General features: G+C 68.8%; 40 protein-coding genes, 1 tRNA gene and 2 pseudogenes (2 of these 43 cut by a window edge). 30 read left to right on the top strand and 13 right to left on the bottom strand.

The genetic code is table 11. The features are described 5' to 3' along the window. On the top strand, window positions 1-743 hold the 3' portion of the coding sequence (locus ACI2L3_RS04635; RefSeq protein WP_404750839.1) for an oxidoreductase. Its footprint begins 73 nt before the window's first position; the window shows 743 of its 816 coding nt (coding positions 74-816); its start codon lies off the left edge, out of view; it ends in the stop codon at window positions 741-743. Between the two features lie 359 nt (window positions 744-1,102). Here ACI2L3_RS04635 and ACI2L3_RS04630 read toward each other — a convergent pair whose 3' ends face one another. Next, entirely contained in the window at window positions 1,103-1,927 is an 825-nt protein-coding gene (locus ACI2L3_RS04630; protein ID WP_404750838.1) for an HAD family hydrolase, read from the bottom strand. A 521-nt stretch (window positions 1,928-2,448) separates the two neighbouring features. On the opposite strand from ACI2L3_RS04630, the gene ssd reads away from it, so the two are divergent. The 7 genes from ssd (at window position 2,449) to ACI2L3_RS04595 (ending at window position 7,528) form a co-directional block, all read left to right on the top strand. Further along, a complete protein-coding gene (gene ssd / locus ACI2L3_RS04625; RefSeq protein ID WP_404750837.1) occupies window positions 2,449-3,579 on the top strand; it encodes a septum site-determining protein Ssd in 1,131 nt (376 codons plus the stop codon). Continuing rightward, the gene (locus ACI2L3_RS04620) at window positions 3,576-4,757 is read left to right on the top strand and encodes a TadA family conjugal transfer-associated ATPase (protein ID WP_404750836.1); all 1,182 of its coding nucleotides are present in this window, start codon (window positions 3,576-3,578) and stop codon (window positions 4,755-4,757) included. Before ssd ends, ACI2L3_RS04620 begins: the two co-directional genes overlap by 4 nt. Window positions 4,758-4,765: 8 nt before the next feature. Further along, window positions 4,766-5,614, top strand: coding sequence for a type II secretion system F family protein (locus tag ACI2L3_RS04615; RefSeq protein WP_404751322.1), 849 nt, complete (start codon window positions 4,766-4,768; stop codon window positions 5,612-5,614). A gap of 413 nt (window positions 5,615-6,027) precedes the next feature. Further along, complete coding sequence (locus tag ACI2L3_RS04610) at window positions 6,028-6,450, top strand: type II secretion system F family protein (protein ID WP_404750835.1); 423 nt, start codon at window positions 6,028-6,030, stop codon at window positions 6,448-6,450. A gap of 133 nt (window positions 6,451-6,583) precedes the next feature. Continuing rightward, window positions 6,584-6,721, top strand: a complete 138-nt coding sequence (locus tag ACI2L3_RS04605) for a DUF4244 domain-containing protein (protein WP_355810965.1) — start codon at window positions 6,584-6,586, stop codon at window positions 6,719-6,721. Next, window positions 6,708-7,157, top strand: coding sequence for a TadE family type IV pilus minor pilin (locus ACI2L3_RS04600; RefSeq protein WP_404750834.1), 450 nt, complete (start codon window positions 6,708-6,710; stop codon window positions 7,155-7,157). Before ACI2L3_RS04605 ends, ACI2L3_RS04600 begins: the two co-directional genes overlap by 14 nt. Before the next feature lie 59 nt (window positions 7,158-7,216). Beyond that, window positions 7,217-7,528: an Rv3654c family TadE-like protein gene (locus ACI2L3_RS04595; RefSeq protein ID WP_404750833.1), complete on the top strand. Its 312-nt coding sequence runs from the start codon at window positions 7,217-7,219 to the stop codon at window positions 7,526-7,528. Here ACI2L3_RS04595 and ACI2L3_RS04590 read toward each other — a convergent pair. Beyond that, complete coding sequence (locus ACI2L3_RS04590) at window positions 7,525-10,041, bottom strand: DEAD/DEAH box helicase (protein ID WP_404750832.1); 2,517 nt, start codon at window positions 10,039-10,041, stop codon at window positions 7,525-7,527. The two genes, ACI2L3_RS04595 and ACI2L3_RS04590, sit on opposite strands and share 4 nt — an antisense overlap. 80 nt (window positions 10,042-10,121) lie before the next feature. Between ACI2L3_RS04590 and bldG the strand changes: the two genes are divergently transcribed. The 11 genes from bldG (at window position 10,122) to ACI2L3_RS04535 (ending at window position 26,322) form a co-directional block, all read left to right on the top strand. Next, window positions 10,122-10,463 carry an anti-sigma factor antagonist BldG gene (bldG, locus tag ACI2L3_RS04585; RefSeq protein ID WP_003975386.1) on the top strand — a complete coding sequence of 114 codons (342 nt, stop codon included), beginning with the start codon at window positions 10,122-10,124 and terminating at the stop codon, window positions 10,461-10,463. Window positions 10,464-10,652: 189 nt separating this feature from the next. Next, complete coding sequence (locus ACI2L3_RS04580; protein ID WP_404750831.1) at window positions 10,653-11,093, top strand: ATP-binding protein; 441 nt, start codon at window positions 10,653-10,655, stop codon at window positions 11,091-11,093. 270 nt (window positions 11,094-11,363) lie between these two features. Further along, window positions 11,364-13,766: a sodium-translocating pyrophosphatase gene (locus tag ACI2L3_RS04575; protein ID WP_404750830.1), complete on the top strand. Its 2,403-nt coding sequence runs from the start codon at window positions 11,364-11,366 to the stop codon at window positions 13,764-13,766. Window positions 13,767-13,963: 197 nt separating this feature from the next. After that, entirely contained in the window at window positions 13,964-14,551 is a 588-nt protein-coding gene (locus tag ACI2L3_RS04570; protein WP_404750829.1) for a small secreted protein, read from the top strand. Window positions 14,552-14,636: 85 nt separating this feature from the next. After that, entirely contained in the window at window positions 14,637-16,163 is a 1,527-nt protein-coding gene (locus ACI2L3_RS04565) for a methyltransferase (RefSeq protein ID WP_404750828.1), read from the top strand. 220 nt (window positions 16,164-16,383) lie between these two features. After that, window positions 16,384-16,581 (top strand): hypothetical protein, encoded by a 198-nt coding sequence (locus ACI2L3_RS04560; RefSeq protein ID WP_404750827.1) that lies wholly within the window; start codon window positions 16,384-16,386, stop codon window positions 16,579-16,581. Window positions 16,582-16,908: 327 nt separating this feature from the next. After that, on the top strand, window positions 16,909-19,749 hold the full coding sequence (gene topA, locus ACI2L3_RS04555; protein ID WP_404750826.1) for a type I DNA topoisomerase: 2,841 nt from the start codon (window positions 16,909-16,911) through the stop codon (window positions 19,747-19,749). 96 nt (window positions 19,750-19,845) lie between these two features. Then, on the top strand, window positions 19,846-23,040 hold the full coding sequence (gene tmk / locus ACI2L3_RS04550; protein ID WP_404750825.1) for a dTMP kinase: 3,195 nt from the start codon (window positions 19,846-19,848) through the stop codon (window positions 23,038-23,040). Between the two features lie 117 nt (window positions 23,041-23,157). Continuing rightward, window positions 23,158-24,363 (top strand): DNA polymerase III subunit delta', encoded by a 1,206-nt coding sequence (locus ACI2L3_RS04545; RefSeq protein WP_404750824.1) that lies wholly within the window; start codon window positions 23,158-23,160, stop codon window positions 24,361-24,363. 160 nt (window positions 24,364-24,523) lie between these two features. Continuing rightward, window positions 24,524-26,164: an alpha/beta hydrolase gene (locus tag ACI2L3_RS04540; protein WP_404750823.1), complete on the top strand. Its 1,641-nt coding sequence runs from the start codon at window positions 24,524-24,526 to the stop codon at window positions 26,162-26,164. 84 nt (window positions 26,165-26,248) lie between these two features. Further along, window positions 26,249-26,322: transfer RNA gene (locus ACI2L3_RS04535), tRNA-Thr, on the top strand. 90 nt (window positions 26,323-26,412) lie between these two features. Here the strand turns inward: ACI2L3_RS04535 and ACI2L3_RS04530 are convergent. Next, entirely contained in the window at window positions 26,413-26,883 is a 471-nt protein-coding gene (locus ACI2L3_RS04530) for a hypothetical protein (RefSeq protein ID WP_404750822.1), read from the bottom strand. A 628-nt stretch (window positions 26,884-27,511) separates the two neighbouring features. On the opposite strand from ACI2L3_RS04530, the gene ACI2L3_RS04525 reads away from it, so the two are divergent. The 3 genes from ACI2L3_RS04525 to ACI2L3_RS04515 all read left to right on the top strand — a co-directional run bounded on the left by ACI2L3_RS04525 (window position 27,512) and on the right by ACI2L3_RS04515 (window position 31,414). Further along, window positions 27,512-27,895 carry a hypothetical protein gene (locus tag ACI2L3_RS04525; protein WP_404750821.1) on the top strand — a complete coding sequence of 128 codons (384 nt, stop codon included), beginning with the start codon at window positions 27,512-27,514 and terminating at the stop codon, window positions 27,893-27,895. Window positions 27,896-27,983: 88 nt separating this feature from the next. Continuing rightward, window positions 27,984-29,441, top strand: a complete 1,458-nt coding sequence (locus ACI2L3_RS04520) for an ATP-binding protein (protein WP_404750820.1) — start codon at window positions 27,984-27,986, stop codon at window positions 29,439-29,441. Next, on the top strand, window positions 29,438-31,414 hold the full coding sequence (locus ACI2L3_RS04515) for a Druantia anti-phage system protein DruA (protein WP_404750819.1): 1,977 nt from the start codon (window positions 29,438-29,440) through the stop codon (window positions 31,412-31,414). Before ACI2L3_RS04520 ends, ACI2L3_RS04515 begins: the two co-directional genes overlap by 4 nt. 150 nt (window positions 31,415-31,564) lie before the next feature. Here ACI2L3_RS04515 and ACI2L3_RS04510 read toward each other — a convergent pair whose 3' ends face one another. From ACI2L3_RS04510 to ACI2L3_RS04490, 5 genes are all read right to left on the bottom strand, one after another. Beyond that, window positions 31,565-32,758, bottom strand: a complete 1,194-nt coding sequence (locus ACI2L3_RS04510) for a hypothetical protein (RefSeq protein WP_404750818.1) — start codon at window positions 32,756-32,758, stop codon at window positions 31,565-31,567. After that, entirely contained in the window at window positions 32,755-33,321 is a 567-nt protein-coding gene (locus ACI2L3_RS04505) for a DUF4365 domain-containing protein (RefSeq protein ID WP_404750817.1), read from the bottom strand. The genes ACI2L3_RS04510 and ACI2L3_RS04505 overlap by 4 nt, the downstream gene beginning before the upstream one ends. A 156-nt stretch (window positions 33,322-33,477) precedes the next feature. Then, window positions 33,478-39,045, bottom strand: a complete 5,568-nt coding sequence (locus ACI2L3_RS04500; RefSeq protein WP_404750816.1) for a DEAD/DEAH box helicase — start codon at window positions 39,043-39,045, stop codon at window positions 33,478-33,480. Window positions 39,046-40,129: 1,084 nt separating this feature from the next. After that, the gene (locus tag ACI2L3_RS04495) at window positions 40,130-42,970 is read right to left on the bottom strand and encodes a hypothetical protein (RefSeq protein WP_404750815.1); all 2,841 of its coding nucleotides are present in this window, start codon (window positions 42,968-42,970) and stop codon (window positions 40,130-40,132) included. Between the two features lie 613 nt (window positions 42,971-43,583). Next, entirely contained in the window at window positions 43,584-44,501 is a 918-nt protein-coding gene (locus ACI2L3_RS04490) for a LysR family transcriptional regulator (RefSeq protein WP_404750814.1), read from the bottom strand. A 186-nt stretch (window positions 44,502-44,687) separates the two neighbouring features. On the opposite strand from ACI2L3_RS04490, the gene ACI2L3_RS04485 reads away from it, so the two are divergent. Continuing rightward, window positions 44,688-45,050 carry a YybH family protein gene (locus tag ACI2L3_RS04485; protein ID WP_404750813.1) on the top strand — a complete coding sequence of 121 codons (363 nt, stop codon included), beginning with the start codon at window positions 44,688-44,690 and terminating at the stop codon, window positions 45,048-45,050. Between the two features lie 33 nt (window positions 45,051-45,083). Here the strand turns inward: ACI2L3_RS04485 and ACI2L3_RS04480 are convergent, their stop codons facing one another. Beyond that, window positions 45,084-47,057, bottom strand: coding sequence for a protein kinase (locus tag ACI2L3_RS04480; RefSeq protein ID WP_404750812.1), 1,974 nt, complete (start codon window positions 47,055-47,057; stop codon window positions 45,084-45,086). Window positions 47,058-47,227: 170 nt separating this feature from the next. Between ACI2L3_RS04480 and ACI2L3_RS04475 the strand changes: the two genes are divergently transcribed. From ACI2L3_RS04475 to ACI2L3_RS04465, 3 genes are all read left to right on the top strand, one after another. Next, window positions 47,228-47,821: a TetR/AcrR family transcriptional regulator gene (locus ACI2L3_RS04475; RefSeq protein WP_404750811.1), complete on the top strand. Its 594-nt coding sequence runs from the start codon at window positions 47,228-47,230 to the stop codon at window positions 47,819-47,821. A 38-nt stretch (window positions 47,822-47,859) separates the two neighbouring features. Further along, window positions 47,860-48,399 (top strand): cupin domain-containing protein, encoded by a 540-nt coding sequence (locus ACI2L3_RS04470; RefSeq protein WP_404750810.1) that lies wholly within the window; start codon window positions 47,860-47,862, stop codon window positions 48,397-48,399. Window positions 48,400-48,496: 97 nt separating this feature from the next. After that, window positions 48,497-49,249, top strand: a complete 753-nt coding sequence (locus ACI2L3_RS04465; RefSeq protein ID WP_404751321.1) for an SDR family NAD(P)-dependent oxidoreductase — start codon at window positions 48,497-48,499, stop codon at window positions 49,247-49,249. Here ACI2L3_RS04465 and ACI2L3_RS04460 read toward each other — a convergent pair. From ACI2L3_RS04460 to ACI2L3_RS04450, 3 genes are all read right to left on the bottom strand, one after another. Then, a complete protein-coding gene (locus tag ACI2L3_RS04460; protein ID WP_404750809.1) occupies window positions 49,194-49,967 on the bottom strand; it encodes a LuxR C-terminal-related transcriptional regulator in 774 nt (257 codons plus the stop codon). The two genes, ACI2L3_RS04465 and ACI2L3_RS04460, sit on opposite strands and share 56 nt — an antisense overlap. Then, window positions 49,931-51,367 (bottom strand): sensor histidine kinase, encoded by a 1,437-nt coding sequence (locus tag ACI2L3_RS04455; RefSeq protein ID WP_404750808.1) that lies wholly within the window; start codon window positions 51,365-51,367, stop codon window positions 49,931-49,933. Before ACI2L3_RS04455 ends, ACI2L3_RS04460 begins: the two co-directional genes overlap by 37 nt. A gap of 127 nt (window positions 51,368-51,494) precedes the next feature. Further along, window positions 51,495-52,316, bottom strand: a complete 822-nt coding sequence (locus tag ACI2L3_RS04450; protein ID WP_404750807.1) for an alpha/beta fold hydrolase — start codon at window positions 52,314-52,316, stop codon at window positions 51,495-51,497. Window positions 52,317-52,539: 223 nt separating this feature from the next. Here ACI2L3_RS04450 and ACI2L3_RS04445 point away from each other — a divergent pair, with 223 nt between their 5' ends. The 3 genes and pseudogenes from ACI2L3_RS04445 to ACI2L3_RS04435 form a co-directional block, all read left to right on the top strand. Continuing rightward, complete coding sequence (locus ACI2L3_RS04445) at window positions 52,540-53,322, top strand: response regulator transcription factor (protein WP_404750806.1); 783 nt, start codon at window positions 52,540-52,542, stop codon at window positions 53,320-53,322. Next, window positions 53,312-55,303, top strand: coding sequence for an ATP-binding protein (locus tag ACI2L3_RS04440; protein ID WP_404750805.1), 1,992 nt, complete (start codon window positions 53,312-53,314; stop codon window positions 55,301-55,303). The genes ACI2L3_RS04445 and ACI2L3_RS04440 overlap by 11 nt, the downstream gene beginning before the upstream one ends. Before the next feature lie 214 nt (window positions 55,304-55,517). Next, window positions 55,518-56,411, top strand: a pseudogene (locus tag ACI2L3_RS04435) (BTAD domain-containing putative transcriptional regulator); the annotation flags it as partial. 162 nt (window positions 56,412-56,573) lie between these two features. Here ACI2L3_RS04435 and ACI2L3_RS04430 read toward each other — a convergent pair. Further along, window positions 56,574-56,645 (bottom strand): annotated as a pseudogene (locus ACI2L3_RS04430) (hypothetical protein); the annotation flags it as partial. Here ACI2L3_RS04430 and ACI2L3_RS04425 point away from each other — a divergent pair. Beyond that, on the top strand, window positions 56,625-57,671 hold the 5' end (the start) of the coding sequence (locus ACI2L3_RS04425) for a tetratricopeptide repeat protein (protein WP_404751320.1). 1,194 nt of this gene lie beyond the right edge of the window; the window shows 1,047 of its 2,241 coding nt (coding positions 1-1,047); it begins with the start codon at window positions 56,625-56,627; its stop codon lies off the right edge, out of view. The pseudogene ACI2L3_RS04430 and the gene ACI2L3_RS04425 sit on opposite strands and share 21 nt — an antisense overlap.

The following is a 57,671-nucleotide window of genomic DNA, read 5'->3' as shown; positions in this document are numbered from 1 at the left end:
GCAAGGCCGTGGACCGGGTCTACGGGCACCGGATCATGCGGCGCCGCAGCAACGAGATCACCTCCGAGGCGGCACTGCGCGGCGCCCGTGGCTCCGCCGCGCTCGCCGACGCCGAGTGGGCGCTCGAGGAGGTGCGTCGGCGCACCGACTTCAGCGGCGACGGTGAGGCGCGCACGGTGGGCGCGGCCCTGCGGCTGACCGCAGAGTCCGGGCAGCTCCTCTCCATCTGGCGTCAGTCGCCGCTCCGGGTCCTGGCGCGCCTGCACCTGGTCGCGGCGGCGGACTCCGTGGAGGGCGCGGGGCGGCCGAGGCTGGCGGGCGAGCCCGTCGAGGAACCGCTGATCGAGCTGCCCCTGCCGGACGCGGACGAGGTGGCGGGCCGCCTTGAGGGGCTCTCGCAGCTGATCATCGCGGGGAGCGCGGCACCGGCTCTGGTGATGGCGGCCGTGGTCCACGGCGAACTGCTCAGCCTGCGCCCCTTCGGCTCGCACAACGGCCTGGTCGCGCGGGCCGCCGAACGCATCGTCCTGGTGGGCAGCGGCCTCGACCCGAAGTCGATCTGCCCGGCCGAGGCGGGCCACGCGGAGTTGGGCAGGGCCGCCTACGTAGCGGCTCTCGACGGCTACGCGTCCGGCACGCCGGAGGGCATGGCCGCCTGGATCGCCCACTGCGGCAAGGCGGTCGAACTCGGCGTCAGGGAATCGGCGGCGGTGTGCGAGGCGCTGCAGCGCGGCGCGGCATAGGAGCGGCGCGGCACAAAGGGATGCGGCGGTACGGAATCCGTACCGCCGCTGGCATGTTCACCGGGTTACCAAGCGTCCTCGAAGTGTTGCCCATCAGGTCGGGAACATTGCCCGTCACCTGGTGCGGCTGGCCCGTAATCGACGGGTCGACGTCGCGTGGGTGCTCGGTGTTCATGCTTCGGTCCGTGGGGCCTTTGCTGCGTTTAAAGGTGATCCTCTCGGATGTCCTTGGTCTCGCGGGCCGTTGACTCCTTTGTACTCCTGTCCTGAGGTAAGCGGAAGTGCTGGCCACACTTCTTTACTTTTAGGTTCAAACAGGAGCGAATCAGGCATATGCGTCCGGCCTGTTTCTTCCGTGCTCAGCTCGCGGCCGGGCGGCGTCGGCTGGCGAACCAGACGAGACCCGCCGTGGCCGCGGCGGCGCCGACCGCGGCCGCCGCGACGAGGGCCGGCCGCGGTGGGGCGGGCAGCCGCTGCTTCAGGCGGACCGGTCGGTGGAAGTCGAGGATCGGCCACGCGCGCGTGAGGGCCTCGCGGCGCAGCGCGCGGTCCGGATTGACCGCGAAGGGGTGCCCGACGGCCTGCAGCATCGGCAGATCCGTCGCCGAGTCGCTGTAGGCGTAACAGCGGTCGAGGTCGTACCCCTCCGACTGGGCGAGCTCCTTGATCGCGTCCGCCTTGGTGGGCCCGTACGCGTAGTACTCCACCTCACCCGTGAAGCACCCGTCGTCCCCGACCACCATGCGGGTCGCCACCACCCGGTCCGCGCCGAGGAGCTCGCCGATCGGCTCGACGACCTCCGCGCCCGAGGTGGAGACGATGACGACGTCGCGGCCCGCGGCGTGATGCTCCTCGATGAGGGACGCCGCCTCGTCGTAGATGATCGGGTCGATCAGGTCGTGCAGGGTCTCGGCGACGATCTCCTTGACCTGCTGCACGTTCCAGCCGCGGCACAGCGCGGACAGGTACTCGCGCATCCGCTCCATCTGGTCGTGGTCGGCGCCGCCGGCGAGGAAGACGAACTGCGCGTATGCGGTGCGCAGCACGGCTCTGCGGTTGATCAGGCCGCCTTGGTAGAACGACTTGCTGAAGGTGAGCGTGCTCGACTTCGCAATGACCGTCTTGTCCAGGTCAAAGAACGCGGCGGTGCGGGGCAGGGAGTGGTTTTCCACGAGGCCGAGCATAGGCGCCCACCATTCGGCGTAAGCTGAGGCGCGTGGGTTTGCCTGAGAAGGCTCTCGGGTACACCATGGAAGTCACGGATCGTTCGCGACCGTGCTAACCCGGTCTGGCTCCTCCCCCCCCGAGTCGGACCGTGGGGACGACCCCCGCTCTCCCCCCCGGCGGGGGTCGTCGCATGTCCGGATGGGTTTTTGAACCCTCCGTTGATCCTCTTCCGGCCCTTGAGCCGCTCTTTTCTCCGCCTCGACCGTTTTCCGTGGCGACCATGATCCGTCACTGTACGTAGCCGTGACGCTGCTCTGCGGAAGTCCCATGAACGCCGTGGGATGTCACCGGTATGGGTGATGGGGATATTCACAGCCATCGCCTTGTCCACAGTTATTGACCAAGATCCACACGATTTCCCGCGGCACCGCACGCTGATTCCGCCCGTTCCGCTCGCGAAGTCCATGGCCGGATTGCCTGCCCGGTTCTTCGCCGATGCGGGACGCGGCATTCACAGCGTGCTCGGGGTGAGAGGGGGATGGAGATCGTGGGTGGAGTCAGTACACGTGGCAGGTCCGCGCCGGCCGGTGGGCGGCAGAGCGGACCACTGATCGTCACGGAGGACGTGGAGCTGCTGGACGACCTGCTGCGGCTGTGCGCCGCGGCGGGAGCGCTGCCCGAGGTGCATCACGGCGGTCCCGGCCGCGGGACCGGCTGGGACTCGGCCCCGCTCGTCCTGGTCGGGGACGACGCGGCGGACCGGGTACGGGGCGCCGTGCGACGGCGTGGCGTGGTGCTGGTCGGCCGGGACCAGGACGACCCCGATGTGTGGCGGCGGGCGGTGGAGATCGGCGCCGACCATGTGCTGCGGCTGCCCGACGGAGAGCAGTGGCTCGTGGACCGCATCGCCGACGTGGCCGAGGGCGCCGGACGCCCCGCGCTGACCGTCGGGGTCATCGGCGGCCGCGGCGGCGCCGGGGCCTCCACCCTGGCCTGCGCCCTCGCGGTCACGGCGGCGCGTGTGGGGCGGCGCACGATGCTCGTCGACGCCGACCCGCTGGGCGGCGGCCTCGACGTGCTCCTCGGCGGTGAGAGCGCCGACGGGCTCCGGTGGCCGGCCTTCGCCGCCTCACGGGGCAGGGTCGGCGGTGGAGCGCTGGAGGAGTCGCTGCCGGAACTGCATGCGCTGCGGGTCCTGAGCTGGGACCGCGGAGAGGCGGTCACGATCGCCCCGGAAGCCGTGCGCGCGGTCGTCGCGGCGTCCCGCAGGCGCGGCGGCACGGTGATCGTGGACCTGCCCCGCAGGGTGGACGAGACGGCCGCGGAGGCGCTGGCACAGGTGGATCTCGGCCTCCTGGTGGTGCCTCCCGAACTGCGCGCGGTGGCGGGCGCGCACCGGGTGGCATCGGCCGCGGGAGCGGTGCTGCGGGATCTGCGGGTGGTGGTCGCCCGGGGTGCGGCGCCCGGAGGGTCCGGCGGGCTCGACTCCGAGGAGGTCGCGCGCCTGCTCGGGCTGCCACTCGCCGGAGAAGTGCCCTGGGAGGCCGGGCTCGCGGCGGCGGTGGCCACGGGATCGCCGCCCGGGGGAGCCGCGCGCGGGCCGCTGGCGCGGTTCTGCACCGCCTTCTGGGACCGGCTGCCGGCCGACGCCGCGGGAGGGGGCGTATGAGCGCGGTGGTCGGCGCCCGGATGCTGGACGGAGTGCGGCAGTGGCTCGCGGAGAGCGGCACGGAGCCGACCCCGGCCCGGGTGGCCGAAGCGCTGCGCGCCCAGGGCCGGGTGCTCGGAGACACCGAAGTCCTCGGCGCCGCGGAGCAACTGCGTCATGAACTGGTCGGCGCGGGCCCCCTGGAGCCGCTGCTCGCGGACGCCTCGGTGACCGATGTGCTGGTCTGCGCACCCGACCGGGTCTGGGTGGACCGGGGCGGCGGCCTGGAGCTCACGGACGTCACGTTCCGGGACGCGGCCGCAGTGCGGCGGCTCGCCCAGCGCCTCGCGGCCGCTGCGGGGCGACGCCTCGACGACGCGCGGCCCTGGGTGGACGCGCGCCTCCCGGACGGCACCCGGTTGCACGCCGTACTGCCACCGGTGGCCGTTGGCTCGACCTGTCTCTCCCTGCGGGTCGTGCGGCCCCGCGCCTTCACCCTCACGGAACTGGTCGCCGCAGGGACGGTCCCGCCCGGCGGCGACCGGATCCTGCGGGCCCTCCTCGACGCCCGGCTGTCCTTCCTGATCAGCGGGGGCACCGGCACCGGCAAGACGACCCTGTTGAGCGCGTTGCTCGGTCTGGTCGGCGCCAAGGAGCGGATCGTACTCGCGGAGGACTCCGCGGAGTTGAAGCCCGAGCACCCCCACCTGGTGCGCCTCGAGTCCAGGCCCGCGAACCAAGAGGGGGCGGGCCTCGTCGGCCTCGACGACCTGGTGCGGCAGGCGCTGCGCATGCGTCCCGACCGGCTGGTCGTCGGTGAGGTGCGGGGGGCGGAGGTGGTGCATCTGCTGGCCGCGCTGAACACGGGACATGAGGGCGGCTGCGGAACGGTCCATGCCAACGCTGCGTCGGACGTGCCCGCCCGCCTGGAGGCCCTGGGAACGGCTGCCGGTCTCGACAGGGCCGCTCTGCACAGCCAGTTGGCGGCCGCGCTGTCGGTGGTGATCCATCTCGTACGGGACCGGGCCGGCCGCCGCCGGATCGCCGAGGTGCACGTGCTGGAGCGGGCCGACTCTGGCCTGGTCGTCACCGTGCCGGCGCTGTGCTGGGGCGAGAAGGCCTTCACCCGCGAGCGGGGCTGGGAGCGGCTGAACTCGCTGTTGGCGACCGAGGCCGGGGCGTGGGGTGAAAACCGGTGAACACCTCGATGTGGGCTTCGGCCCTCTGCGCGGGAAGCGCGGTCTGGCTGCTGGGCCGGTGGAACCACGAGGCTCGACGCTCACGATCGCTGTTCGCGAGTGCGGTACCGGGCCCGGCCCGAGCTCGACCCTGGCGCCGCATGGTCGCGGCAGGAGGCGGCCGGGTGCGCCATGAATGGTGGTGTGTGGCTGCCGGAGCGGTCGTCGCGCTGCTGGGGGAGTCCGTGGTGCCGCTGGTCATGGGCGCGGCCGGGGTGCCGGTCGCGGCGCGCGTGCGGCGGGTCCGGGACGCCGCTCGGGAGCGGGAGCGCCGGGGCGATGCGGTGATCGCGCTGTGCGGAGGGATCGCGGGCGAGGTGCGGGCGGGGCGACAGCCCGGGGAGTCACTGCGACTGGCCTTGGCCGAAGTCGCCGACGCGGGGGCGGGGGCCGGTGCGGCTCGCAGTGCGGTGCTTGCGGCGGCACGGTTCGGCGGGGACGTGCCGGGAGCGCTGCGACAGGCGGCTCGGGAGCCGGGCGCCGAAGGGCTGCTGGGGCTCGCGGCGTGCTGGCGGGTGGCGGTGGACCGCGGCGCGGGGCTCGCCGCCGGACTGGAGCGGCTGGAGGGCGCACTGCGCGCCGAGCGGGACCAGCGCTCCGACCTGCGGGCCCAGTTGGCGGGCGCCCGCTCGACCGCCGTGATGCTCACCGGTCTGCCGGTGCTGGGGCTGCTGATGGGCAGCGCACTGGGAGCGGAGCCGCTACGGGTGCTGCTCCACACCGGACCGGGGCTGGCGTGCCTGGCGGCGGGCGGAGTGCTGGAGGGCCTCGGGGTGTGGTGGGCGCTGCGGATCGTACGAGGGGCGGAGGAGCGGTGAACGTTGTCCACAGGCTGGGGGTGACCGTGTGGGAAGTCGCGGCCGTGCTCTGGCTCGCACTGACGGCGCTGGCTGCGCGACGCGAGAGGGTGGTGCGGCGCCGAGCGGCAAGGGCCCTGACCGTGGGCGTACAGCAGCGATCCGCGCCTGTTTCAGTACCTGCCCTCGCTCTCCGTAGGCCGCAACGGACACGACGGTCGCTCGGGTCGCGGGAGACACGGGAATGGCTCCTTCTGGGTGGTACGGCGAGTGCGGTGTACGTCCTGGTGGGTGGAGTGCCGGGGCTGCTGGCCGGAGCGGTTGTCGGGTATGTCGTCAGGCGACACAGACAGCGAAAACGGGCGTGCATTCAGGACTTGGCCGGGACACCCGGCGGAACGCTTGGGGCGGCAGAAGCCTCACGACAACTCCCCTTGGCCGCAGACCTCTTGGCGGCGTGTGTCGCAGCCGGAGCGAGCCCGGTCGCGGCCGCTCAAGCGGTCGGGGAGTCCTTGCAGGGCCCGGTCGGCGAGCGGCTGGCACGTGGCGCGGCGGAGGTGAGGCTGGGCGCCGAACCGGCGGACGCCTGGCGGCACTTGGGCGCCATACCCGGCGCCGCCCCACTGGCCCGTCTTCTGGAACGGGCGGGCGAGTCCGGAGCACCGGCCGCGGACCCGGTGGCCCGCCTGGCCGCGGACGTCAGGGCGGCACGGGCCCGGACGGCGACGGCCGCGGCGAGACGAGCAGCGGTCCTGATGACGGCCCCGGTGGGCCTGTGCTTCTTGCCGGCGTTTGTGGCGGTCGGAGTGCTACCGGTGGTGATCGGGCTGGCGGAGGGGCTGCTGAGCGCGGGCTGAGCGACTGAGGCAATGAACAAGTGACCTGAATCCGAAGGAGATTGGAATGCGGGGGCGACTGATGCGCGAGCCGAAACGGACATGTCGGCGGGACTGGCGGGGTCGAAGGCGACTGCTGAACACGGACGCCGGGATGGTGACGTCCGAGTACGCGATGGGGCTGATCGCGGCGGTGGGCTTCGCCGGGCTGCTCTACAAGGTGGTGACGAGCGGGCAGGTCAAAGCGGCGCTGCAGGCGGTCGTGGAGAAGGCGCTCGATGTTCCGTTCTGAGACCGGACGGTGCAGGCAGACCAGGCAGGCCAGGCAGGCCAGGCAGGGCGAACGGTGGCAGCGGTTCAGAGGATGGGGGCGCGGCACGGACCGCGGGTTCGTGACGGCGGAGGCGGCAGTCGTGCTGCCGACCCTGGTGCTGTTCACCATGGCGCTGATCTGGACCCTGCTGGCGGCTTCCGCGCAGATCCAGTGCGTGGACGCCGCCCGGGCCGGAGCCCGCGCGGCGGCCCGGCAGGACCCCGACGGCGCGGTCACCGCGGCGGCACGGCAGGCGGCGCCGCGCGGGGCGAGCGTGTCCGTACGGCGTGCGGGCGACCTGGTGCGGGTCGAGGTGGTGGCGGACGCGCCGGGTCCGCGGGTGCTGGGGCTGGGCCTGCGTCTGCGGTCAGAGGCGGTGGCGTTGGCGGAGGAGACGGTGGGGGTGGGCGTATGAGGTGGCGCAGGAGAGCCGGACGGTGGTGTGGCGCGGGCCGGGACCGAGGGGCCGCCACCGTGTGGGTGGTCGTTGTGATGGCCGTCCTGGGCGTGGTCTGCGGCGCGGTGTTCGCCATGGCGCAGGTCGTCGTGGTCCGGCATCGGGTGGGCGGCGCGGCGGACCTGGCGGCGCTCGCCGCGGCGGACCGGTGGACGGTGGGCTCCGCCGGGGCGTGCGCGGGAGCTCTCCGGGTGGCCGAGGCTCAGGGGGCACGGGTGGTGCGGTGCGTGCTGCGGGGAGAGATCTCCGAGGTCACGGCTTCCTCTTCGGCCGGGCCTTTCTCCGCCACGGTCAGGTCTCGGGCGGGCCCGGCCGGCCACACCCCCTAACTCTGCCCCTCCGCTCCCTGTCCCTCCGCGTCCCGTCCCTCCGCGCCCCGGCTCTCCACTCCCTGCCCCTCCGCGTCCCGCAGCAACACGGAAAGCAGCCGCACCGCCCCCCGCTTGTGCAGAGGGTCGTTGCCGTTGCCGCACTTGGGGGACTGGATGCACGAAGGGCAGCCCGCCTCGCACTCGCAGGAGGCGATCGCCTGCCGCGTGGCCGTCAGCCACTCCCGAGCCGTGTGGAAGGCCCGCTCGGCGAAGCCCGCCCCGCCGGGGTGGCCGTCGTACACGAAGACCGTGGGAAGGAGCGTGTCCGGGTGCAGCGGGACGGAGACGCCACCGATGTCCCATCGGTCACACGTGGCGAACAGCGGCAGCATGCCGATGGACGCGTGTTCGGCGGCGTGCAGGGCGCCGCCGAGGATCTCCGGATTGATGCGGGCGGCGTCCAGTTGGTCCTCGGTCACGGTCCACCAGACGGCCCGCGTACGGAGCGTACGAGGAGGGAGCTCCAGTTTGGTCTCGCCGAGCACCTCGCCGGTGATGAGTCTGCGACGCAGGAAGGAGACGACTTGGTTGGTGACTTCGACGGAGCCGTAGCAGAGCCGCCCGGCGCCCCAGGGGACCTCGGTGTCCGTCTCCAGGATGGAGATCGCCGTCGTGTCGCGAGCGGTCGTGGAGTAGGGCGGCGCGGCCTCCTCGACCAGGGCCACCGAGTCCTCCAGGTCGAGGTGGCGGACGAGATACGTGCGCCCTTGGTGGAGGTGGACGGCGCCTTCGTGGACGGTGGTGTGCGAGGCGGACGCGTCGACGGTGCCGAGGAGCCGGCCCGTGCCCTCCTCGACGATCTGGACGGGCTTCCCGCCCTCGCCGCGGATGTCGGTGAGGTCGGCGGCCCGCTCGCGGCGGGTCCAGTGCCACGCCTTGGTCCGGCGCCGGAGCAGCTTCGCGGCTTCGAGTTGCGGGAGCAGTTCTTCGGCGGCGGGGCCGAAGAGGGCCAAGTCGTCGTCGATCAGCGGGAGTTCGGAGGCGGCGGCGCAGAGGTGGGGCGCGAGGACGTACGGGTTGTCGGGGTCGAGAACCGTGGACTCCACGGGCTGCTGGAACAACGCCTCGGGGTGGTGGACGAGATACGTGTCCAGCGGATCGTCGCGGGCGACGAGCACGGCCAGCGCCCCCTGTCCGGACCGGCCCGCGCGGCCGGCCTGCTGCCAGAGGGAGGCGCGGGTGCCCGGGTAGCCGGCGATGATGACGGCGTCCAACCCGGAGACGTCCACGCCGAGTTCGAGGGCGGTGGTGGCGGCGAGGCCGAGGAGTTCGCCGGAGTGCAGGGCGCGCTCCAGGGCGCGGCGTTCCTCGGGGAGATATCCGCCCCGGTAGGCGGCCACGCGGCGGGCGAGGGAGCGGTCGACCTCCGCGAGACGTTCCTGGGCGATCACTGAGATCAGCTCGGCGCCGCGCCGGGACCGTACGAAGGCGACGGAGCGGATGCCCTGGACGGCCAGGTCGGTCAGGAGGTCCGCCGTCTCGGCGGTGGCGGTGCGGCGGACGGGGGCGCCCTTCTCGCCGTGGAGATCGGTGAGAGGCGGCTCCCAGAGGGCGAAGACGAGGTCGCCGCGGGGTGAGGCGTCGTCGGCGACCTCCTTCACGGGCAGCCCGGTGAGGCGCTCCGCGGAGACCGCGGGGTCGGCGGAGGTGGCGGAGGCGAGGAGGAAGACGGGCTCGGAGCCGTAGCGGGCGCAGAGGCGGCGCAGGCGGCGCAGGACCTGGGCGACGTGGGAGCCGAAGACGCCCCGGTAGGTGTGGCACTCGTCGATGACGACATAGCGCAGGGCACGCAGGAAGGAGGACCAGCGGGGGTGGGAGGGGAGGATCCCGCGGTGCAGCATGTCCGGGTTGGTCAGGACGTAGTTGGCGTACTGCCGCACCCATTCGCGCTCTTCGAAGGGCGTGTCGCCGTCGTACACGGCGGGGCGCACCGCGTTGCCGAGCGGGGCCGCCAGCTCACGGACGGCGCGGCGCTGGTCGGCGGCGAGGGCCTTGGTGGGGGCCAGGTACAGGGCGGTGGTGCCGCGGCCGTTGGGGGCTTCGGAGCCGTCGAGGAGGGCGGAGAGGACGGGGGTGAGGTAGGCCAGGGACTTGCCGGACGCGGTGCCGGTGGCGACGACGACGGACTCGCCGTCCAGGGCGTGCTCGGCGGCCTGTGCCTGGTGGGCCCAGGGGTGCTCGATCCCGGCCGCCTGGACGGCGGATATGACCTCGGGACGGATGCGGTCGGGCCAGACTGCATACCGTGCCGCGCGCGGGGGCAGGTGCTCCGTATGAGTGACGCGCGATGCACGGCTCGGCCCCGCGGTGAGCCTGTCGAGAACGGTCCGCGGGGACGTGCGTGCCGGGGCGCCCGCGGAGGGTCCTCCGGGAGGAGAAATTTTGGCCATCGGCATCGAGTGTGTCACTGGCGGGATGGACAATGGTCCGAAGGCGTCGTGCACGCCTGCCTGTAAGTGATTGAATGCCATCGCGGCTGGCGATCCGTCCTGGGGGCTCTGCCGAGGTGTCCCGAGGGATGACCGCTCGATAGCAAGGTGCTGGAGGATCCGTGGACCTGTCCCTGTCGACCCGTACCGTCGGCGATCGTACGGTCGTCGAGGTCGGTGGCGAAATCGATGTATATACCGCGCCCAAGCTGCGCGAGCAGTTGGTCGAGCTGGTGAACGACGGCAGTTTTCATCTGGTCGTCGACATGGAGGGAGTCGACTTCCTCGACTCCACCGGGCTCGGCGTGCTGGTCGGCGGCCTGAAGCGGGTGCGTGCCCATGAGGGCTCGCTGCGCCTGGTCTGCAACCAGGAGCGCATTCTCAAGATCTTCCGCATCACCGGCCTGACCAAGGTGTTCCCGATTCACACCTCGGTCGAGGAAGCGGTCGCGGCCACTGACTGAGTAGCCACCCACTGAGTAGCCACCCACTGGGTGTCCGCCGATTGGGTGGCCACCGATCGGGTGGTGGCCGATGCTTCGGCCGACCGGAAGCAGGACGTCCCGGGCCCGGGGCCCGGGACGGCAGTACAGCAGGGGACCGGGCCTGCGGCCCGGCCCTCTGACAGCACGCGCGTCTGTCGAGGGGGATGCATGGCCACCGTTGAACTCCGTTTCAGCGCGCTGCCCGAACACGTCAGGACCGCCCGGCTCGTGGCGGCCGCGGTGGCGCGCAGGGCCGGAGTGGACGAGGCCGTTCTCGACGAGGTCAGGCTCGCGGTGGGCGAGGCCTGCACGCGCGCCGTCGGGCTGCACCAGAGCAGCGGCGTCACGGCGCCGGTGCGGGTGGCGCTGATCGAGGACGAGAAGCAGTTCTCCATCGAGGTCGGTGACGAGGCGCCCCGAGCGACGCCCGGCGGCCGGGCGCCCGGCGCACTGCCGGAGGACGGCGACGACGCGGAGCCCGAGGGCGAGGACGAGATGGGCCTCGCGGTCATCAGCGGCCTCGTGGACGACGTGGAGGTCACGGCCGGCGAGTCCGGCGGCCTCATCCGCATGAGCTGGCCCACGGCGCCGGCGACGCTGTTGCCCTGACACTCCTCCCTCCGTTCCGCAGGCCCTGTCACCACCACGGTGAACAGGGCCTTTTGTTTTTTGATCATTTAATTGTGCCGTATCGGCGATCCACATCTTCGGCGTCAACGGGTTTGAGGCATTACCGCTTTCGGGGCCAATCTTTGCGCCCGATCATTTGCTGAGAAGCAATCTCAGGTCAATTCCGTTTGTGGCGCTCTGTTTTGATCAGGTTCCGCTCCCTACAATCCGTCCACATCTTGAGCTCAGCCCAAGCGTCAAGGAGGACGAATGGCGGGGCTTTCTACCCCTCATCAGTTTGACCACCCCTCAACCTTCGCAGCCGCAGTCCTGACCGACGACAACCGCCTCATCGTGATGGTCATCGCGGCCGTCGCGCTCGCGGCTCTCGTCGTCGCGGGTGTGCTCGTACGACAAGTACTCGCGGCAGGCGAGGGCACCGACAGCATGAAGAAGATCGCGAAGGCGATCCAGGTGGGCGCGAATGCCTATCTGGGACGCCAGCTGCGCACTCTCGGCGTATTCGCCGTCGTGGTGTTCTTCCTGCTCATGCTGCTGCCGGCGGACGACTGGAATCAGCGCGCCGGCAGATCGATCTTCTTCTTGGTCGGAGCGGCGTTCTCGGCGACCACCGGCTATATCGGTATGTGGCTCGCCGTGCGCAGCAATGTGCGTGTGGCAGCCGCCGCCCGAGAGGCCACTCCGGCAGAAGGCGAGCCCGAAAAGGATCTCACCGCCGTATCGCACAAGGCCATGAAGATCGCTTTCCGCACGGGCGGCGTCGTCGGCATGTTCACGGTGGGGCTCGGTCTGCTGGGCGCCTCCTGTGTGGTGCTCGTCTACGCGGCCGACGCGCCGAAGGTGCTCGAAGGCTTCGGCCTCGGCGCGGCGCTGATCGCGATGTTCATGCGAGTCGGCGGCGGCATCTTCACCAAGGCAGCCGACGTCGGCGCCGACCTGGTCGGCAAGGTCGAGCAGGGCATTCCGGAGGACGATCCGCGCAATGCCGCGACCATCGCCGACAACGTGGGCGACAACGTCGGCGACTGCGCCGGCATGGCCGCCGACCTCTTCGAGTCCTACGCGGTGACGCTCGTCGCCGCGCTGATCCTCGGAAAGGTGGCGTTCGGCGACTCCGGGCTCGCCTTCCCGCTGATCGTCCCGGCCATCGGCGTCGTCACGGCGATGATCGGCATCTTCGCGGTGGCGCCCCGGCGCTCCGACCGCAGCGGAATGAGCGCCATCAACCGCGGCTTCTTCATCTCCGCCGTCATCTCGCTCGTCCTCGTGGCCGCGGCGGTCTTCGTCTACCTGCCGTCCACGTACGCGGACCTGGACGGCGTCACGGACGCGGCGATCAAGGCCCACGACGGCGATCCACGGGTCCTCGCGCTCGTCGCCGTCGCCATCGGCATCGTGATGGCCGCACTGATCCAGCAGCTCACCGGCTACTTCACCGAGACGACCCGGCGTCCCGTCCAGGACATCGGCAAGACCTCGCTCACCGGTCCTGCCACCGTCGTCCTCGCCGGGATCTCGATCGGTCTGGAATCGGCCGTCTACACCGCGCTGCTGATCGGGCTCGGCGTGTACGGGGCGTTCCTGCTCGGCGGCACGTCGATCATGCTCGCCCTCTTCGCGGTCGCCCTGGCCGGTACGGGCCTGCTGACCACCGTCGGCGTCATCGTCGCCATGGACACCTTCGGCCCCGTCTCCGACAACGCGCAGGGCATCGCCGAGATGTCCGGCGACGTCCAGGGCGCGGGCGCGCAGGTGCTCACCGACCTGGATGCCGTCGGCAACACCACCAAGGCCATCACCAAGGGCATCGCCATCGCGACCGCGGTCCTCGCGGCCTCGGCGCTCTTCGGCTCGTACCGCGACGCCATCGCGGAAGCGGCCAAGGACGTCGGCGAGAAACTCGGCGACGGCGCCCCGATGAACCTGGTGATGGACATCTCACAGCCCAACAACCTGGTGGGCCTGATCCTCGGCGCCGCGGTCGTCTTCCTCTTCTCGGGGCTCGCGATCAACGCGGTGTCGCGGTCGGCGGGAGCCGTGGTCTACGAGGTGCGGCGGCAGTTCCGCGAGCACCCCGGGATCATGGACTACACCGAGGAACCGGAGTACGGGCGCGTCGTCGACATCTGCACCAAGGACGCGCTGCGCGAGCTGGCCACGCCGGGTCTGCTCGCCGTGCTCACGCCCATCGCGGTCGGGTTCTCGCTCGGTGTCGGCGCGCTCGGCTCGTTCCTCGCCGGCGCGATCGGCACGGGCACCCTGATGGCGGTCTTCCTCGCCAACTCCGGCGGTGCCTGGGACAACGCGAAGAAGCTCGTCGAGGACGGCCATCACGGCGGCAAGGGCAGTGAGGCCCACGCCGCGGTCGTCATCGGCGACACCGTGGGCGACCCGTTCAAGGACACCGCGGGGCCGGCGATCAACCCCCTGCTGAAGGTGATGAACCTGGTGGCGCTGCTCATCGCGCCCGCGGTCGTCAAGTTCAGCTACGGGGACGACGCCAGCGTCGGGATGCGGGTGCTGATCGCGGGGCTCTCCATCGCGGTCATCATCGGCGCGGTCTACGTCTCCAAGCGGCGCGGTATCGCCGTCGGGGACGAGGACAACCCGGGGCGGGTGGCCAAGTCGGCCGACCCTGCCGTGGTCTCGTAACGCCCCCGGCAACACGCGGGCGGGTGGCGCTTTTTGATGCGCCGTCCGCCCGTCGGCGTGTGCGGGGCGACCCGTGAGCCTTGTCTCGCACCCCGTACCGTCCCCCGCTTGGTGCAAATGGCTGCAATAGCTGTTGTACCGGGCCCCCGGCATGCGGATGTCGCCCAGTTGGCGTGTAAGTTCCGGGGCCGAGAGCCATGGAAGGGACCAATCCGGTGAACAAGAAGCTTGCAGCCGCACTGTCCGGCGGTGCGGTACTGGTACTCGCTTTGTCAGGGTGCAGCAGCGACGACGGCAACAAGGAGCTGGACGACTGGGCCAAGAAGGTCTGCGACTCCGTCCAGCCGGAGTCGAAGAAGATCGCGGCCGCCAACGCCGCGATCCAGAAGGAGACCTCCGACAACAGCTCGCCGGCCGACGTCCAGAAGACCGACTCCAAGGCGTTCAAGGACATGTCCGACGCCTACAAGTCGATGGGTGACGCCGTGAAGAAGGCGGGCGCGCCGCCGGTCGACGACGGCAAGAAGAAGACGGACGACGCCGTCAAGGAGCTCAACGCCATCTCCAAGTCGTACGGCGACCTGAAGAAGCAGGTCGACGGCTTGGACACCAAGAACCAGGCGGACTTCGCGGACGGCCTCAAGGACGTCGCCGGAGAGCTGGACAAGCTGAGCAAGAGCGGCAACGAGGCGTTGGAGAAGCTCCAGGAGGGCGACGTCGGCAAGGCGATGGGCAAGCAGGACAGCTGCAAGAGCGCGTCCGCCACGCCCTCCACCAAGAGCTGATCCCTTCCGGCCGTACTCTCCCGATGCCTTCGGCGCCCATGCGGCGCCGGGGGCATCGGCGCACCGGGCGGGCCACAATGGAGGGGTGAGTAACGCCAGCAGTAACGCCAGCCTCCCCCTGCCCGCGTCCGACCGCGCCGACGCAGCCGCCGCCCTGCGGGACGCGCTGCTCGCCGCCGACTTCACCGCCGACGGGCTGCTCGAACTGCTCGGCGCCCCCGCCTACACGGCGCTCGCCCGCAGCGAGACCGTGCCGGCGCTGCGGGCCACGCGAGGGGACGGTGCTCTCGCGGCGCTCGTACGCCTCTTCCTGCTGCAGGAATCCGTGCCTCACGCGCGCGTGGCCGACGTTCTGCCCGTCGGCGTACTCCTTGAGAGCGACTGGCTGGCCGAGCGGGACGGTGAGCTGTGGGCGACGGTGGACGTGCGCCCGTACGGTGGGCCGGGCGGTGAGGACTGGTTCATCGTCTCCGACCTGGGGTGCGCGGTCGGCGGCGCGGGCGGCATCGGCAGCCACGACGAGGGCGTCGTCCTCGGGGTCGGCGGCGCGTCCACCACACTGGCCGGCATCACGGTGCGTACGCCCGTCGCGAGCGCCCTCGACCTCGGCACCGGCTCCGGCATCCAGGCGCTGCACGCCGCCCAGCACGCCACGCGCGTGACGGCCACCGACCTCAACCCCAGGGCGCTGCGATTCACCCGGCTCACGCTGGCACTCTCCGGGGCCCCGGCGGCGGACCTGCGCGAGGGCTCGCTCTTCGAGCCGGTGGGGGACGAGACGTACGACCTGATCGTGTCGAATCCGCCCTTCGTGATCTCGCCCGGGGCGCGGCTCACCTACCGGGACGGCGGGATGGGCGGGGACGATCTGTGCCGGTCGCTCGTTCAGGAGGCGGGGGAGCGGTTGAACGAAGGGGGGTACGCGCACTTCCTGGCCAACTGGCAGCACGTGGACGGCGAGGAGTGGCAGGACCGGCTGCGCTCCTGGGTGCCGCGCGGCTGCGACGCCTGGATCGTGCAGCGCGAGGTGCAGGACATCACGCAGTACGCCGAGCTGTGGCTGCGGGACGCGGGGGACCACCGCACGGACCCCGGGCAGTACGCGGCGCGGTACGACGCGTGGCTGGACGAGTTCGCGGCGCGGGAGACGCATGCCGTCGGGTTCGGCTGGATCACGCTCCGGAAGTCCGGGTCCGATGAGCCGTCCATCACTATCGAGGAGTGGCCGCACCCCGTCGAGCAGCCCCTCGGCGACACGGTCCGGGAGTTCTTCGAGCGGCAGGAGTACCTGCGCACGCACGACGACGCCGCGCTGCTCACCGGGCACTTCAAGCTCGCCGACGAGGTCGTGCAGGAGCAGGTCGGGCTGCCGGGCGCCGAGGACCCCGAGCACGTCGTGCTGCGCCAGAACCGCGGGATGCGGCGGGCCACCAAGGTCGACACGGTGGGCGCCGGGTTCGCGGGCGTCTGCGACGGCTCGCTGAGCGCCGGGCGGATCCTGGACGCCATCGCCCAACTGGTCGGGGAGGACCCGGTGTTGCTGCGGGACCGGACGCCCGCGCAGATCAGGCTCCTCGTCGAGCAGGGCTTCCTGCTGCCGGTCGGGGCGTAGCGAGTCTGCGTACCGCACCCGGGTGGTGGGAGGAAACCGGCCAACATCCGGCTCGTATTGGGCATTTCGGAGCTCGTACGGGGCATTTCGGGTGCGGTGCAAGGGGGCTTTCGGGTGCGGTGTACGGGCGGGCCGCTCGCCGTTCACCCCGATGTCGTCCTCCCGATTCCCGTGCGTGTCAGCCTCCCGGCAGGGGAACTCGGCACGGGGAGGCACGACCATGGAGAGCGGACCAGCGATCTTCGCAGGAACGGTGTTCGCACTGTTCGGCGCCGGGCTGATGCTGTGGACCGGTGCGCGTGTCGCGCACCGCGCTCCCGTCGCCCAGGGTGTGAACCCCGTCGCATCGGCGACGTTCGCCGTGCTCGCGGGATCGGGTGCGCTGCTGCTCGGGGTGTGGTGCTTCACGCGGCTGTGACGTGGTGTCGACGACCCGGCGGACCCTGTCCTTCCAGTTGTCGTCCGGCCGCCGCCCGCACCGGGCACCGGAACAGCGGCGGCTACTCCGGGCGGCAGGAATGGCGGTAGTCGGGTTACCGTTCGAGTGGCCGTTGCGGGCTTTTCCCGTTTGACACGGGGGCGGGATGTACCGTCACACTCCGCAGCGACAGCGCAACGCAAGCCATGCGGGCACTGCCACCGCACTGCCACGAGACCCCCGCCACAGCGCGGGGTCGACCGGCATTGCGACCAAGTGGTGCCACCGCGCACTGCCACCGAGTGTCGACCGGAGAGAAGAGCGAAGTTGTCCCCGACCAGCGAGACCGCACAGGGCGGCCGCCGACTCGTCATCGTCGAGTCGCCTGCCAAGGCGAAGACGATCAAGAGCTACCTCGGCCCCGGCTACGTAGTCGAGGCCAGCGTCGGGCACATCCGCGACCTCCCCAACGGCGCCGCGGAGGTGCCCGAGAAGTACACCGGCGAGGTGCGCCGCCTCGGCGTGGACGTGGAGCACGACTTCGCGCCCATCTATGTCGTCAATGCCGACAAGAAGGCGCAGGTCAAGAAGCTCAAGGACCTCCTGAAGGAGTCCGACGAACTCTTCCTCGCCACCGATGAGGACCGCGAGGGCGAAGCCATCGCGTGGCACCTCCTCGAGGTCCTGAAGCCCAAGGTCCCCGTCCACCGCATGGTGTTCCACGAGATCACCAAGGACGCGATCCGCAGCGCCGTCGCCAACCCGCGCGAGCTCAACAAGCGCATGGTCGACGCCCAGGAGACCCGCCGCATCCTCGACCGCCTCTACGGCTACGAGGTCTCGCCGGTCCTCTGGAAGAAGGTCATGCCGCGGCTGTCGGCAGGCCGTGTGCAGTCCGTGGCCACCCGCCTCGTCGTCGAGCGGGAGCGCGAGCGCATCGCCTTCCGCTCCGCCGAGTACTGGGACCTGACCGGCACCTTCGGCACCGGCCGCATCGGCGACGCGTCCGACCCCTCGCAGCTGGTCGCCCGCCTCACCACGGTCGACGGCAAGCGCGTCGCGCAGGGCCGCGACTTCAACTCCGTGGGGCAGCTCAAGGCCAACAGCACGGGCACCCTGCACCTGGACGAGGCGAACGCCCGCGCGCTCGCCGCCGCCCTCCAGGACACGGACTTCTCCGTACGCTCCGTCGAGTCGAAGCCGTACCGCCGCTCGCCGTACGCGCCCTTCCGTACGACGACCATGCAGCAGGAGGCCTCGCGCAAGCTGGGCTTCGGCGCCAAGGCGACCATGCAGGTGGCCCAGAAGCTGTACGAGAACGGCTTCATCACCTACATGCGTACGGACTCCACGACGCTGTCCGACACGGCGGTCGCGGCCGCCCGGGCCCAGGTCACGCAGCTCTACGGCAGCGACTACCTGCCGGACAAGCCGCGTACGTACGCCGGCAAGGTCAAGAACGCCCAGGAGGCGCACGAGGCGATCCGCCCCTCGGGTGATCGTTTCCGCACGCCCGCCGAGACCGGTCTGTCGGGCGACCAGTTCCGGCTCTACGAGCTGATCTGGAAGCGGACCGTCGCCTCCCAGATGAAGGACGCGACCGGAAACTCGGTCACGGTCAAGATCGGCGGCCGCGCCTCCGACGGCCGCGACGCCGAGTTCAGCGCGTCCGGCAAGACCATCACCTTCCACGGCTTCCTCAAGGCCTACGTAGAGGGCGCCGACGACCCGAACGCCGAGCTGGACGACCGCGAGCGCAGGCTCCCGCAGGTCGGCGAGGGCGACGCGCTCTCCGCCGACGAGATCTCGGTCGACGGCCACGCGACGAAGCCCCCGGCCCGCTACACCGAGGCGTCGCTGGTCAAGGAGCTCGAAGAGCGCGAGATCGGCCGCCCGTCGACGTACGCGTCGATCCTCGGCACGATCCTCGACCGCGGATACGTCTTCAAGAAGGGGACGGCACTCGTTCCCTCCTTCCTGAGCTTCGCCGTGGTCAACCTCCTGGAGAAGCACTTCGGGCGCCTCGTCGACTACGACTTCACCGCCAGGATGGAGGACGACCTCGACCGCATCGCCCGCGGTGAGGCGCAGGCCGTGCCGTGGCTGCGGCGCTTCTACTTCGGTGAGGGCGAGGCGGCCGGCGGCGCGGCCGACGCGGGCAACGGCGACGGCGACCACCTCGGCGGCCTCAAGGAACTCGTCACCGACCTCGGCGCCATCGACGCCCGCGAGGTGTCGTCCTTCCCCGTCGGCAACGACATCATGCTCCGCGTCGGCCGCTACGGTCCCTACGTCGAGCGCGGCGAGCGCGACTCCGAGAACCACCAGCGCGCGGACGTCCCCGACGACCTGGCGCCCGACGAGCTGACCGTCGACTACGCGGAGGAGCTGCTCGCCAAGCCGAGCGGCGACTTCGAGCTGGGCACGGACCCGCACTCCGGCAACCAGATCGTCGCCAAGGACGGCCGCTACGGCCCGTACGTGACGGAGATCCTCCCCGAGGGCACCCCGAAAACCGGCAAGAACGCGGTCAAGCCGCGCACCGCCTCCCTCTTCAAGTCCATGTCGCTCGACACGGTCACCCTCGAGGACGCCCTCAAGCTGATGTCCCTGCCGCGCGTGGTCGGCACCGACGCCGAGGGCGTCGAGATCACCGCGCAGAACGGCCGGTACGGCCCGTATCTGAAGAAGGGCACCGACTCGCGGTCCATCGAGACCGAGGAGCAGCTCTTCACCATCACGCTGGAAGAAGCCCTGGAGATCTACTCCAAGCCGAAGCAGCGTGGCCGCGCCGCCGCCAAGCCGCCGCTGAAGGAGCTCGGCGAGGACCCGGTCAGCGGCAAGCCGGTCGTCGTGAAGGACGGCCGCTTCGGGGCGTACGTCACGGACGGCGAGACGAACGCGACACTGCGGGCGGCGGACTCCGTGGAGGACATCACTCCGGAGCGGGGCTACGAGCTCCTCGCGGAGAAGCGGGCGAAGGGGCCTGCCAAGAAGACGGCGAAGAAGGCCGCCAAGAAGGCACCCGCGAAGAAGGCGCCGGCAAAGAAGACGGCCGCCACGAAGACCGCGGCCAAGAAGACCACCGCCGCGAAGAAGACCACGGCCAAGAAGACGACCGCCAAGAAGACGGCTGTTTCCAGTAAGGCAGCCGCTTCGGAGGACTGACCTCCGACACCTCCCACAGCGGGCGCCACCCGAACCAGACGGTCGTTTGTTCGGGTGGCTCCGCGGGGAGTGGGTCCGTCCAGATAGGCTGGACGGATGACGCGTGCCGAGCAGCCAACGGCCGGAATCCCGGCCCCCGACGACGCCCTGGTCGCAGATTCCCGAGAGCGTGCCGTCCGCGCCTTGCTGCGCGTACCGCAGCTGAAGCGGTTGTGGAGCGCCCAACTCGTCGAAAGTGTCGGCGACGCGCTCGCGCTCCTCGTCCTGGTGATCCTCGCGCTCCAGTCGTCCATCGCCGAAGGCGCCTTCGGAGGCGGCTATCGGGGAGCGGCCTTCGCCGTGACCGCCGTCTTCGGAGCGCGCGTCCTCGCGACGCTGCTCTTCGGAGCGGTGCTTCTCGGGCCGCTCACCTCGCTCACCTCTCCGGGCGGCCCGCTCGACCGGCGCTGGACCATGATCGGCGCCGACGGAGTGCGGGCCGCACTCCTCGTCGTCGCGCCGCTGTGGATCGACTGGACCCCGGACGACGCCCTCGCGGTGATCCTGGTGACGTCCTTCGTCGTCGGCGTCGCCGAGCGCTTCTGGACGGTCGCCAAGGAGAGCGCGGCGCCCGCGCTGCTGCCCGCGCCGCCCCTGGAGGGCGCGACAGTACGGCCGCTGCCGGACCACATGGACGCACTGCGGCGCCTCTCCCTGCGTACGGGATTCCTGGCGCTGCCCGTCGCGGCCGCGATCCTCGTCGTCATCACCCTCGTCGGGAACGTGCTCGGCGCCGGCATCGACTGGTTCGAGCTGCACCAGGCAGGGCTCGCCTCCTTTGTGGCGGCCGGGCTCTTCGCCGCGTCGCTCTCGATCGTCTACTTCCTCGTACTTCCCGGTACGCAGACGCCACGCGCGCGCAGCCCGCTGGAGGGGCTGCGCAGGCCGCGCACCGGCACGGGCACCGACAAGGGCCGCACCGGCTCGATCCCGCTCTTCGTCGCCGCCTGCGCCGCCGTCGCGGGAGCCGTCGCGGCGGCCGTTGCCGTCGCCGTGCTGCACGCCAAGGACCTGGGCGGCGGGCCCGTCACGTACGGCCTGGTGGTCCTCGTCCTGACCGGCGGCACCGCCGTCGGCATCCGCGTCGCGCCGTCCCTGCTGCCCTCGCTCTCGCGCCGCAGGCTGCTCGCGCTCGCCATCGCCCTCACCGGCGTCGCGCTGCTCGCCGCCGGCCTCGTGCCCGACACCACGACCGTGCTGCTGCTCCTCGCCCTCACGGGCGTCTGCGCGGGAGTCGCCGCGAACATCGGCCACGCGCTCCTCGACCAGGAGGTCGAGGACTACCGCAGGGCCCGCACCACGGAGCACCTCCACGCGGTCGTACGTCTCGTCCTCGCGCTCGGCGCGCTGGTGGCCCCGGTGGTCGCCGCCGCGATCGGGCCGCACCGCATGGTCAACGGCAAGTTCGTCTTCGACCACGGAGGCGCCGCCTTCACGCTGATGCTGGTCGGAGCGCTGCTGCTGCCGGTGGCCGCGCTGGTCCTCGCCAAGGCCGACGACCGCCAGGGCATACCGCTCAGGCACGACCTGCTGGACGCCCTGCGCGGCGGCGACGACCCGGCGCAGGCGCCCTGCGCCACCGGCTTCTTCATCGCCCTGGAGGGCGGCGACGGCGCGGGCAAGTCGACGCAGGCCGAGGCGCTCGCCGAGTGGATCCGCGCCAAGGGCCACGAGGTCGTCGTCACGCGCGAGCCGGGCGCGACGCCCGTCGGCAAGCGGCTGCGGTCGATCCTCCTCGACGTGTCGTCGGCCGGTCTCTCGCACCGCGCCGAAGCGCTCCTGTACGCCGCCGACCGCGCGGAGCACGTCGACACCGTCGTACGCCCCGCCCTCGAACGCGGCGCCATCGTCATCTCCGACCGCTACATCGACTCGTCCGTCGCCTACCAGGGCGCGGGCCGCGACCTGTCGCCGACCGAGATCGCCCGCATCAACCGCTGGGCCACCGGCGGCCTCGTACCGAACCTGACGTGCCTGCTCGACGTGGAGCCCGAGGCCGCCCGCGAGCGGTTCACGGAGGCGCCCGACCGACTCGAGTCGGAGCCCGCCGAGTTCCACGCGCGCGTGCGCTCCGGTTTCCTCACGCTCGCCGCCGCCGACCCGGGGCGGTACCTGATCGTCGACGCGTCCCAGGAGCCGGAGGCGGTCACGACCGTCATCCGGCACCGGCTCGACCTCGTACTCCCCCTCTCCGAAGCCGAGGTGAAGGCACAGGAGGAGGCCCGCAGGGCCGCCGAGGAGGAGGCGCGGCGCAAGGCCGAGGAAGAGGCCGCGCGCAAGGCCGAGGAGGAGCGCCTCGAACGCGAGCGCCAGGAGCAGCTCGCCAAGCTCCGCGCCGAGGAGGAGGAGCGCAAGCGGCGCGAGCTGGAGGAGGCCCAGCGCCGCGAGGCCGAGCGGCAGGCCGAGGAGGCCAGGAAGCGCGCCGAGGAGGCGAAGCGCCGGGCCGAGGAGGAGCAGGCCAGGCTCCTCGCCGAGGAGAAGGTCCGCAAGGCCGAGGAGGAGCGGCGCCGCCGGGAGGCCGAGGAAGAGGCACGGCTGCGCGCCGAGGCCGAGGAGCGGCGCCTGGAGAAGCAGCGGAAGGCGGAGGCGGCGCTGCTGCGGGCGGAGGAGGCGCGGCGGCTCGCGGCGGCTTCGGCGGCCGCGGCGACGGCTGCGGCGGCTCCGGCTCCGGCTCCGAAGGCTGCCCCTCCGGCTCCGAAGGCTGCCCCTCCGGCTCCGGCGCGGAAGGCTCCATCAGCCGAGTCGTCCGTGCCGGCCGACGAGACCCCCGTGCCCGACAACGAGACCACCGTGCCCACCCCCGTGGTGAAGCCGCCCTCCGGGGCTGCCGACGAGACGGCCGTGCTGCCGGCGATCGGCACCGAGGGGCCCGGCACGGAGGGCCCCGGCGCGGAGGACACCGCGGTGCTGCCGCAGCCGCCCGCGCCCGCGGGGGCCGCCGACGAGACGGCCGTACTGCCGGCCGTCCGGGAGGACAAGGTGCCGCCGGGGTACTTCCGGGACGAGCGGCCCGCGAGCGCGCCCACGCCCGACGGGTCCGACGACCGGACCCGTGAGCTGCCCCAGATCGAGGTCGACGAGCAGGGCGTGCCCCGGCGGTCGTCCTCCGACTGGGCCGAGGAGACGCCGCTGGACGACCTGCCGTCGCTCGCGGACGAACTGCTCGGGTCCCATGAGGACGAGGACGCGGCGGATGACGACGGGAACGGCGACGGTGACAGGCGGGCGCGGCGCGGCCGGCGAGGCCGCTGAAGACCGCGGCCGGGCCGGATCGGGCCGGATTGTCAGTGGTGTCCTCCACAATGGGCAGTCCGGGCGGGAATTGGGCGGTCCGGGCAGGAGCAGAGCGCGGCGTAAGGCGGTGACCCCATGAGCGTGTGGGACGACCTGGTGGGTCAGGAGCGGGTGAGCGAGCAGCTGGGTGCCGCCGCCCGGGACGCCGACGCGCTGGTGACGGCGGCGGCCACCGACACCCCGCCGCCGGAGTCGTCGAAGATGACGCACGCCTGGCTGTTCACGGGCCCGCCCGGCTCCGGCCGCGCCACCGCCGCGCGTGCCTTCGCCGCCGCCCTGCAGTGCACCAGCCCCGACCGCGCGCTCGGCGGCGCCCCCGGCTGCGGCTTCTGCGACGGCTGCCACACCAGCCTGATCGGCACCCACGCCGACGTGGAAGTGGTGCGCACGGACCTGCTCTCCATCGGCGTGAAGGAGACCCGCGAGCTCGTCCGGCGTGCACAGCTGTCGCCCGCCGTCGGCCGCTGGCAGGTCATCGTCCTGGAGGACGCCGACCGCCTCACGGAGGGCGCGGGAAACGTCCTGCTGAAAGCCGTCGAGGAGCCCGCTCCCCGCACGGTGTGGCTACTCTGCGCGCCCTCCCTGGAGGACGTGCTGCCGACCATCCGCTCCCGCTGCCGGCACCTGACACTCAGCACGCCGCGCGTGGACGCGGTCGCCGACGTGCTCGTACGGAGAGACGGCATCGAGCCGGACGTCGCCGCGGCCGTGGCGCGCGCCACGCAGGGACACATCGGCCGCGCCCGGCGGCTCGCGACCGACCCACGCGCGCGTGAGCGCAGGGCCGCCGTCCTGAAGCTGCCGATGCGGGTGACGGAGATCGGCGGCTGCCTCAAGGCCGCGCAAGAGCTGATCGACACGGCGACCGAGGACGCGAAGCAGGTCGCCGAGGAGGTCGACGGCAAGGAGACCGAGGAGCTGAAGGCGGCGCTCGGCGGCGGCCAGGGCAGCCGGATGCCGCGCGGCACGGCCGGCGCGATGAAGGAGCTCGAGGACAGACAGAAGCGGCGCAAGACGCGTACGCAGCGTGACAGCCTCGACCTCGCGCTCACCGAACTGACCGGGCTCTACAGGGACGTCCTCGCCCTGCAGCTCGGCTCGCGGGTGGCCATCGCCAACACCGAGGTGCAGGACATGCTGGAGCGCATGGCCCTGGGCTCCTCGCCCGAATCCACGCTGCGCCGCATCGAGGCGATCGGTGCCTGCCGCACCGCGCTCGACCGCAATGTGGCGCCGCTGCTGGCGGTGGAGGCCATGACGGTGGCGTTGCGGGCGGGGTAAGTGTCCTCGTTCGCGCGGGTCTCCGTCCGGCGGCGTGAACGCCCCGGGCCGGAGAGCGGGTTGGCGGATCGGCGGGCGCCCAGTGGGTGTTCCCGCGGGCGGATTCACTCATACGGGCACGATTAGTGACCGTCCGCTCGCGGAGAGTTACTCTCACGAAATGGACATCAGCCGTCGCGGCCGTCGCAGCCGTCACCTCTCCTTCCGTACGTGCGGCACTCTGCTCGTGACCACCGGGCTGCTCATCTCCGGCTGCTCGTCGGAAAGTTCGACGGCCGACGCTTCCATGGCGTCGCTGTCCCGCTCGACGCCCGCCGAGCTCGCCCCGTACTACGGACAGAAGCTGAGCTGGCGCGAGTGCGGCGCCCCCGGCTTCGAGTGCGCCTCCATGAAGGCCCCGCTCGACTACGCGAAGCCCGCGGCGGGCGACATCGAGCTGGCGGTCGCCCGCAAGAAGGCCACTGGGAGGAAGGCCATCGGGAAGGAGGCCGCAGGGGAGAAGGCCACGGGGGAGAACGGCCGTCTCGGCTCGCTCCTGGTCAATCCGGGCGGCCCCGGCGGCTCGGCGATCGGCTACCTCCAGGCGTACGCGGCGCTCGGCTACCCCGAGAAGGTCCGGGCCCGCTACGACATGGTCGCCGTCGACCCGCGCGGAGTGGCCCGCAGCGAGCCCGTGACCTGCCTCGACGGCACGCGCATGGACGTGTACACGCAGACGGATGTGACCCCCGACGACCAGCGCGAGACGGACGGCCTGCGCAACGCCTTCGAGACGTTCGCGGCGGGCTGCGAGGCACGGTCGGCCAAGATCCTGCCGCACGTCTCCACGGTCGAGGCGGCCCGCGACATGGACGTCCTGAGGGCGGCGCTCGGCGACGAGAAGCTGTCGTACGTCGGCGCCTCGTACGGGACCTTCCTCGGCGCGACGTACGCGGAGCTCTTCCCGCGGCGCGTGGGCCGCCTGGTCTTGGACGGCGCGATGGACCCGTCCCTGTCCGCTCGCCGTATGAACCGCGACCAGACCGCCGGCTTCGAGACGGCGTTCCGGTCCTTCGCGAAGGACTGCGTGGCGCGCGGCGCGGAGTGTCCGCTCGGCGCCGAGAGCCCCGAGGACGCGGGCCGCCGCCTCAAGGCCTTCTTCGGCGAACTGGACCGCGAACCGCTGACCGTGGGCGGGGTGGGCGGCGGGGCAGGTGGCGGGGTGGGCGGCAGGAAACTCGGCGAGGCGCTCGCCACGACGGGCGTGATCGCCGCGATGTACGACGAGGCGGGCTGGCCCCAGCTGCGCGACGCGCTCACCTCGGCGATGAAGGACAAGGACGGGGCGGGCCTGCTCGCGCTCTCCGACGGCTACTACGAGCGGGACGAAGACGGAAAGTACGCGAACCTGATGTTCGCCAACGCCGCCGTGAACTGTCTGGACCTGCCCCCCTCCTTCGCCTCCCCGGCCGAGGTCCGCAAGTCCCTGCCCTCTTTCCGCAAGGCCTCCCCGGTCTTCGGCGAAGGCCTCGCCTGGTCGTCCCTGAACTGCGCGTACTGGCCGGTGCGGGCCACGGGTGAGCCGCACCGCATCGAGGCGGAAGGCGCGGCCCCGATCCTGGTCGCCGGCACGACCCGCGACCCGGCCACCCCCTACCGCTGGGCAAAGGCCCTCGCCTCCCAGCTCTCCTCCGGCCACCTCCTCACCTACGAGGGCGACGGCCACACGGCGTACGGCCGCGGCAGCGACTGCGTCGACTCGACGATCAACGCCTACCTCCTGGAGGGCACCGTCCCGAAGGACGGAAAGCGCTGCTCGTAGGCCTAAGAAGGGGGTGTGCGGAGCACCCTCGAAAACTGTGTAGACTTGGCCGCGTTGCTGATCGCACCATGGTGCGGACGGCGCGCCGCCTTAGCTCAGATGGCCAGAGCAACGCACTCGTAATGCGTAGGTCTCGGGTTCGAATCCCGAAGGCGGCTCTGTGGAAGCCCCAGGACTCACTCGCCGTGACCTGGGGCTTTTGCTTTTTTCGCCCCTTGCGTCGGCCGACACACCCTCCCCCGTTCGTGTCACCAAATCCAAGGGGTGCGCGAGGGGAGCGCATGAGCGCAGTGCTTGTGCGCGGGGGTGCGCAACGGGTGGTGCGGCAGCGTCGCCGAAAGCCATGGCGAGGGTTCTTGGCGAGTAGGCCGGTTTTGTGGAGCCTCGTTGCCCAGCCGCTCCTTCACGAGACTCTCGAACTCATGCCGGTGATCCCGAAGCCACGACAGGCACGACAGCGCCTGAGTGATCAGCGCTTTGCCGTTCGAACGCTTGTATTCGATGATCACCGGGTTACCGCTCTCGTCCAGGCCGAGGGAGTCGATCCGCCCACGGTGCCACGAACCGGTGCTGTACTCAGACGCCAGGAACCGGATCCCGAGCATGGCTTCCATGTTCTGCTCGATCAGCGTCTGCAGGTGACGCTCTAGCGCCACCGCCGCGCCCGGGATCTCGGCAGCCTGGCCGCCAGCGACCCGGAAGAGTTTCAGATCGCTCACTGACCCGGCCCCCCTTCGTAATCGGTTCTGGAACAGACCAATCGATCAACTGCGGCATGTATTCCAGGTCTGTCCACGGCAACTGATCTGCCGCACGTTCTCCGGTTGCGGTGCTGTGCAGGCAACGGCCCCGAAGATCCGATGGCCTGGGAGGCAAAGCCGGGTCCTGCAAGTCGCTGATCGGCTCGGACCTTGGCCGTGATGGCGATTTCTGAACTTCAAAGAGCCCTATCGGCCCCAGGCCGTGCTGGTGCGCTGGTCAGGCAAGGTGGTCATCCCCCTGGCGTCCCGGGCGGTTCTCCATCCGATGGTGGATGGGGGAGTGGTGCAGCCGCTCACGGCGCAGAATCGCCCATCCGCCCCGGCCAAGACAGCGTCGTACTCGGCGACCATGCACAGCTTCTGCTCCGGGGAGACGCAGCGATGAGTCGGTCTTGACGCCAGGACCTTGGACCCGGCTAGGGGCCGTTTGTGCTGGTCATCTGGCCGGGGATCCTGTCTTGCTCAGGGCGGATAATCCGCTATGCCGGGTGTCTCACCACAGATTGACAGGAAGGGCAGCGGATACTCGAGACAGCAACTGACCGCCTTGGCGCACACGGCCTGTCTCTTCAGCCATGATGCTCACATGGCCACCATCCAGTCAGCAGCCGAGATCGCACCGCTCCTGGAGCGACTCAATGGGAAGAAGATCGCCACGCTTCAGGTGCTCGGCGTCAACTCGCTCAAGTCCGTTTCACCTCTTCCAGAGGCGCTTGTGGGGGAGGCGGTGACAGAGGTGGACGTTGCTGAGCGCATCATCAACGTGCACACGACTGGCCACCGCATCTCGTTCGATCTGCAACGTACGGGCCGGGTCGTAATGCTCGAATCCGCCGAGCCCTACCAGCATGTTGTCGGGGGCAGCCGCCCTACTGTCCGCCTCCTCACGGCTGACGGATCAGGGGTGGACCTGACTGAGCCGGCCAAGACGAAGCGGATCACAGTCACGATCGTGACCAGGTCTGAGTGACGTTGCCGCACCGAATGACCGGCTTTCCAGGCGGCCTCGATGCAGCTACTCTCGACGCAGGAATCTGAGCAAGTCATCGGGAGAAGCGATGGGCCGGCAGACGCAACGTAAGGACGACCTTCTGGTCTCCTCCAACTTCATCCGCGCAGTCCGGGAGTCGGGCTACGTCAGCCTCTCGACCGCCCTCGCAGAACTCATCGACAACTCGCTCCAGGCAGCAGCGACGGTGGTCGCGGTCACGATCACGAGAGCCAAGCCGGGCAGCCTTCCGGAGATCCGTGTGGAGGACGACGGGGAAGGGATGTCGCGCTCCCGACTCGAGGCATGTCTCCGCTTCGGTGGCTCGTCACGCTTTGATGAAAGGCAGTCGTTCGGCCGGTTCGGTATGGGGTTGCCAGCCGCGTCCCTCAGTCAGGCGCGGCGAGTAGAGGTGACCTCATGGCAGAACGGTCGGGCAGCCAACCAGGTCTGCTTGGACGTCGACGCCATCGCAGACGGGACTCCAGTCGATCTTCGGGCTCGCCGTCAGCCTGGCGCCACTACGGGATCGGGTTGCTTGGTGACCTGGCAGCAGTGTGACCGTATCGAGTACCGGCGCCTCGCTTGGCTCGAGCGTGCGCTGCGGCGAGATCTTGGACGCATCTACCGCCGCTTCCTCAGTAGCGGGGACCTTGCGTTGACGATCAATGGGAATCGGGTAGATCCGGTCGATCCTATGCTACTGACCGCGAAGACCGAGGGGCACAGCGCACGCCTGGCGTTCGAGCCTCTCCGCTACGAACTGGCAGCATCGTCGGGCAAGACGGCCTTCGTCGCGGTTCGGTTCGCGATGCTGCCGGTGCAGCACTGGCATCGCCTGGACAACGTGACCAAGAGGCGCGTCGGCATTGTCGGCGGAGCCGGAGTCTCCATCCTCCGCGCCGGTCGAGAGATCGCGAGCGGCTGGCACCTCATGGGCGCGAAGCGTAAAGAGAACTACGACGACTGGTGGCGTTGCGAGATCGAGTTCGATCCCATCCTCGACGAGCACTTCGGTATCACCATCAATAAGCAGGGAATCCGGCCTTCCCAAGTACTCCAAGAGGCCCTCGGGCCGGAGTTGGAGGCGATCGCTCGGCTTTTGAACTCGCGAGTCCGTCAAGCTTTTGAGGAGGTCAAGTTTCAAGCGGCCACGGAGACGTCGTGCCGCGTAGCGGAGGCTGCTGACGTCGATCTGCCTGTCATCCGGACGGCAGGGAAGGGTTCGGGCGCCCTGAGCTACCGGATTGGATCTGAGCAGCTTTCGATCGATAAGATGTTCGCCTCCACTCTGAAGCGGCGGACGCTCGATGTCACGCTGAACGTTGACCACCCTGCCTTCGCAGCGTTGTACCGCCCTCTCCAGACGTTGGGTGATGAGGCGGCAGGAGAACTCCGAACTGCTCTCGAACTGTTCCTCCTGTCCTTCGCCCGCACCACAACACTTCTGAGCCGCGACGGTCACAACTGCGACGATCTCCTGCGCATGTGGAGCAGGACCTACGGACGGATGCTCCAAAAGTCATGAAAGACGAGGCCAAATTTGTTCCTCTCAGCCTTCCGGCCGACGCCTCCCGTCGGGAACGGCAAGGGTTCGCCCGGCTCTGCACTCAGCTTGCGAGCATGCCGGTGGGAGCCGAAGCCGCGGGTGACCACGCGCGGTGGATGAAGGCATCCAAGATCAATAACTTGTACGACCAGCCTCTTCTCGCTGCAGCTGCTCACGTTGCCATCGATCTTGTGGATCAAGGCTGGACGGTTCGAGTGGAAGGCTCCAAGGCCGTTTTTACTCCCCCCTCGGTTCACGGCGACCGCAAGGTGGAGAAGGCCCGGGTCCGGCGTCAGGAGCATCTCCGTCGTGACGAACAGCTCAGGAAGAGCAGTGTTCGACGATTCGTCGAGGGGATGGAGCGTACGCACCAGCACGGCGACCGATTGGTCTCCGTTTTCAACCTGATGCGTGACGGCCGAGAGCTGGCGGATGCGCTTCAGCGCGCCGGCGCGTCTGCGGACGTCGTTAAGCCCTACGTTCAGATCGTCGACTCATCGACTTGTGATCTAACTGGATTCAAGCTTCACGACATCTGGCGCTACTTCCGCCATACATGGTCCAACGCTTACGCGACCGTGCCTGGTCGTTCGATGCCGATCTTGGTCCGGGACGCTGCCACGGAGTTCCACGCCGTGATCGGGTTGGCGGCCATCTCCAGCCCTGTTGTCCAGATTGCTGAGCGTGACCACTGGATGGGCTGGGAGACGGATCAGTTTCTCGAGCAGGTGCAAGCTGAGCCGACTGCTGATATTGCTTGCTGGCTGGCTCAGCGGATCGAGGGCCAGCAGCACGAGATCTACGTCGACGATCTCCTTCGTGATGGGATTCTCCAGCCGACCGACCTGGCAGCGCCCACGCCTGAGGTAATCGCTCGGCTCCGGGCCGATGCCGATCGTCACCGGCAGAGGCATCACCAGGCAACCACGATCCGCGCGGTCCGTAACATCGACCGCGAAGCGTGGGTGGAGCGCGCCACGACTGATCTATTTCGGAGCAAGCGTTCGTCAGTGCTCGCAGAAGCCCTGGAGATCGCCAGCCTGCTCGGAGGCTATCTCTCTCCGCCTACGGTCGAAGGACTAACCAAGGCCTTTTCGGATCCGAAGGCCCGTTCGCAGATGCGCCGAGTGGTGCGTCGTGCACGCGGAGAGCGAGTCGGTACTGTCATCGCCGACCTCACTGTTTGTGGCGCTGTGGCGCCGTACAACGCGCTAGCGGCGGGAAAGCTGGTGGGGGCGCTTGCCGTCTCGCCCCAGGTGCTATCCGCTTACCGCGAGAAGTATGCACGCGCAAGTGAGATTGCGTCGGCGATGGCCGGCCGCCCGATCCTCCGTGAGCCCCGACTCTCCTTCGTCGGAACCACGTCGCTCTACGGCACCGGTTCAAGTCAGTACAACCGACTGTTTTGGCCTGCTGACGTCATGGGGGGCGATAGCGACATCCGCATGGGCTTTCACGAGCTTGGACGGTCACGCTCCTTCGGGACCTCTCACTTCTCCGATGAGACTGTCGATGCCCTGGTCCGAGTGTCGGCGTTGCGCGGCTCTTCCGTCCGGATCAACAGCCTCTTCGGCGAGGGTGTCAGCCCTCGACTACGTAAGGTCCGAGTGGGGTTGGCCGCACTTGGCTGGCCTGCCAACGAACTTCTCAAGCACGGACGTGAACGCATCCTGTACGGCGTTCCGCTGGTCGAGAACCTGCGGGACTACTCGCTCGGCGTCGACCGGGAGCCGAAGTACCTGCTGAATCCCGAACTCACCAAAGTGGACGCCAAGGTCTCCGAGTGGTGGCTTGAGCGTTGGTGCCGACGGCGGGCCACACAAGACCATGTTCTTGAGTCCATGCGGTCGCATCGGTTGGTCCGTCCAGTCGAGCACGGTGCCCGCGTACCGCTGCCCCTGGGCGAGGGAATGTCGGCCCCCGGAGAGGAAATGTTTCCCATCTCCAGTTGAGAGACCGTCGTCACCTGCCCCAGACGTTGGTGTCAGCCCGAGCGCTACCCGGGAGGCTGTCCAACACGATGGTTCCGGGGGCTGCGATACCCCGGAGCCGGGTATCGCAGCCCCCGAGGGACGGACAGTGACGCTTGCCGCGCTTTGGCTTCATGCCTCGCCCAAGTCGGGGGTTGACGATCCTGAGAGATGCTGCAGGAAGCTCGAATCGACTTCGATATTGCCCGTCAGACGCCATGCGCGGCGTTCGTAGGAGAGGTCGCCGGTCACTGTAAAGGGCAGTTGGCGCCTATAAGCCATTATTGCCCAGCCGTGATTCTCTCCAGTTAGTGGAACCTGGATTCGCAGAGTTTTGCCACTTACCTCCGCCGCTACGGTGATAATTGCTGATTCGTCGTCGCTGGGTGTCGCATCATCCCGTGTGAGTGATTTAACGAGTCCGACCAACGTCTCCCGTCGTACGGGCTCTTCTCTTCGTACGAGCCGCTCTCGAACTCGCGGGAGCTCGTCAATCACATCGCGGTCCAGGACAATGGTTGCGAGTCCTACGTCCGGCTTAGGTTCAGCTGCTGCCCATTGGAAAGACAAGTCCAGCGAACGAAGATGCTCGGGCTGCGACATATCTTCGAGCGATTCGACCAGCCCTGCACTTAGCCCAAGACTGCTTGGAAAATCGAGGGATTCCTGGTCCCATGATTGCGTCAGGCGCTTTGTGGTCTCAAGTCCTCTAGCCAGGGTTTCCATGACCCGTCGGGGAAAGACAATGCTTGAGCGCTCGGGGTCTTCTGCAGCCTGCGGGCCAGGGTCCCCCAAGCGTGTTACGACAGTAAACACAAAACTGCCACGCTTCGTGTGGCCAAGCCGTACATCTTCATCGAGAAATTCTCCCACTGCCGCTGGCCTGCGTCCCTTATGTGAGTGATGGGGGTCAGCGGTGGTGGTCGCTACTGCCTTCATCATCTTGTAAATAGCCTGCAGCGTCTTTTCGGCCTGCTGGAATGGGATTGTTCCGTCGATCATGCCTTGGTCGAGGCGAACAAAAAAGAGGTCCGCGCGTGTAGCGATGACGCCTTCCAGTAGCTGATTTGCATCCCAGTCGTGAATATGTCCTAGCGACTCGAGAGCATCCACGAAGCGCGGCATGAAATCTGCGAAGTCCGTAGCGAGCGGGATCATGATGCGCGGTGCGGTGGACAAGTGGCTCAAGCCGTAGCGCCAGACCTGACGAACTTCTGGCTGCTGATTCTCCAGTTCCCAGTCATGAGAAGCCAGGAACTGGGAGACAGCGAGAGGGGTCAACGCGGATGCAATGTCACGGAAACTGTCGAGTGTAGATCGGCTCACCGCGAACCCTCCTCTGCGTCCCCGATCGTTTTCATTATGCCCAAAAGTTGCTCGCCTGTGAACAGGTTTCGGCGTGGCAAATGTACCGTGCGATATTCCTTGATCGGCCCGTCGTATCTCAAGTTATCGGCAGACTCCCAGAACATGCGGCTACGCGTGAATAGTCCAAATTCGTCGGCTCGGAGCCATGGCTCTGGTTCGCGCGGGATAAGGAGTACACCGAGATAGGCAGGGATATACCGCTTTCCGCGCGTCAATTTCTGAAACGGCTTCGCCTTCATCTGCCAGGTCATAATGTCATCTTTGAGCAGATTTTCTTGATAAGTGCACTTAAGTTGAAGCTCGAACTGTGGACCGTAGTAACCGCGGTATTCCGTTGAGGAAACGATCGTAATGTCAACTCCCTCATAGTCAGTCTCGTGAGGTTTTATCGAGCATCCAGCGGCGTAAGCGATCATTCGCGTAAATGACACGCTGAAATGTTCTTGCAGTGCCGTAATAGGCACTTGCCCCTCTGCAAGGTCATCTTCACCCATGGCCTCTTCGAGGTCATCGGCCGGCATATATGCCCCTCCTATTGTCGCTGCCAGGGCCAAAGCACCCTAAAGTCTATTCATTTACGTACTCAGGCTTCGTCATACCAACGGCGGCCTTGGGTGGTGATGACAGGCTCGCCACCGGCGCCGCGGCGCCGGTGGCGAGCCTGATCCTGATTTTGCTCAGGCCAGTGCTTGCAGTACCTGCTGGCTGGCGAACGGGAGATTGTGAGAGATCACCATGTCGTCGATCAGATGGACCACCTCGTTCCCGGACTGCTGCGCGGCACGCAACTCGGCAGTTGGAGCCAACTCAGGGCTCAGCGGGCCGTGTACGCCCAAGATCCATCGCTGGTCACCGCGCTTTGCCAAGATAGGTGCGGTGACCGTTCCAACTCCCGTAACGTCGATCTTGTCCCTTCGAGTGAAGGAAATGTCGGGGAGCGCCCGGCTGTTGAGGTCCTCGTAGAGCTTGTCGGCCGATCGTTCGAGTCGCTCCTCGTCCAGACTCGGCGGGTTCCCGTTAATCAGGTAGCGCAGCAGACTGGCACCGACGTGCCGGTCGAGGAGGTTGTGCTCGAATCGGTTACGGAAGCTCCGTAGACAGCGGTAGCAGGACTCGTCGCAGTTCGCCGGGCATTCTTCGAGGCGCTCGAGCGTCCGTTCAAGGATTTCCACTCCGTAGTCTCTGACCCGTCGAACGAAGCCAGCTCCACCCGCGAGCGTGTCGTATACGTAGATCTCGGCTTCAAGGCCTTCTTTGCCGAGGGGAGTCAGTGCAGGACGGTACTCTGCCTGTAGTTCCGTCGCCTCAATATCAAGCCTTTGGGTCGCGGCGATCGTCAGAGCCTCAGCGACCGTACGGAGCGCGACGTGCGTCGACAGCAGAGCTGGCCTCAATGTGATTGGCGAGGCCACCTTCAAGCGAACCAGAAGTACATCCGAAATGAAGTCAGTCCCGAGTACCAAGCCCCGTGTTGAGGCTGTGCCTGGACAGTTCGGGGCCTTTTCATCGGGGTACGGCTTCTTGTGCGTACCGACGACCACCCCAGTCGCCGTCGCAGTTGGCTCGATTAGCCCGCAGCGCGTGCAGTAGGTGTATCCCTCGTTGCGTGGGCCGGTGTTGGTGACGAGCAGGGTTTCGCGGCGGTAGGTCTGTGCCAAGCGATCGGTGACGCGCTGCCAGGCAGCCTCCTCGGTTGGTCCGGGCGCCATGAGTTTGGCACGTGTGGCGTAACTGCGGGCCGGCGCGTCGTCTGGGCTTGTGCCCGGCGCCTTATCGGCCGGGTGCGCAAAGCCTGGCGGTCGCATCCAGTTTTTCGCCTTGCCGAATTTTCCCTCGGCACCGCAGGCTGGACAGTCGCGCTCTTTCCCCCGTTCTGCCGGGTCGTGAGGGAAATGCTTGGCGTAGTGGCATACCTGGCACTCGAAGTAAAGCAGTTTGTCTCGCCAGGCCTGGAAGCGTTCCTCTTGGACCGGTGCGTAGATGGCGCCGGAGGTCCACTCCTTGTTATCAACCCACACCACTTTGCCGGGTGCGTACTGGCTGAGGGCCACTGGGAGTCCCTGACTGGGTGCATAGTGGAACTCGGCCTTGAATGGCGTTGACCGATCGAGATCGAAGACGTGGAAGGCCACGACATCCGTCGGAAACGCATAGCGCGGCAGGACCCCCTTGTACAGCAGCCGATCAAGCAGGTTCGCCTGGCTCCGACGGGCGCTCGGCTCCTCGGCGCCGTCTTCGGCGGGGCCCTCTGCCTGCACCTCATCGAGCTCCGGTGCCGCATCGCCCTCGGAGGTAGCTGGCAGACTCCCGTCGAGATCGAGGTCAAGTGCCTTGTCGATCTCGCGGAGTGTGTTCGTGACGACACCGCTTAGAACGACTCTGCGGTCCGTCTCGCTCAGTTCACTGGGAAGCCATGATGCAATCTCCTCACGCAGCTTGTCTTCCTCGGACCTCAGCCACTCTTCCAAGTCGGTCCGATTTAGAGGAGAGGCTGTCCCGACGAAGTCCTCGATAGTGCCAAGGACTTCGAAGAGCTGCGGCTGGTCGTCAGGCTCGATCGCCGGCAGTCGATCCTGGTGATAGCGCTGCAGCAAGTAGGCGATAACGTGGCGCCGCGCGATTTCGTCGTTGTTCATCGTCAGCACTGGGTCGTCGACTTCGCCGCGGATCATGAGCTCTGGCTGACGGAAGTAGTGGTCGTCGTGTGTGTCGGCGCTCCCGAAGGCCAGTACGGTGGCGACAGCGTTGCCCCGACGTCCCGCCCGCCCTGCGCGCTGCTGGTAGTTGGCGCGTGACGGTGGCATGTTGCGCAGCGCGACGCCGGTCAGGCTGCCGATGTCGATGCCAACTTCCATGGTGGTCGTGCAGGACAGAACGTCGATGGCGGCGCGTGACTGCTCTCCTTGGCGGGTCAAGCCGAGGTCGACGTCTTGGAACAGCAACTCGTGTTCTTCTGCTTTGGAAAATACGGCGTCGGACTGGGCGGCATTGAGCTGTGCCGTGTGCTCGGCGGCGATGATGCTCAATGGAGGCTCGGGCGGTTCACTCAAAGCCCGGGCCGCACTGGCACGGTAGTAGCCCTTCCGGGCCTGGAAGACGGGATCGGTGTCGGGATTTAGCGTGCGAACGCGGTCGTGCCCGCAGTTGACGCATCGGGTTGTTCCGGGAAACGGCCGCTGCGTGAAGCGGCAGCGTTCGCAATATCCCCAGAGCCCGCCGAGTTCCAGGGCAACGTTCTGGGCCAACAACCGAAACTTGCCGGCCACTGGTTCGCAGAAAGTTGTGAGCAACATCTGCAGCCAATCGTCCGCAAACCTCTTCCTCGCCGCCTTCGAATCGAGCCAACGCTCGATTGCTTGGAACTTACCCGCGTGCTGTTTGACGCCGCCCTTTGTCCTCCACCAGTCGCCTTCGGTCATCGACGGAAACCAGATACCCCGGGTCGGGGTGTTCCATTGCGCGAGCCACAACCGAACAAGCGCAAGTTTGGCGTCGGCACTGCTTGCGACCCCGTCGATGTCCGGTAGTTCCGTCAACAATGTATCGGTGAGGTTCGCTCGCTCACGGAGGGATGCCAGGCCCAGGGACGACAGCCCGTAGTACTTGTCCGTTAGCGTCGCGTACATCGCCCTCAGCAGCGACTGCGGCGGATTGGCGGTGGTGAGTAGTGGCACCAACTCGGCGGGATTGCCCGAGAGCGCACCTTTGTCGATTGCCTTCGCGACCGTGTCCACGACATGGAGCGTTTCCATGGGGCGTAGCTCCGGACGCAGCCGCACCGACAACACTCGCGCTCCGACCATGACGGCCACGTACAGACGCTCCAAGCTGAGCGAGGGTGCCAAGAACGGTTGATTCGTCAGTTCTTGCCATCCGCGCAAGATCAGGGGGCGAATGACGTCGCGCATCGAGTAATTCTGCAGGTTGGGTGCCAGCCGTGCGGCAACCTGCCGGGAGTCGGAGAACGCCAGCACCTTGCGACCGCGCAGCGGCGCAAACTCGGTGTACGGCTGGATACCCGGTGGTTGGACCTCGAGTTGTCGTGTGACCAAGGCTTGGAACGGCTGGTCACCCTTCGTCTGGTGATCCTGCACCGATGAACGGCCGAATCCGGCGAGTTGCCCGCAGACACCGCAAGGCTTGAACTCTCCGTTCGCCTCCGCCTCACCATCACCGCCATCGTCATCACCCCTGACGACTTCTCCTCCTCGAAGCCGAGGAATGAAGACACTGCGGACGCGGGCGCCGAGCTCTTCCGGATTGAGCCGGCCGGTAACGAGATCGATGTCGGCGGGTTCGACATCGCCATCGGAGGGGTCCTCAAGCAGTAGATCGAGTGCCTGGAGCTCGGGGATGGAACCCGATGCGGACTCGAACGATCCCCCCGGCTCGTGCCATAGGTACGTCGGCTCGCTTACGTCGTCGGTATAGGTCCGTGCGTAGGCGGATCCGCAGTGCCTGCAGGTGTACAACTCGAAGACTCGTGCGCCACATCCGCAAGTTGCCCGCGGCTGGGCGTAAAGCTTTCCAACCGGCCCCGGCTCAGGGTGTGCTTCCCGATCAACCTTCGGGCAGTCGGGGTCGAGACACGCCCACAGCCCAGGGAGCCCACGAAAGAACGCGTGCACGCGACATGGCAGCAGGCCCGCGTCATCCGCAGACCGTCGCGCCGCGCTACCGAGTGCCACCAGGGAAGAAACTGCCCTATCGGCAACCTCTGTCTCAACGGTCGGGAAAATGAGTGAGCCCAACTCATTTACCGGTTGTGCCCGCTGCATTGTCTCGTTGACGAGCAGGTTCATGGGGCCAAATCCACTGAGAGTATCGTGCAGCAGTTCACCGACCGTGGCGCCCTCTTTCACGGCAACCTTCCGGTAGTCCAGAAGACCCTGAACGGCGGCGATGCGGGCCTCGTCTCCCTCGCCTTCGTAGAAATCGTGCATCGGTACGGCAGCGAGAGCTTGAGCGTCCTGGAGGCTTCCAGGAGTAGCAAGTCCCCGGAGGGCGAGACGACCTTCTACGGTCTTGAAGTCGCCCTCGGACTTGCCGCTCAACTGCGCAGCGAACTGACGCGCGTACTCAGGGCTCGCGAAGCTCGCACTCGTACAGATCACCTGTAGCTGCTCGGGGGCAATCCCAAGCCTTGCGCGAAGCCGGCGCAGCAGGAGAGCAACCTCGGCGCCGGCCGCGCCGCGGTAGAGATGGGCCTCATCGACGACCAAGAGGAACTTCTCGTCAGGGTTGTTCGCCAACCAGGCCCGCGTCGCGTCGAACACGGGTCGCTCGAGCGGGCGCATCAACATGTACTCAAGCATCGAGTAGTTCGTGATCAGGACATCCGGAGGTGTGCCGAGCACCTCATGGCGCGTCAGGAGTTCGGGATCGTTGGGCTGAAGGACGGCACGGACGAACTTGCCATCCTTGTTCTTCCAACGGGAGCCACTTTCGCCGTACCAGGCCTTCAGATCTGGCTTGGCCGGCCACTTGCCGCGCGATCGCAGCTTGTTGATGAGACCCTCTGCCTCGCCGTGCCCCTGTGACGAAGGGGCATCTGCCCGGTTGATGAGGTCAACGTAGAAGTCCCCGATCGACCGAAGCCGGGCCTGGTCCTTCTCGACCTTCCGTACGCCGGGGTACAGGGTTCGGCTGGTGTAACGGGCGAAGCGTGCTGGACGGTCAGCCCAAGCGCTGAATTGGGCCGTGACGCGCGGATCGCCGAGCAGGAGTCGAAGACGACCCAACTGGTCATTCACCAGCGCGTTCATCGGATAGAGAATCAAGGACCGCACAGCCGGAGCTGCGAACGACTCAGGCTTGTTCGCCGCCTCCGCTGCAAGCTTCGCCAGCATCGGCAGGAGAAACGACTCCGTCTTTCCCGAGCCGGTGCCGGTGGTGATCGCCAGGCTTAGGCCATCCCGAGTCGTCCACTCAAGTGCCTCAGCTTGATGGGTGTAGGGCGGGTCGTACAACAGTGGCTGCAGGTCACCCTCGGGTGTTGTCAACCTGGCGAAGAGCGCTTGTGCAGATGCGGCGAGTTCGAGATCACCAAAACCTCGGTCCGTCTGATAGCGGGGAGTGCTCTCGATGAAGGGCGCTCGGAACAGTACGCCCTCCTGTTCGAGCAGCACACGACGCTGATCGATCACGGTGGGATGCCCCACGTGATAGGTCGCCTCGATGTAGTCCCGAAGTGCAGCCTGAATCTTGGTGATCGTCTCCGCGATCGTTGGCGTTTCCACTGTCACGCCACCCCTCCCTCTTCTCTGACGTGCATCCACAGCATGTCAGTGACGAACGTTGACATCTGGCTGATCGCCGAGACGGGAACCCGGTACGAGACCAATGCGCCTCTTGCCCGTGAGACGGGGGTCCCCACGAGTTCGAGGTAGCGTTGAGCCCACCCGGGCACAGGTCCGAATAAGTCCAACATTCGGCTCTCGGGCGCCCCCGTAGCGGACCGGACGTGCATCGTCTGCGGGTTTCCCATCACGGCATCGATAGCGGCCTGGAATCGCCACGCCTCGTCGCACGCCGGCCCATCGGGGGGATCAACTGGCAGATCCACAAGTGCGCGAGGCACGCCACGCTCAATCCGTACAAGGCACCACAGGTCTGCACCGTAGGCCTGGGGACGGCGGGCAACAAAGTCGCCGGAGTCGCCGCCCGCAGGTGGCCGCCAACGACCGCGGTAGTAGCGACCTGGTGCCCCAGTATCGATGATTGTTAGATCGCTGACTTGGCCAGACTCTGCCGCCTGGTCCAGACGCTGATGCATCGCAGCGACGACAGCGGCTGCACGATCCGCGCTCGGGTGTTTGAGCCAGTACTCGCGTCGGATCTCATGCAGACCAGCGGCATGCATTCGGGCAGGGCCCTCCTCGGGGTCTAGCTCTATGGACCGCGTGTGGCCCTCATAGAGCACCTCCGCGCCCACAGACTCATCCACGAGCGGGGACGCGTTGGGGCGTACGCCTAGCAAGAGGTACTGCCCAGGAGCTTTCTCTACATACGAGGGAGGAGCCAGGTAGAGCTGGCGACTGCCACGATCCTGTTGGCGGGGGAGTTCGACCAGGTCACCCATCGACACCAGGAGACCTAACTGTTCAGCGACCTGGCCCCGAGTGATCGAGCATGACTCGTCGAGCGGGCCAATGGCCTCAAGGACGGCTTCGACGAGTCGATGCGGCGTCGCTGGACACAGGAACGAAGCGGCGCGGCGAAGAGAGGCGCATATCCCTTCTGCGGAGAACAGATCCGTAGCCGTCTCGTCCAACCCCAAGGCACGGACCGTGCGTTGAGTGGCACTGGAACCACTGACTGGAGCGATGTTCATCGGCTACCTCCGACAACCGGCTGACTCGAGGCCTCTCGTAGCTCCTCAATCCCGAGTACCGCGAATCGAGCTGCGCGAATGAGCACAGGAGAATGCAGCACGCAGCTCAAGAGCCGGTCTAGTTCTGTCTCGTCCCAACCGGCCAGAGAGCCCGGTCTGGTCACAAGAGGAAGCAGGAAGTCCGCCGCGGTGTGCGGATCGTCGATGCCACTAGCTGCAGCGACGATGCGGATCGCACGGGCGAATCCCTCGCTCAGCGCTGTCTGCGAGTTCTCCCATTCCCAGAGGTGGCGGGCAATTTGCTGAGCCGCAGCACGCTGCATCCGCGCCTGCCCTACAAGTTCCCGCATTTTGTCCAGCACATCCGGCGTCCTGCGACCTCCAATAGGAGCACGTTTGCGCTCCAAGTGAGCCCACCTGTTTCCGGCTGCAAGACACACAAGGGTCGTCGTGACCTCGTGGAGTACCTGTTCTCGCTGATGATGAGCGAATGGATCTGCTGGCACATCGGCGTCAAGCCAGCGACGGTGACCCACGATTAGTTGCTTCATCTCGAAGAGAGGATCGCCCGCGTATCGGATAACCGGATGGTTGCTTGGTCGCTGACGTAGCTGGTTTGGATCGGGTGGCAAGACGGTGGACGCGGTCACATTGCCAGATGTCGCCTGAAGGAGTCCGCCACTCATTGGGACGGCAATTGGTCGACCAGAATCGCAGCGCTGGCCGGACAGGGGTGTCTCCACCGGAAAAAGGAGCACCTGTGTGTCATTCGTGTCTGTCCGATCGATAAGTCGTGCTTCATGCTCGCCATTGCGTCGCTTGGTAAGCACCCAGCGGAGCGGATGGAAGCCACGTTCGCAGACCAGAGAGGCGAAACCAACTCCGCTCCGGGACACCGAAACTTCGCATGACTCGGCTTCGTCGTAGGCGGCGAGTAGTTTTCTCCTTTGCAGTTCCTGGTCCGCCAGCCTTCTCCAGGCGCTATCGCTGAAAGGGAGAGAAATGCTGTGATGTGCCTTTTCTAGCGAATTTCCGGTATCGTCACGCAATGCGATCAGTAGTTCCGCCTTCGTGTCTGGCGGACCGTCGATTGAGAGGCTTGCCCGGCCATCCCAGAGCTCGGTCAGTTTCGGACGCGCTGGAGTGGCAAACAGTCGGATGCCTGCTCCCTCCGTAGCTTCATCTAGGCTCGTGTGAGGGTCGCGGATCGTAATCGAGAGTGAACCACTAACACCGGCCGCGCCCACCTCTGAGTTCAAAAGCGTAATGCCAACCTCGTGAGTGCCCACGGTGAGGTCCTCAAGGGCAAATATCAATTCAGGCCCGTCAGCTGGCCACTGAAGCACAATCGGGTGTCCGCCATCGACGGTCACTGCACACATTTCTGTGGCCCGATTGGATCGCACCGCGAGCAGGGCCGGCTCCCCGGCTAGCCACTCGACAGCACCTTCCCCGTCCCAGGAACCGGGGACGAGTCCGACCGGTCGAATCGATACCTCTGTTACCACCGACAGCTCGGCTGCCGCAAGCTTGGCAATTTCCGCTTCGTGGATAACTTCGGGCATTATTAACTCGAAGGCGTGTATTCCTTCAGCCAGTACTGTCGCTTTGTTGATGTGCGGTACTGCGGGCGGTTTGCTATCGAGTTGGCCGACCAAGAAATATTCGTGACCTGGGCGCACGAATTTTCCCTTGACCTCTATAGCCAGTCCGCCCAGGTGCTTTCGGAAAACCCACCACGGGCCCTGAGTGATGGAGCAATTCTCTGCGATCAGACTGTTCACGACCGACGAGCCCCGCTCCAGTTGGATGATGGGGTTCTCGGGTCGAGGCCATGTGGACAAGGCTACTTCGCCCGGGTACAGAAGTTTTCCGCTGGGAAGAGGTTTCCGGAGTCCCTCAATTTTTGGTCGGAGAGTCCGAAGTTCCTGACTAATTTGGTTCTGCCGACCTTGCAGCGGTGTGAGATTAGGAAGGTCCAAGTAGGGGCGCCAGCCGCTGCCCTCCTGTCGTAGGAGAAGTTTCGGGTTGGTGACAGCTGTGAGTGGCTGTGCTCGGTTCGCGGGCCCTATACGCGAGTTCACGGGGAGAAAGCCCCTTGAACGTACCAAGTTGGCCGATTGCTTGGCGCGGGTCAACCAGGTTCGTGATTGTCGCTCGTTGGTAAGGTCGTCAACAAGGCGAGTGAGTGTCGATTGCACCAAGTACGGGGAGTTCTCGTCGTCGCCTGAGAGCATTGCGGCAGCCACCTGGCCGAGGAGGCTCTGGTTGCTGCAGAAGATCTGGAAACGCTCACTATATCCACCCGTGCGCGAAGCCAGGCACGCGCCCAGAGCGTTGGGATCGCTAAGAAGATTTGCGGTCAACACCGCGCGCGATTCAAACAGAAGCTGCGCCAACTGCCGTTGAAGATCGGCTGGCATGATGGCGTGGGTGATTGGCCAGGCAATGATGTTAAAGTTGGCCGCAAACCCTCCCTTTGGCTCGGCCCCACCATAGTCGGCTGCGAATTGCTTGAACCACTGCTTTATGCGCTGGCGGTTGGTCGCCACGCTCCAGCCAGGACTGCTTTCCCAGCCCGGTGTCTGCTGGGCGAAGAGCGGCCAGTACTCATCGCCAACGTACCTATAGCCGATCTCTGCCGCATATACTACAAACGGCAACCACCAAGTGCGGGAGCGAGTATCAAGTCCCTCACTGACAGCCCCACGCACCGCAGCTAGAAGCAACTCGAATTCGCTACTGCTGAGGCCATGCTCCAGCGCAAAGACAGGAGCCGCCGGGTGCAGCGCCTGACGGTGTTCGTGGAGGGTCCTGAAGTGGTCATGCAATCGCATGTGTAGATACTTGAGGATCTCTACCGAACCGTCATGTGCCGTCCCCCTCACGCTTGGTGCCACCTCTCTCGGGTTTTGCTTTGCCGTAGAGACAGTGTCTGACAAGGCGCCCACACTTAGGGGAGCGTCGTGCAAGATCGACTCCTGAGGGTGGTACCTGACGTTCTCGCGTGCAGCATCACCGGCAGGCGTCTAATGTGACAGGCGTGTCTCCTGACAGAGAGTACGCTGGAGATGGCGGAGCGTCGTGCGCCGGGACCCGCTGCCGGGGCTTCTGTCAGTTGACGGGTGCGCTGCCTTGGGGAGAATGAAGAGACGGTGTCGAGCGCCTGCTCGCATTGTTAGATGACGACAACCCGGCTGTAGGCAGGTAGTTGGGTCGCTGTCGGGGACTGGAGTGTCACTGGCGGCGACCAGGGGAGCGCAAGGGGAGCGCGGACGCCTTTGGACAGTGCAACACGGGGTGCGACCAGCGGGATCGCGACATGTGCTCTGATCTGGAAAAACGGGATCTTGTGCGATCGCGCAGCACAACCCGGCACGACCTCTATCGGTCTCGTAATGCGTAGGTCTCGGGTTCGAATCCCGAAGGCGGCTCCATTGGAACCCCGGGTCACCCGTCCGTGACCTGGGGTTTTCTGTTGCTCGGGGGCGGGTGGGTGAAGGACTGGTGGCAGTGGTGGAGCAGTTTTCGTAGGGCCGGGTTGGTTGTCGAGGGCCAGGTCAGTGAGAGGACTGGCTCCGTGGTGATGTCCTCTATTCGGCGGGTTGTCAGGGCCGGGCGGTGCTGGGCGGTGAGGGACTCGGAGAGGATGGCGACGCCGAGGTTGCGGATCGCCAGGTCGGCGATCGCGGTGGGGGCGACGGCCTGGAACGCGATCTCCGCGTTGACGCCTGCCGCCGCGCACGCGTCGTCGAAGACCTTCCGTACTCCGGAGCCGGGCGGCAGGCTCACCACCGGGTAGGAGGTCAGGTCCGCCAGAGTGATCTGGGGTTTCTCGGCGAGCGGGTGGTCGGCCGGCATGGCGGCTACCAGGGGTTCGCGGATGATCTCGTACGCCTCCAGGCCCGGCGGGGGTGAGCCGGAGGTGCTGACCAGGGCGATGTCGGCGCGGCCCGTGCGCAGGCGCTCGATGAGGCGGTCGGAGGTGTCCTCCAGGAGCACGATCTCCACGCCGGGGTGTTCGTGGTGGAAGGCGGACAGCGCGTCGAAGAGCGGCGTGACCGTGCACGCGGTGACCATGCCGACCACGAGCCTGCCCCGGATGAGGCCGGTCACCTCGTCCACCGCCTGGCGCACCGCGTCGACGGCGGCCAGCGCCGACCGGGCGTGCCGCAGTGCGGCGGCCCCGGCGGGGGTGAGCCTGACGCCGCGGCCCGAGCGGTCGAACAGGGACGCCCCGAGGTCCTGCTCCAACTGCCTGATCTGAGCGCTCACTCCGGACTGGCTGATGTGCACGCGCTCCGCGGCGCGGGTGAAGTTCTCCTCCTCGGCCACCGCCACGAAGTATTCGAGCTGCCTGAGTTCCATGCCTGGTGATTCTGGTGGGGCGCCGTCGTGGGTGCCAGCCAGATCTGTTGCTTCTGGGTGCCAGTAGTAAGGGGAGTTGGACTTGGCAGTACTCGCGCGATCAAGCTTGGTGGTGGGGGAAAACAGCCCTGAGCGGCCCTGAATGGCCCCGAGCAGCCATGAACAGTTTTGAATGAGAGGTTCGTTGTGTCCGAATATGAGAAGGCTCTTCGGCCGGAAGACATCACGCGTCTGTTCGTCGAGCGCGCCAACAAGGGCGATGCCGCCGGTGTCGCGGAGCTCTACGCGGAGGACGCCGTCGTCGCCTATCCGCCCGGGCAGATCACCGAGGGGCGCGAGGCCATCCGCAAGCTGTGGGAGGTCGCGATGACGCGGAATCCCAAGTTCGAGCCGGAGGAGCCCCTTCCGACGTTGGTCAACGGTGACATCGCGCTCACCTCCACCGCGCCGAAGGACGGCACGGGTGCCCGCGCCCAGGTGGTGCGCCGTCAGGCCGACGGTTCGTGGCTGCGGATCCTCGATCAGCCCGAGTTCGTCCAGCCCAAGTAGGCAGTCGGCGCAGTCGGCGCAGGGGGCCTGGCGTCATCTCGCCCAGCGCTGTGACGCCTTGCCGGACTGGCACGTCGACGCGGATACGCCGCCGCCGTATGCCAGGTCGAGGCAGCCGCCGTTGCTGGTGCTCTTCAGGGTGCCGCCCGAGCCCCACCGCCAGAGGCGTGCGCTGCCCTGCGTGCAGTCGCCGACGAAGACCGCCTGGCCGAGCATGTTGGCGACCAGGCAGGAGCCGGACTGCTTGTTGACCACCTTGAAGCTGTTGTTCTCCGCGCTCACGGTCTTCCAGGACGCGCTCGCGTCGCCGCAGCTCCCGTCGCCGGCCGAGCCGTACACCTGGGTCAGGCACGCGCCGTTATCGGCGTTCTTCAGCCGGAAGGGGCCCGCGGACGGGGATGACGGTGAGTCTCCGGAGCCGGAGGAGCCGGAGGAGCCGGTGCCGGTCCCGGTGCCGGAGCCGGTTTCGGAGCCAGTGTCGGTGTCGGTGCCCGAGGAGCTTCCGTTCGACGAGGCTGAGTCTGGGGCTGACCCTGGGCTACGGGAGTCGCCGTTCCCGGTCGCTTCGTCCTTTTGGGCGGAGCTGTTCTTGTCGCCGGATCCTGCCCCCTCCCGGGGCGACTTGTCCTTCTCCTTGGTGTCCGTGCCGTTCTTGTCGTCCTTGTCGTCCTTCGGCTTCTTCGAGGCGGGCTTCGACGAGTCGGCGGACGGCTGCCCGGGGTCGGCCGGTGCCGTGACCGCGGCGGACGGCGTCGAGCCCGACGCGCGGTCCGGTTCGGTGACGTACGGCAGGTTCTGCAGGGCGAGGGTCGTGCCCGCGGCGACCACCACGACGGGGACGGCGGCCATGACGATGCGTGTACGGCGCCGCTCGCGCCGTGGTGGCCGGGCGTCGGGCGTGGTCTCCGCTACGGGAGCGGGGGCGGGGGCGGCAGTCGGTTTCGGGGTGGCGGGGTCAGGTATGTGCGCCGGTATCCGTTCGGCGAACGCTGCCCGCTCCCGCAGCGGCTCCAGCACAGGGCCGGGCCAGACGGGGGAGGCAGACGGGCCGCGTCCGTCGGCCAGTTCGACCAGTTCGGGGGCGGTCGGGCGGCCTTCCGGGTCCTTGTCCAGACAGGTCGCGACCAGCTCCGCCAGTTCGGCGTCGAGCTCGCGCAGCGGCGCCAGGTCGGGCTCGTCGTGCACGATGCGGTAGAGCGGGCTGCCCTCGCCCGCACCCTCGCCCGCGTCCGTGAACGGCCAGCGGCCGCTCGCCGCGTACCCGACGAGGAGCCCCAGCGCGAAGATGTCGGACGCGCTGGTCAACCGCCGCTTTCCCGAGGCCTGTTCGGGGGACATGTACGCGGGCGTGCCGACGACGAGCCCGGTCTGCGTCAGCTGGCTCTGCTCGGCGGCGCGGGCGATGCCGAAGTCGATGAGGGTGACGCCGTCGAGGGTCAGCATGACGTTCGACGGCTTGAGGTCCCGGTGGACCATGTCGAGGCCGTGCACCGCCGTCAGCCCCGCCGCGGCCTCCCGCAGCAGCAGCCACAGGGCGTCGGCGGGCAGTGCGCCGCCGCGCTGCCCGACCGCCTCGGAGAGGGTGATGCCGGGGACGTACGCGGTGGCGAACCAGGGCGGTTCGGCGGTGCGGTCGCTCGCGAGGAGGGGTGCGGTGGCGTCGGCGGGCAGCCGGCCGAGGTTGTCCATCTCCTGGCCGAAGCGGCGCAGGAATCCGCGGTCCTCGGCGACGACGGACGCCAGCATCTGTTTGACGGCGGCGTACTGACCGTCGACGACGCCGAGGTACACCCGCCCCATGCCGCCGGCTCCCAGCCGGCCCACCAGCGGCACCTGGCCGATCCGCCGCGGGTCCTGCGGGCGGAGCGGCTCGGCGCCGCTGCCTGTCAGGTCGAACCCGCCGTCGTCCTCCGGGCCCCTGCCCGCCCCGCCGGTCCTGCCGGTTCCGTTGGCCCTGCGGGTCCCGCCAGTCGTGCCGGTCCCGTCTGTCCCGCCTGCCCCGTTCACACTCTCCCCGTTCACCGGCCCCCCGTGGCCGGACCCGCGCACAGTCTGGCCCATTGATCCGCCGAATTGGAAGAACTTTCTAGAATCTCCTTTCTAGAATTGCATTCCTCTTCCGCCTGCTCTTCCGCCTGCTTCAGTCCACTTCCAGGGGCTTTACGCTGGTCACCACGATGAGTCCCAAGCAACAACGCGGCGCGGAAACCGCCGATCGTCTTCTGGCCGCGGCGCTGCGCGTGTACGCGGAGTCCGGCGAACAGGGCGTCACCGTCAACGCGCTCAGCAAGGCCAGTGGGGTCAGCCTCGGCAGCCTCTACCACCACTTCGGCAGCGTCGACGGCCTCATGAACGCCCTGCTGCTGCGCTGGCTCGGCCGGCTGCTCGGCGAGCTGACCACGGCCGTGGAGCGTTCCCGCACCGCCAGGACCGGCGTCCGTGCCATTGTGCGGGCCTATCTGGCCTTCATCCAGGAGCACCCGGACGCGGCCCGGCTCCTGCACTCCTCCTACGCCGACCGGCTCGGGATGGCGCAGGCCAGGCAGCTCCGCGACGCGCAGGAGGCGAGGCTGTCGCCGCTCACCGACTGGGTGCGGCTGCACGTCGCGTCGGGCGAACTCGCCCCGCTGCCGGTGCCCATGGTCGAGGCGCTGGTCATGGGGCCGGTCGTGGCGACCGCGCGCCGGTGGCTGTCCGGCCTCGACGACGTCGACCTCGACGACGCCGCGCAGGTTCTTCCCGACCGCATCTGGCGCTCGCTCAGCCCGTGAGGCGGTTATGGGGCTCTTGGGACGGGGAGCGATCGACCATGACCGAGACCGAGACTGAGATAGACAGTGCTGATGAAGTGGCCGCGCGGCACGGGTTGCGGCCGCTGCCGGTCGAGGGTGGGTTGTTCCGGCGTATCTGGGCGGGGCCGCCGGACGCGGACGGGCGCCCCGCGGGGTCGGCGATCGTCGCACTGCTGACCACGGCGGCCGGTGACTTCTCCGCCCTGCACCGCCTGCCCATCGACGAGGTCTGGCACCTCTACGAGGGTGATGCGCTGGAGCTTTTACTCCTCGCGGCCGACGGCAGCGACCGGGTTGAGGTGCTGGGTGCCGGAGGACAGGTGCAGTTGGTGGTTCCCGCGGGGACGTGGATGGGGGCGCGCGTCAGGGCCGGCGGGCGGTACGGGTGGGCGCTCTTCGGGACGACCATGGCGCCCGGGTTCGTGCCCGAGGATTACGAGGGCGGGGACGCGGAGGAGTTGAGCGCCCGCTATCCGGGGCGCGCCGGGCTCATCCGGGAGCTGTGCCGGCCCGGGGAACCGTTGCGGATGGGAGGAGAGGGTGGCGGCGATGTCTGACAGGGCCGGTAGCGCTTCGTTGCGTGGTGTCGAGTCGGTGCGTGACCGGAGTTCAACGCCTGACGTCACCCCGACGCGTGACGAGACGCTGCCCGGGATGGGCGGGCGCGTCGCCCTGGTCACTGGGGCCAGCGGGGGCATCGGCGCCGGCGTCGCCCTCCGGTTCGCGCAGGCCGGGGCCGCGGTCGTGGTCCACTACCGGCGGGGTGGGGAGCGGGCCGAGGAGCTGGTCGGGCGGATCGTGGCGGCGGGCGGTGCCGCCGTCGCCGTAGCGGCGGATCTGACGCGCGAGGAGGAGTGCCACCGCCTCGTCGCGGAGGCGCACGCCTGGCGCGGGCGCCTGGACGCGCTGGTCAACAGCGCCGGGATCCAGCCGGTGCGGGAGCTGCCGGGCATGACGGCCGCCGAGTGGCGGCAGCTGTCCGAGGCGAACGTGACGAGCGCGTTCTGCTGCACGCAGGCGGCCGCCGAGATCATGGCCGGACAGGACGGCGGCGGTACGGTCACGCACATCGCGTCCATCGAGGGGTCGACCCCCGCCCCCGGCCACGCGCACTACAGCGCGTCCAAGGCGGCCCTGATCATGTTCGCCCGCTCGGCGGCCCTGGAGTACGGGCCGCGCGGCATCCGCGTCAACAGCGTCTCGCCCGGACTCATCGACCGGCCCGGTCTCGCCGAGGACTGGCCCGACGGCGTGGCGCGGTGGGGCCGGGCGGCGCCGCTCGGGCGGCTCGGGCGGCCCGAGGACGTCGGTAGCGCGTGCGTGTTCCTCGCCTCGGACGCGGCGTCCTGGATCACCGGGACGGATCTAGTGGTGGACGGTGGGGTTGGGGCGCGGCCGAGCTGGTGACCGCACGGTCCGCGTTCAGGTTCGGGTTCAGGTTCAGGTAGGCCAGGACCGCCAGGACGCGGCGGTTGTCGGTGTCGGAGGGAGGCAGGCCCAGCTTGGGGAAGATGTTGCCGATGTGCTTGGCGACGGCCTTCTCCGAGATGAACAGCGCCTCCGCGATCCCCGCGTTGGACCGCCCCTGCGCCAGACATTCCAGCACCTCGCGCTCGCGCGCCGTCAGCGTCGCCATGGCGGCGTCGCGGCCCTTGCGGACGAGGAGCCGCGAGACCACCTCCGGGTCCATCGCGGTGCCGCCCGCGGCGACGCGCTCGATCGTGGCGATGAACGCGGCGCCGTTCGAGACCCGGTCCTTCAGTACGTATCCGACCCCCTCCGAGCCGGTGGCCAGCAACTCGTGGGCGTACAACGGTTCCACGTACTGGGAGAGCAGCAGGACCGGCAGCCCCGGCACCCGCCCGCGGGCCGTCACGGCGGCGCGCAGGCCCTCGTCGCTGAAGCCGGGCGGGAGCCGGACGTCGACGATCGCGATGTCCGGCCGTGACTCCGGCCGTGACACCGGCCGTGACGCTGACCGCGCGTCCGGCAGTGGATCCGTGAGTGCGGCGAGGAGGTCGGGGCCGTTGTCGACGGCCGCCACGACCTCGTGCCCGAAGGCGGTGAGGAGCCGGCTGAGGCCGTCCCTCAGCAGGAAGTGGTCTTCGGCGAGGACAACGCGCACGGCACCTCCAACGTCACCATGGTCGGTCCGCCGGGCGGGCTGCTGACGGCGAGTACGCCGTCGAAGGTCGCCAGGCGCTGTTCGATGCCGCGCAGCCCCGAGCCGCGGGACGCGTCGGCGCCGCCTCGGCCGTCGTCGGTGACGGTGATGCGGAGGGTGCCCCGGCGGTCGGCCGCGGCCATGGCCGTGGCAGTGGCCTCGGTCCCGGGCCCGGTTACGGTCTCGGGCTCGGTCTCGTGGCGGATGTCGATCCAGGCCCGTTCGGCGCCGGAGTGCTTGGCGGCGTTGGCCATGATCTCCGAGACCGCGAAGTACGCGGCCGACTCCACCGGTGGGTCGAGACGGGCGGGCAGCTCGGCGACGACTTCCGTCGTGAGGGGGCTGAGCATCGCCAACGACCGTACGGCGTCCGCGAGTCCGCGGTCCGCGAGGACGGGCGGGTGGATGCCGCGGACCAGGTCGCGCAGTTCCTGGAGCGCCTTGGTGGAGTTCTCGCGGGCCTCGACGAGCAGGGCGCGCACGGCCTCCGGGTTGGATTCGAGGAGGTGCTCGGCGGCGTCGAGCGTCATGCCCATCGCCACCAGGCGGACCTGCGCGCCGTCGTGCAGGTCGCGTTCGATACGGCGGATCTCCGCCATCTGCGTGTCTACGGCGGCGGTACGGGTGGTGGTGAGGTGGTCGATGCGGTGCGCCATCTCGGCCATCTCCGCGCGCAGTTCGGCCTCGCTCGGGGCGAGCATGGCGCGCAGGTACCGCTCGTGCAGTCGGAGGGCGCGGGGCGCGGCCCAGAAGTAGGCGAGGGGGAACTGCAGGGCGCCGAGCACGCCCGCGATGACGGCCGTCGGCCAGTTCTGCACCGGCACGAACAGGTACCAGACGCTGTCCCACTCCTGGGAGAGCCGCACCCCGAACACCGCGGTGACCAGGCCCCACACCCCGCTGAGAAGTAGCGCGAGCGGCCCGAGGGCGATCAGGCCGCCGACGCACGGATCGATGCCGACCCAGCGCCGGTCGCGCCACACCTGCCCCTGCTTGCCGGCCAACTGGGCCCGAAGCGCCAGCCCTTGGCCCGTGGCGGGCAGCTCGGGGTAGGGGGCGGGGAAGTCCCTGCCCGACCACTCCTCGGCCAGCTCGCGCTGCCGGTCCGCGAGCTTGCGTACGCTCCTCATCGCGGCCGGGAGCAGCCGGGCGGCCGGACCACCGCCGAAGAGCTGTACGTGCGCCACCCAGAGGGAGACCCAGAGCGCCCGCACGGACAGGGCCCAGAGCAGAAGGGAGCGTGCGAAGGCGCGGCCTGGGGTGGCCGTGATGGTGGGTGTGGGCGATTTGGGTAGGCCGGATGGCGCGGTGCCCTGTGTGCTGCGTGGTGTGGTGCTCTGTGTGCTGCGTGGTGTGGTCATGACTTCCCCCTAGCGCCGTGAACTGCGGGTTTCAGCGCGGCGGCCGTCCGCGGACTCATTATGGAGCGGGGGCGGGACGGAAGTCGGTGGTGAAAACTCCCCTCTTCGGCGGTGGGTGCGGGAGTCGTCATCGGGTGACGCGGGACAGCCACGTACGGACCGCGGCGTTGAACTCTTCGGGGCGTTCCAGGTTCGGCATGTGGGACGCCGATTCGACGATGTGCAGGGTGGAGTCCGGGAGAGCGGCGTGCATGGCCTCGGCGTCGGAGACCGGTGTGAACGCGTCGTCGCGGCCCACGACGACGAGCGACGGGACGTCGACGCGGGTCAACAGGTCGCGGTAGTCCAGGCGTTCGGCCCGGCCTCGCAGGGCGGCGGCCGCGCCCTCGGGCGGGGCGGCGAGCATCATGCGGTGGACGTACGCGGACGCCTCCGTGTTGTACGGCGCCACCATCTTGTCCCGCACCTCGTCCGCGTACCCCTTCATGCCCTCGGCCAGGAGGCGGTCGGCGGCGGAGTTGCGGGAGACCTTGCCGTCCGGGGTCTCGGCCGCGGGGAAGGTGTCCGCGAGGAGGAGTCCGGTGATGCGCTCCGGGAAGAGGCGGTAGCACTCCATCACGATCTGGCCGCCCATGGAGAGACCACCCAGCGCGAACTGCCGTATGCGCAGGTGATCCATGAGGGCGGCGATGTCCTCGGCGAAGGTCGGGAAGCCGGTGATGCGGGTGGCACCGCTGGGGACGGGGACGACGGTGGACGCGCCGTAGCCGCGGAGGTCCGGGGTGATCACACGGTGGGTCGCGGCGAGGGCGGTGCGCTGCGGTGCCCACATGGAGCGGTCGAAGGGGTGGCCGTGGATGAGCACGAGTGGGCTGCCGGGGTTGCCGTCGGCGCCGCTGCCGGTGTCGTCGTAGCCGATGGTGATCCCGTTGAGCTGTGCGGTTGCCATGCGGGGAGGCTAAGTGCGGGGGGCGGGTGGGGCAACGGGTTACGGGCGGCGCTCACCGCCCGGGCCGGTGGGTGTGGGTGTTGCGGGCAGCGCTCCGGCGGGGGCCGGGGGCGTTTCCGTGGTCGCGCCAGTCTTGCGGGCACATATGAGCATCCTGTCAGGCCGCTGTCCGGATCCCGTTTGCCCGGCCTGAAGCCGGCTCGGCATGCCTATCCTCAACGCCATGTGCGCTTTTGTCCTGGTCGCGGAGGACGACGAGAAACAGGCCGAGCTGGTCCGCCGCTACCTGGAGCGCGAGGGTCACACGGTCACCGTCGTCCACGACGGTTCCGCCGCCCTCGCCGAGGTGCGGCGCCGGCTGCCGGACCTGCTGATCCTCGACGTGATGATGCCCGGCACCGACGGCCTGGAGGTCACCCGGCTCCTGCGGGACGAGAACGGGTCGGCCGAGCTGACACGGCTGCCGGTCCTGATGCTGACCGCCCGCACCACGGAGGACGACCTGCTCGCGGGCCTCGACACGGGCGCCGATGACTACCTCACCAAGCCGTACAGTCCGCGCGAGCTGATGGCCCGGGTACGGACACTGCTGCGCCGCGCGGGCGGCATCCGGCCGCCGCTGCCCGACGCCGACCGGCGGATCCTGCGCGTCGGCGGCCTCGTCGTCGACCCGCTGCGGCACGAGGTGACGGTCGAGGGGCGCCACGTGGACTGCACGCCGGGCGAGTTCGACCTGCTCACCGCGCTCGCCGAGGAGCCGGACCGGGTCTTCACCCGGCCGCAGCTCCTCGACCGCATCCACGGCTCGTCCGGCTACATATCCGCCCGCACGGTCGACGTGCACGTCCTCAATCTGCGCAAGAAGATCGAAACCGACCCGCGCCGTCCCGAGCGGCTGGTGACGGTCTTCGGGGTGGGATACAAGCTGACGGGTGCGGGTGCGGGTGCGGGTGCGGGCGCTGGGGCTGGGGCTGGGGCTGGGGTGGCGGCGCCGCGTGGTGCGTGACGTTCCGCTTCGTAAGAGTCTGCTGGCCCGGCTCCTCGCCGTGTCCGTACTGGTCTCCATCGGCTCGATCGCCGCCACCGCGTGGCTCGCGGCGCAGACCACGTCCGGCGCGCTGCGGCAGGAGCAGGGGCAGGTCCTCGCCGATGACGCCCGCATCTACGACAGGCTCCTCGGCGTCGGCGCGAGCGCCCCGGAGTGGCGGGGCGCCGACGAGGCGGTCCGCGAACTGTCCCGGCAGACCGGCCGCCGTATCGCCCTGACCACCCAGGACCACAAGGTCATCGCGGACTCGGCGTCCCGCCGCACCTCCCTGCCCCCGACGGCGTCCGCCGTGCTCGATCCCCTCTCCGTGGACGCGAGGCTCGCACCGGGTCGCGTGGACGAGGACACGGCGGCCGACCGCATCGACCCGCGCGCGGTCGGCCCCTACCGCCTCCCCGAGCAGGAGCGCAGGGCCCTGAAGGAGGCCGCCGACCGGAGCGCGGCCTGCCTGACGGAGCTCGGCATGAGCCCCACAGTTGTGCCCGGGACCGGTGGCCGTCCCTTCGTCCGACTCGACTACCACTCGGGCGAGTTCATGGACTCGCGCTGCCGCATGAGCCTGCTCGACGTGCCCACCGCGCACGAGCAGAAGGCCCTCGACAAGCTCAACTCCCTTGCCGACGCCTGCATGAGGCGGCGCGGACTCGCCCCCGTACCGATCAGCCTCGACCTGACCGCGCGGTCAGGTCCGAAGCCGATCGGCGCCGCTCCGACGGCGGTGCCCGTGGTGCCCCGCGAGACCCCGCCGATCGACCCTTCACCCGCCCCCGGCCGTGCCCCCGATCCCGCCTCCGGCCTCTCCCCCGCCTACCCCGAGCCGACTGCGGGTGACCGGCCCGCGGGCGACCCGGCCGAGGGTGAGCCGGTCGCGGGTGAGCCTGCTGTGGGGGATCCGACCGCAGCCGCCGTCACGTCCTGCGTCGACACCGCGCGCCGCGAGCAACTCGGCCCGTACGTCTCCTCGCCCGCGCTGCTCTTCATCACCAGCTCCGACGGCACGCGCAGCACGCCCGGCTTCAGCCTCTCCCGGGCCAACACCATCCGCCTGGCCGGGCTCGCCGCGGCCGTCCTCGCCGTCACGGTCGGTGTCACCGCGCTCGCCGCTGCCCGGCTCACCCGGCCGCTGCGCGCGCTCACCACCGCGGCGCGGCGCATGAAGGCGGGCGAGCCGGACGAGCCGGTCCCCGCGCGGGTCACCCGTTCCGCGGGTGAGATCCACCAACTCGCCGCCGCCTTCAACGACATGGCGGCCCACCGCAAGGCGCTGGAGGAACAGCGCAAGGCCATGGTGAGCGACGTCGCGCACGAACTGCGCACCCCGCTGTCCAACATTCGCGGCTGGCTGGAGGCGGCGGAGGACGGTGTCGTCGACACCGATCCCGAACTGGTCACCTCGCTCCTCGAAGAGGCCCTGCTGCTCCAGCACATCGTCGACGACCTGCAGGATCTGGCGGCCGCCGACGCCGGTACGCTTCGGCTGCACCGCGAGCCGGTGCGCGCCGCCGAGATCGCCGAGCAGGTGGCGGCGGCGCACCAGGCGCGGGCGGACACGGCCGGGGTGAAGCTCAGGGCCACCGTGTTCGGGGACCCGTGGGTGACGGCCGACCCGCTGCGGCTGCGCCAGGCGATCGGCAACCTCGTCTCCAACGCCGTACGCCACACCCCCGAAGGCGGCAGCGTCCGCATCAGCTGCCGCACCACGTCCGACGCGGTGCTCATCGAAGTCGCCGACACGGGCACCGGCATCGCGCCCGCCGACCTGGCGCACGTCTTCGACCGCTTCTGGCGCGCCGACAAGTCGCGGACGCGGGCGACGGGTGGCAGCGGTCTCGGCCTGTCGATCGTGCGGAAGCTGGTCGAGGCGCACGACGGGACGGTGGATGCGGAGAGCGTGCCGGGGAAGGGTTCGCTCTTCACGGTGCGGCTGCCCGGGGCGTAACGCGCGGGCGGGCAGCGAGGCCGAGAGGGGGGCCAGGCACAGGGGGGGGCAGGGTGAAAGCCCCGGGCGGTCACCTCCGCCGACCGGGGCTTTCTCTGCCTCCGGACCCAGCCGCGGCGGCGACACTCCCCCGAGCTACGCGCTGTGCGCGAGTACCGGCGGGCCAGGTCCGATGAAGCGATCAGATCAGGCCACACCAACAGATCGCTAACATGTGGCCAACGGCCCTCACAGCCGGACATGGCGGCACGCCACAGCACGGCACCGCACGACACAGCACGGCGCGTCACAGCAAGACACAGCACGGCACGACACGGCACGGGGAGACGGCGTGAGTGAGCGATGCAGGCTGCGGTTCGGTCTGCTCGGGGCGCCCGCCGTGTACGACGCCGAGGGCGAACCGCACCCCGTACGCAGCGCGAAGGGCCGCGCCCTGCTGGCCGCGCTCCTCCTCGAACCCGACCGGGTCGTCTCCCTCGGCGCCCTCAAGGACGCCCTGTGGGGTGACTTCCCGCCGGCCTCCGCGCAGGCCTCCCTCCAGAACCACGTCACACGGCTGCGGCGCCTCCTCGACGATCCGCAGCGGCTGCACGCGGTGCCGCCGGGGTACCGACTCCGGGTCGGCGAGGGTGAGTTGGACGTCCGCGTCTTCGAGCGACTGGTGGCGCAGGTGCGGGCCGCGCACGCGGAGGGGGACTGGGCGCGGACCGTCGTCCTCGCCGCGGACGCGCTCGCGCTGTGGCGCGGGGCGCCGTTGAGCGGCCTCCCTGACTCGCTGGACGGCCACCCCCTCGTACCGCGCCTGGAAGAGGCGCGTCTCCTCGTCCTGCAATGGCGGTACGACGCCGAACTGGAACTCGGCACGGTTGGCCCCCTGGAAACCCCTGGCACCCCCGACGCTCCTGGCACCCGGCTCGCGTCGATCGCCCCGGAACTCGCCGCCCTCGTCGCGGAACACCCCCTCCGCGAGGCCTTCCACCGCCAGCTGATGCTCGTACTCCACCGCACGGGCCGCCAGGCGGAGGCGCTCGCAGTCCACCGCGAACTGCGCCGCAGACTGATCGAGGAACTCGGCGTGGAACCGGGCGCGGCGGTGCGTGACGCACACCAGGAGGTGCTGGGGACGGCTTCGGGGGCGGGGGAGTCGGAGGGTGTGAGGGGGGTGGGCGCCGCTGCGCCCAGTGGACCGGGCCCCAGTGGACCGGGTCCCAGTGGACCGGGTCCCAGTGGACCGGGTCCCAGTGAACCGGGCCCCAGCGAATCGGCTCCCAGTGAACTGAGTGCCAGTGAACTGGGTCCCAGTGAGTCGGGCCCCGGCGGGGTGGCCGGCGGCCCCGCTCAACTACCCCCCGCCCCCGCCCACTTCACCGGCCGCGCCGCCACCGTACGCTCCCTCCGGCTCGCCCTGGCCGGCGGCTCACGCGTCGCCGTCGTCTCCGGAATGGCGGGTGTCGGCAAGAGCGCGCTGGCCGTGCACGTGGCGCACGCGTTGCGGGACGAGTTCCCGGACGGGCAGCTCTACGTCAACCTGCGCGGCGCGACACCGGGCATGGCCCCGCTCACCCCGGGACAGGCCCTCGCCGCGCTCCTCCGCGACCTCGGCGCGGAGCCGCGCCCCGCACCGGAGCGCCTCGCCGACGGACCGGACGGCTCCGACGGACCGGACGGCTCCGATGTACCGGACGGCTCGGACGTACCGGGCTGTCCCCGCATGCCCGAAGTGGACGACAGCGCAAGCGGCCTGCTGCGTTCCCTGCTCGCGCACACCCGCATGCTCATGGTCCTGGACGACGCGGCGACGGCCGCGCAGGTACGGCCTCTGCTGCCCGCCGGACCCGGCTGCGCGGTCATCGTCACCAGCCGCTCGCCGCTGACCGCGCTCGACGGTGCGGCGCGTTTTCCGCTGGCGCCCCTCTCCGACGGGGACAGTGCCGCGCTGCTGCGCGCCGTCTCCGGCCGCGGCGGACTCGACGCCGGGCACCCCTTGATCGAACTCGCGGGCCGCCTCCCCCTCGCCCTGCGCATCGTCGCCGCCCGTCTCGCCGCACGCCGCGCCCTCACGCCGGACGCCCTCGCGGAACTCCTCACCGTCAGCGGCGGCCGCCTGCACCACCTGGAGTACGACGACCTGAGCGTGCGCCGCTCGCTCGCCGTCGCCCTCGACGCCCTGCGCACCTCGGACCGCGAGGCCGACCGCGACGCGGCGCGTGCCCTCGCCCGGATCGGCGCGCTCGACCTGCCGACGTACGGAGTGCCGCTCCTGGCCCGCCTGCTGGGCACCGACGAACTGCGCGCGGGCGCGGCCCTCGACCGCCTCGTCGACGTCGCACTCCTCGACGAGACGTCGTACGGCCGGTACGCCCCGCAC

Origin of the sequence: Streptomyces sp. NPDC029674, from assembly GCF_044903205.1 — a bacterium.
Classification (GTDB): Bacteria; Actinomycetota; Actinomycetes; order Streptomycetales; family Streptomycetaceae; genus Streptomyces.
The sequence above is the reverse complement of the archived record's forward strand: the minus strand, read 5'-3'. Positions and strand labels throughout refer to the sequence as shown.

What these genes read in the sequence shown, in the direction of transcription:
- ACI2L3_RS04475 (WP_404750811.1), top strand. Translation starts at nt 47,228, where the DNA reads ATGAGTCCCAAGCAACAACGCGGCGCGGAAACCGCCGATCGTCTTCTG.
- ACI2L3_RS04520 (WP_404750820.1), top strand. Translation starts at nt 27,984, where the DNA reads ATGGGCCGGCAGACGCAACGTAAGGACGACCTTCTGGTCTCCTCCAAC.
- ACI2L3_RS04465 (WP_404751321.1), top strand. Translation starts at nt 48,497, where the DNA reads ATGGGCGGGCGCGTCGCCCTGGTCACTGGGGCCAGCGGGGGCATCGGC.
- ACI2L3_RS04450 (WP_404750807.1), bottom strand. Translation starts at nt 52,316, where the DNA reads ATGGCAACCGCACAGCTCAACGGGATCACCATCGGCTACGACGACACC.
- ACI2L3_RS04505 (WP_404750817.1), bottom strand. Translation starts at nt 33,321, where the DNA reads ATGCCGGCCGATGACCTCGAAGAGGCCATGGGTGAAGATGACCTTGCA.
- ACI2L3_RS04630 (WP_404750838.1), bottom strand. Translation starts at nt 1,927, where the DNA reads ATGCTCGGCCTCGTGGAAAACCACTCCCTGCCCCGCACCGCCGCGTTC.
- tmk (WP_404750825.1), top strand. Translation starts at nt 19,846, where the DNA reads ATGACGCGTGCCGAGCAGCCAACGGCCGGAATCCCGGCCCCCGACGAC.
- ACI2L3_RS04615 (WP_404751322.1), top strand. Translation starts at nt 4,766, where the DNA reads ATGTGGGCTTCGGCCCTCTGCGCGGGAAGCGCGGTCTGGCTGCTGGGC.
- ssd (WP_404750837.1), top strand. Translation starts at nt 2,449, where the DNA reads ATGGAGATCGTGGGTGGAGTCAGTACACGTGGCAGGTCCGCGCCGGCC.
- ACI2L3_RS04495 (WP_404750815.1), bottom strand. Translation starts at nt 42,970, where the DNA reads ATGCGATTGCATGACCACTTCAGGACCCTCCACGAACACCGTCAGGCG.
- ACI2L3_RS04600 (WP_404750834.1), top strand. Translation starts at nt 6,708, where the DNA reads ATGTTCCGTTCTGAGACCGGACGGTGCAGGCAGACCAGGCAGGCCAGG.
- ACI2L3_RS04455 (WP_404750808.1), bottom strand. Translation starts at nt 51,367, where the DNA reads ATGACCACACCACGCAGCACACAGAGCACCACACCACGCAGCACACAG.
- ACI2L3_RS04540 (WP_404750823.1), top strand. Translation starts at nt 24,524, where the DNA reads ATGGACATCAGCCGTCGCGGCCGTCGCAGCCGTCACCTCTCCTTCCGT.
- ACI2L3_RS04605 (WP_355810965.1), top strand. Translation starts at nt 6,584, where the DNA reads ATGGTGACGTCCGAGTACGCGATGGGGCTGATCGCGGCGGTGGGCTTC.
- ACI2L3_RS04580 (WP_404750831.1), top strand. Translation starts at nt 10,653, where the DNA reads ATGGCCACCGTTGAACTCCGTTTCAGCGCGCTGCCCGAACACGTCAGG.
- ACI2L3_RS04560 (WP_404750827.1), top strand. Translation starts at nt 16,384, where the DNA reads ATGGAGAGCGGACCAGCGATCTTCGCAGGAACGGTGTTCGCACTGTTC.
- ACI2L3_RS04445 (WP_404750806.1), top strand. Translation starts at nt 52,540, where the DNA reads ATGTGCGCTTTTGTCCTGGTCGCGGAGGACGACGAGAAACAGGCCGAG.
- ACI2L3_RS04575 (WP_404750830.1), top strand. Translation starts at nt 11,364, where the DNA reads ATGGCGGGGCTTTCTACCCCTCATCAGTTTGACCACCCCTCAACCTTC.
- ACI2L3_RS04515 (WP_404750819.1), top strand. Translation starts at nt 29,438, where the DNA reads ATGAAAGACGAGGCCAAATTTGTTCCTCTCAGCCTTCCGGCCGACGCC.
- ACI2L3_RS04525 (WP_404750821.1), top strand. Translation starts at nt 27,512, where the DNA reads ATGGCCACCATCCAGTCAGCAGCCGAGATCGCACCGCTCCTGGAGCGA.
- ACI2L3_RS04590 (WP_404750832.1), bottom strand. Translation starts at nt 10,041, where the DNA reads ATGGCATTCAATCACTTACAGGCAGGCGTGCACGACGCCTTCGGACCA.
- ACI2L3_RS04545 (WP_404750824.1), top strand. Translation starts at nt 23,158, where the DNA reads ATGAGCGTGTGGGACGACCTGGTGGGTCAGGAGCGGGTGAGCGAGCAG.
- ACI2L3_RS04570 (WP_404750829.1), top strand. Translation starts at nt 13,964, where the DNA reads ATGGAAGGGACCAATCCGGTGAACAAGAAGCTTGCAGCCGCACTGTCC.
- ACI2L3_RS04490 (WP_404750814.1), bottom strand. Translation starts at nt 44,501, where the DNA reads ATGGAACTCAGGCAGCTCGAATACTTCGTGGCGGTGGCCGAGGAGGAG.
- ACI2L3_RS04470 (WP_404750810.1), top strand. Translation starts at nt 47,860, where the DNA reads ATGACCGAGACCGAGACTGAGATAGACAGTGCTGATGAAGTGGCCGCG.
- ACI2L3_RS04620 (WP_404750836.1), top strand. Translation starts at nt 3,576, where the DNA reads ATGAGCGCGGTGGTCGGCGCCCGGATGCTGGACGGAGTGCGGCAGTGG.